The organism is Massilia sp. NP310, assembly GCF_019443485.1.
Lineage (GTDB): Bacteria > Pseudomonadota > Gammaproteobacteria > Burkholderiales > Burkholderiaceae_D > Telluria > Telluria timonae.
In genome coordinates, this window is the sequence record NZ_CP080379.1 from 3934587 (window position 1) to 3992257 (window position 57671).

General features: G+C 56.8%; 46 protein-coding genes and 2 pseudogenes (1 of these 48 only partly in view). 20 read left to right on the plus strand and 28 right to left on the minus strand.

The annotated features are described in order from the left end of the window. The first annotated feature begins 377 nt into the window (after positions 1-377). Positions 378-1094, plus strand: a complete 717-nt coding sequence (locus tag KY496_RS17310; protein ID WP_219861714.1) for a hypothetical protein — start codon at positions 378-380, stop codon at positions 1092-1094. 393 nt (positions 1095-1487) lie between these two features. Here the strand turns inward: KY496_RS17310 and KY496_RS17315 are convergent, their stop codons facing one another. Then, a complete protein-coding gene (locus KY496_RS17315; protein WP_219861580.1) occupies positions 1488-2426 on the minus strand; it encodes an IS5 family transposase in 939 nt (312 codons plus the stop codon). 555 nt (positions 2427-2981) lie between these two features. Between KY496_RS17315 and KY496_RS17320 the strand changes: the two genes are divergently transcribed. The 8 genes from KY496_RS17320 (at position 2982) to KY496_RS17355 (ending at position 13382) form a co-directional block, all read left to right on the plus strand. Next, the gene (locus KY496_RS17320; RefSeq protein WP_219861716.1) at positions 2982-4448 is read left to right on the plus strand and encodes a glycosyltransferase; all 1467 of its coding nucleotides are present in this window, start codon (positions 2982-2984) and stop codon (positions 4446-4448) included. Then, a complete protein-coding gene (locus tag KY496_RS17325) occupies positions 4420-6153 on the plus strand; it encodes a glycosyltransferase family 39 protein (protein WP_051997066.1) in 1734 nt (577 codons plus the stop codon). The genes KY496_RS17320 and KY496_RS17325 overlap by 29 nt, the downstream gene beginning before the upstream one ends. An 804-nt stretch (positions 6154-6957) precedes the next feature. Continuing rightward, positions 6958-7290, plus strand: a complete 333-nt coding sequence (locus tag KY496_RS17330; protein WP_219861718.1) for a hypothetical protein — start codon at positions 6958-6960, stop codon at positions 7288-7290. Next, a complete protein-coding gene (locus tag KY496_RS17335) occupies positions 7287-7877 on the plus strand; it encodes a hypothetical protein (RefSeq protein WP_219861720.1) in 591 nt (196 codons plus the stop codon). The genes KY496_RS17330 and KY496_RS17335 overlap by 4 nt, the downstream gene beginning before the upstream one ends. A 111-nt stretch (positions 7878-7988) precedes the next feature. Next, the gene (locus KY496_RS17340; protein WP_219861722.1) at positions 7989-8333 is read left to right on the plus strand and encodes a hypothetical protein; all 345 of its coding nucleotides are present in this window, start codon (positions 7989-7991) and stop codon (positions 8331-8333) included. A gap of 1551 nt (positions 8334-9884) precedes the next feature. Continuing rightward, positions 9885-10343 carry a phospholipase D-like domain-containing protein gene (locus KY496_RS17345; RefSeq protein WP_219861723.1) on the plus strand — a complete coding sequence of 153 codons (459 nt, stop codon included), beginning with the start codon at positions 9885-9887 and terminating at the stop codon, positions 10341-10343. A gap of 484 nt (positions 10344-10827) precedes the next feature. Then, positions 10828-12522: a hypothetical protein gene (locus tag KY496_RS17350; RefSeq protein WP_219861725.1), complete on the plus strand. Its 1695-nt coding sequence runs from the start codon at positions 10828-10830 to the stop codon at positions 12520-12522. A 269-nt stretch (positions 12523-12791) separates the two neighbouring features. After that, positions 12792-13382, plus strand: a complete 591-nt coding sequence (locus KY496_RS17355) for a hypothetical protein (protein ID WP_219861727.1) — start codon at positions 12792-12794, stop codon at positions 13380-13382. Positions 13383-13765: 383 nt separating this feature from the next. On the opposite strand, the gene KY496_RS17360 is transcribed toward KY496_RS17355, so the two are convergent. The 9 genes from KY496_RS17360 to KY496_RS17400 form a co-directional block, all read right to left on the minus strand. Continuing rightward, positions 13766-16195 (minus strand): AAA family ATPase, encoded by a 2430-nt coding sequence (locus KY496_RS17360; protein ID WP_219861728.1) that lies wholly within the window; start codon positions 16193-16195, stop codon positions 13766-13768. Next, positions 16192-16767 carry a hypothetical protein gene (locus tag KY496_RS17365; protein ID WP_219861730.1) on the minus strand — a complete coding sequence of 192 codons (576 nt, stop codon included), beginning with the start codon at positions 16765-16767 and terminating at the stop codon, positions 16192-16194. The genes KY496_RS17360 and KY496_RS17365 overlap by 4 nt, the downstream gene beginning before the upstream one ends. Further along, the gene (locus KY496_RS17370) at positions 16764-18479 is read right to left on the minus strand and encodes an SIR2 family protein (protein ID WP_219861732.1); all 1716 of its coding nucleotides are present in this window, start codon (positions 18477-18479) and stop codon (positions 16764-16766) included. The genes KY496_RS17365 and KY496_RS17370 overlap by 4 nt, the downstream gene beginning before the upstream one ends. 65 nt (positions 18480-18544) lie before the next feature. Further along, entirely contained in the window at positions 18545-18667 is a 123-nt protein-coding gene (locus KY496_RS27465) for a hypothetical protein (RefSeq protein WP_373889459.1), read from the minus strand. A gap of 892 nt (positions 18668-19559) precedes the next feature. Next, a complete protein-coding gene (locus KY496_RS17380; protein ID WP_219861736.1) occupies positions 19560-21440 on the minus strand; it encodes a hypothetical protein in 1881 nt (626 codons plus the stop codon). Next, on the minus strand, positions 21437-23047 hold the full coding sequence (locus tag KY496_RS17385; protein WP_219861738.1) for a hypothetical protein: 1611 nt from the start codon (positions 23045-23047) through the stop codon (positions 21437-21439). Before KY496_RS17385 ends, KY496_RS17380 begins: the two co-directional genes overlap by 4 nt. A gap of 3 nt (positions 23048-23050) precedes the next feature. Then, positions 23051-24223, minus strand: a complete 1173-nt coding sequence (locus KY496_RS17390) for a site-specific integrase (RefSeq protein ID WP_219861739.1) — start codon at positions 24221-24223, stop codon at positions 23051-23053. Between the two features lie 2145 nt (positions 24224-26368). After that, positions 26369-27349 (minus strand): hypothetical protein, encoded by a 981-nt coding sequence (locus KY496_RS17395; protein WP_219861741.1) that lies wholly within the window; start codon positions 27347-27349, stop codon positions 26369-26371. An 89-nt stretch (positions 27350-27438) separates the two neighbouring features. Beyond that, complete coding sequence (locus KY496_RS17400; protein ID WP_219861743.1) at positions 27439-28509, minus strand: CAP domain-containing protein; 1071 nt, start codon at positions 28507-28509, stop codon at positions 27439-27441. Positions 28510-28717: 208 nt separating this feature from the next. Here KY496_RS17400 and KY496_RS17405 point away from each other — a divergent pair, with 208 nt between their 5' ends. After that, the gene (locus tag KY496_RS17405) at positions 28718-29053 is read left to right on the plus strand and encodes a helix-turn-helix transcriptional regulator (RefSeq protein WP_219861745.1); all 336 of its coding nucleotides are present in this window, start codon (positions 28718-28720) and stop codon (positions 29051-29053) included. A gap of 272 nt (positions 29054-29325) precedes the next feature. Here KY496_RS17405 and KY496_RS17410 read toward each other — a convergent pair whose 3' ends face one another. The 4 genes from KY496_RS17410 to KY496_RS27305 all read right to left on the minus strand — a co-directional run bounded on the left by KY496_RS17410 (position 29326) and on the right by KY496_RS27305 (position 32273). After that, a complete protein-coding gene (locus KY496_RS17410) occupies positions 29326-29712 on the minus strand; it encodes a hypothetical protein (RefSeq protein WP_219861747.1) in 387 nt (128 codons plus the stop codon). Positions 29713-30240: 528 nt separating this feature from the next. Next, positions 30241-31119 (minus strand): hypothetical protein, encoded by an 879-nt coding sequence (locus KY496_RS17415; RefSeq protein WP_219861748.1) that lies wholly within the window; start codon positions 31117-31119, stop codon positions 30241-30243. A 49-nt stretch (positions 31120-31168) separates the two neighbouring features. Beyond that, positions 31169-32128, minus strand: coding sequence for a hypothetical protein (locus KY496_RS17420; RefSeq protein WP_219861750.1), 960 nt, complete (start codon positions 32126-32128; stop codon positions 31169-31171). Between the two features lie 10 nt (positions 32129-32138). Then, entirely contained in the window at positions 32139-32273 is a 135-nt protein-coding gene (locus KY496_RS27305; protein ID WP_267877505.1) for a hypothetical protein, read from the minus strand. An 822-nt stretch (positions 32274-33095) separates the two neighbouring features. Here KY496_RS27305 and KY496_RS17425 point away from each other — a divergent pair. Continuing rightward, positions 33096-34004: a hypothetical protein gene (locus KY496_RS17425; protein ID WP_219861752.1), complete on the plus strand. Its 909-nt coding sequence runs from the start codon at positions 33096-33098 to the stop codon at positions 34002-34004. A 296-nt stretch (positions 34005-34300) separates the two neighbouring features. On the opposite strand, the gene KY496_RS17430 is transcribed toward KY496_RS17425, so the two are convergent. From KY496_RS17430 to KY496_RS17445, 4 genes and pseudogenes are all read right to left on the minus strand, one after another. Continuing rightward, the gene (locus KY496_RS17430; protein WP_229520305.1) at positions 34301-34750 is read right to left on the minus strand and encodes a HEPN domain-containing protein; all 450 of its coding nucleotides are present in this window, start codon (positions 34748-34750) and stop codon (positions 34301-34303) included. Continuing rightward, positions 34731-35525, minus strand: a complete 795-nt coding sequence (locus tag KY496_RS17435; RefSeq protein ID WP_267877506.1) for a HEPN/Toprim-associated domain-containing protein — start codon at positions 35523-35525, stop codon at positions 34731-34733. The genes KY496_RS17430 and KY496_RS17435 overlap by 20 nt, the downstream gene beginning before the upstream one ends. A gap of 362 nt (positions 35526-35887) precedes the next feature. Further along, positions 35888-36358 (minus strand): 3'-5' exoribonuclease domain-containing protein, encoded by a 471-nt coding sequence (locus KY496_RS17440; protein ID WP_219861756.1) that lies wholly within the window; start codon positions 36356-36358, stop codon positions 35888-35890. A 284-nt stretch (positions 36359-36642) separates the two neighbouring features. Beyond that, positions 36643-36891: pseudogene (locus KY496_RS17445) on the minus strand (RtcB family protein); the annotation flags it as partial. A 119-nt stretch (positions 36892-37010) separates the two neighbouring features. On the opposite strand from KY496_RS17445, the gene KY496_RS17450 reads away from it, so the two are divergent. Continuing rightward, positions 37011-37430, plus strand: a complete 420-nt coding sequence (locus KY496_RS17450) for a hypothetical protein (RefSeq protein WP_229409731.1) — start codon at positions 37011-37013, stop codon at positions 37428-37430. Here KY496_RS17450 and KY496_RS17455 read toward each other — a convergent pair whose 3' ends face one another. From KY496_RS17455 to folE, 3 genes and pseudogenes are all read right to left on the minus strand, one after another. Then, on the minus strand, positions 37431-37958 hold the full coding sequence (locus KY496_RS17455; RefSeq protein WP_229520306.1) for a phosphatase PAP2 family protein: 528 nt from the start codon (positions 37956-37958) through the stop codon (positions 37431-37433). Positions 37959-38210: 252 nt separating this feature from the next. Then, positions 38211-38483, minus strand: a pseudogene (locus KY496_RS17460) (transposase); the annotation flags it as partial. An 80-nt stretch (positions 38484-38563) separates the two neighbouring features. Continuing rightward, a complete protein-coding gene (gene folE, locus KY496_RS17465; protein ID WP_005664537.1) occupies positions 38564-39130 on the minus strand; it encodes a GTP cyclohydrolase I FolE in 567 nt (188 codons plus the stop codon). 143 nt (positions 39131-39273) lie between these two features. Here folE and KY496_RS17470 point away from each other — a divergent pair, with 143 nt between their 5' ends. Beyond that, entirely contained in the window at positions 39274-40185 is a 912-nt protein-coding gene (locus KY496_RS17470; protein ID WP_219861757.1) for a hypothetical protein, read from the plus strand. Positions 40186-40189: 4 nt separating this feature from the next. Here the strand turns inward: KY496_RS17470 and nudC are convergent, their stop codons facing one another. Continuing rightward, entirely contained in the window at positions 40190-41011 is an 822-nt protein-coding gene (gene nudC / locus KY496_RS17475; RefSeq protein ID WP_184240225.1) for an NAD(+) diphosphatase, read from the minus strand. Between the two features lie 327 nt (positions 41012-41338). On the opposite strand from nudC, the gene KY496_RS17480 reads away from it, so the two are divergent. The 3 genes from KY496_RS17480 (at position 41339) to KY496_RS17490 (ending at position 45513) form a co-directional block, all read left to right on the plus strand. Then, a complete protein-coding gene (locus tag KY496_RS17480) occupies positions 41339-42922 on the plus strand; it encodes a carbamoyltransferase C-terminal domain-containing protein (RefSeq protein ID WP_229520307.1) in 1584 nt (527 codons plus the stop codon). Further along, positions 42919-44334 (plus strand): N,N-dimethylformamidase beta subunit family domain-containing protein, encoded by a 1416-nt coding sequence (locus KY496_RS17485; protein ID WP_219861761.1) that lies wholly within the window; start codon positions 42919-42921, stop codon positions 44332-44334. The genes KY496_RS17480 and KY496_RS17485 overlap by 4 nt, the downstream gene beginning before the upstream one ends. Before the next feature lie 126 nt (positions 44335-44460). Next, positions 44461-45513, plus strand: a complete 1053-nt coding sequence (locus KY496_RS17490) for a glycosyltransferase family 9 protein (protein WP_219861763.1) — start codon at positions 44461-44463, stop codon at positions 45511-45513. 70 nt (positions 45514-45583) lie between these two features. Here the strand turns inward: KY496_RS17490 and KY496_RS27375 are convergent, their stop codons facing one another. Further along, positions 45584-47272: a methyl-accepting chemotaxis protein gene (locus KY496_RS27375; RefSeq protein ID WP_307729055.1), complete on the minus strand. Its 1689-nt coding sequence runs from the start codon at positions 47270-47272 to the stop codon at positions 45584-45586. 102 nt (positions 47273-47374) lie between these two features. On the opposite strand from KY496_RS27375, the gene KY496_RS17500 reads away from it, so the two are divergent. Further along, entirely contained in the window at positions 47375-48190 is an 816-nt protein-coding gene (locus tag KY496_RS17500) for an AraC family transcriptional regulator (protein WP_219861765.1), read from the plus strand. Between the two features lie 89 nt (positions 48191-48279). On the opposite strand, the gene KY496_RS17505 is transcribed toward KY496_RS17500, so the two are convergent. The 5 genes from KY496_RS17505 to KY496_RS17525 form a co-directional block, all read right to left on the minus strand. Then, positions 48280-49440: an MFS transporter gene (locus tag KY496_RS17505; protein ID WP_005664523.1), complete on the minus strand. Its 1161-nt coding sequence runs from the start codon at positions 49438-49440 to the stop codon at positions 48280-48282. 224 nt (positions 49441-49664) lie between these two features. After that, entirely contained in the window at positions 49665-49841 is a 177-nt protein-coding gene (locus tag KY496_RS17510; RefSeq protein ID WP_219861766.1) for a hypothetical protein, read from the minus strand. Positions 49842-50003: 162 nt separating this feature from the next. Continuing rightward, positions 50004-51029, minus strand: a complete 1026-nt coding sequence (locus tag KY496_RS17515) for an alpha/beta hydrolase (RefSeq protein WP_219861768.1) — start codon at positions 51027-51029, stop codon at positions 50004-50006. A 212-nt stretch (positions 51030-51241) separates the two neighbouring features. Then, positions 51242-51667 (minus strand): organic hydroperoxide resistance protein, encoded by a 426-nt coding sequence (locus KY496_RS17520; protein WP_219861770.1) that lies wholly within the window; start codon positions 51665-51667, stop codon positions 51242-51244. A gap of 221 nt (positions 51668-51888) precedes the next feature. Then, positions 51889-52911: a LacI family DNA-binding transcriptional regulator gene (locus tag KY496_RS17525; protein ID WP_229520308.1), complete on the minus strand. Its 1023-nt coding sequence runs from the start codon at positions 52909-52911 to the stop codon at positions 51889-51891. 286 nt (positions 52912-53197) lie between these two features. Between KY496_RS17525 and KY496_RS17530 the strand changes: the two genes are divergently transcribed. The 3 genes from KY496_RS17530 to KY496_RS17540 form a co-directional block, all read left to right on the plus strand. Further along, positions 53198-55621: a TonB-dependent receptor gene (locus tag KY496_RS17530; RefSeq protein ID WP_219861773.1), complete on the plus strand. Its 2424-nt coding sequence runs from the start codon at positions 53198-53200 to the stop codon at positions 55619-55621. A gap of 87 nt (positions 55622-55708) precedes the next feature. Then, positions 55709-57061: a GH1 family beta-glucosidase gene (locus tag KY496_RS17535; protein ID WP_219861775.1), complete on the plus strand. Its 1353-nt coding sequence runs from the start codon at positions 55709-55711 to the stop codon at positions 57059-57061. Between the two features lie 31 nt (positions 57062-57092). Further along, on the plus strand, positions 57093-57671 hold the 5' portion of the coding sequence (locus tag KY496_RS17540; protein WP_219861777.1) for a glucokinase. The gene runs 444 nt beyond the window's last position; only the first 579 of its 1023 coding nucleotides appear in the window; the start codon lies at positions 57093-57095; its stop codon lies off the right edge, out of view.

The window sequence follows — 57671 nt, forward strand, 5'->3', positions numbered from 1 at the left end:
GCCATTCGTTATATAACAATTTCCTTATTCAGCGAACACTCTTTCAGTATTGATTTACAATTGCAAAATTTATGCTTGCCATCTTTAAAAGACTTTGGCTTTGCTGTTGATATTTCTCCTCCATATATTGATGCGTGCCTCCTATTTGCCAATAAGGTTGCTTTGACCCTTAATACTCCTTTAATTAAATCCCATTGCAATTATGCAACGCTGCCCAAATAAATCTTCATTGCATGAAGAAAAAACTGGAACACTCACCAAATGAAACGACACCGAGTTTTCTCTTTTGATTTTGACACTCGCGCTCTTCTCCTCGACCGCTTGGGGAGAATTGGTCAGAAGAATCAAAACGCCACCATGAGCAGACCCAAGCCAGAGTGATTGATGGCCTTCGCCACCAATATGGCGAGAAAAATCTTGAAATTAAGTTGCAGAATTTTTCAGATCTCAAATCTAAACCGTTCTCCGTTGCTGCCTTTCACAACAAATTTCTGCAACAAATTCGAGATGCTTTTGTTATCGGGAGCTATTATCCTGCGCTGACTGCCGCATGCTCTCTCGGAGAAAGAATTCTTAACCATTTATTGCTGTTGCTTCGCGATTATCACAAGGATTCTACGGAATATAAGAAAATCTATCGCAAAGATTCATTCGACTACTGGCCGACGGCGATCGATACACTCGAATCGTGGGCTGAGATACTACCTGAGACCGCCGAGCTTTTTAGGAGTTTGAGTCAAAAAAGAAATAAGGCAATACATTTTAATCCTGACACCGACCACAACGATCGGCAGTTAGCATTAGAAGCAATCCATTTGCTACAGGAGATTGTGAGTGTACAGTTTTCGGCATATAGCAACCGCCCATGGTATTTTCATGTTCCTGGCGAAATTTACATTCGAAAGGAATGGGAAGACAAGCCTCTGATCAAAAGAGTATTTATTCCCAGTTCAGTTCTTGTTGGGCCAATGCATCAGATGATAAGCATCTCTCCTCATTTAGTGATTAACGATCGATTCCAGTATGAGGATGAGCTAATCTCAGACGAGAAGTTCATTGAACTACGGACGTCCGCAACGAGTGAGCACAAATAAAGCGGCTTGGAATAATAAAATAAAACAATAAGAGCGCCTAATAAAAACCCTTGCCTGTCCTGACGGCAACACCGTACACTGAGCTATTCTGAACGTCTGCCTTCGGCCAAAAGCGGACTACTCTCGCATAGATCTTGTTAAGACGGAGAGGAAACTCACTTGATGCACGTTTAAACTATGTTCCGAAATCGGCTACAGCGCTGATCTATCAAGGCATCTGGATGTGCCGACAGTTTCGTTACCCTTATTCAACTAGCCTGCGTGACTTTGGCCCAGTGCGGAGCATGCTGCGATAGTGAGTTAACAGATTCTTAACGCTGCATTGTTTATAGTTCAGCTCGGCTTTGTTGCATAAATCAGCAGAGTTCGTAATTCCCCAAACCCCAGGCGGAATTACGGCATGCTCACCGCCATAGTCGTAGGCGTGCCCAACCGGGTGAACCGATTGAGAATGGCGGCACGGACCTGTAGTTCCGCGACCTGACGGTCGAAATCACGTGCCATAACGCGTTCACTGAGCAGCTTGAAACAACGCATCTTGGTCTCGACAAGGCTGCGCCGGTGATAGCCGCTCCACTTCTTCCAGATTTTCCTGCCCAGTAGACGCGTGGCCGCCAGGATGGCGTTGCGGGCTGTGGCGCCTGGACGCCGATCCTTCCATGGCTTGGCGTTCTTACGAGTTGGAATAACCGCTTGTGCCCCACGTTGCGCGATCGCTTCATGACAGTCTTTGGTGTCGTAGGCACCATCACCGCTGACGCTTGCGACGGTCTCGCTGGCGGGAATTTGGTCGAGCAGGTATGGCAGCATCTGCGCATCGCCTGTGGCGTTGTCGGTCACTTCAATGGCCCGGATTTCCAGCGTGGCCGCATCAATGCCAAGGTGGACCTTACGCCACTGACGACGATAGTCGGCCCCATGTTTTTTGGTCTTCCACTCGCCTTCGCCCAGCATCTTAATGCCCGTGCTGTCGACTAGGAGGTGCAATCCGGTTACAGTCGGCTGCGCTCCGATCGTTACCGGTAGATATTTCTGGCGCCGGCTAACGGTGCTGAAGTCAGGCACCTGCCAGTCCAGGCCAGCGAGCTTGAGCAGGCTTTGCGCCATGCCCATCGCCTGGCGCAGGGCCAGATTGAACAAGCCCTTGATGGTCAGGCAGAACTGGATTGCCGCCTCGCTGTACTTCGGTCGCCGGCCCCGCTTGCCGCTGGCACTGCCGTGCCAGCGCATGTCCTTGTCCAGCCAGATGAGCAGCGAGCCGCGCGCCTTCAGCGCCGTGTTGTAGTCTTTCCAGTTGGTCGTTCGGTACTTTGGTTTTGCTGGGGCAGTCATGTCGTCAGTTTACCCCGCACCCACGCTAGACCGCTGAACGGGGCCTATTTGTGCAACAAAGCCGTTCAGCTCTGGTGCGCCTGTAAAGAACCATGGACGCCCTGATTGCCAAGCGCTGTGCGTGCTGGTCGTCGCCTATGCACTTAGTCGCATCCATTTAATCCCGGACTTCATCCCCGGTATTGAGCTACCTCGACGATGTAATCTGCTACCGTGCCTGATATGGGTAGCTGTCAGACTTATTCCCTCATATGTCCTTGCTGAGTGCAGGGGGACGGGTCAATGAGTAGACGGCAAAGCAAAGACGCACGCCAAAAAGCAACTATGGCATTGCTTAAGTCGTACTGGCATGGATCCTAGTGTCCTGGGCGATCTGGGTCTACCTGATATCGCCTTTCTACTAAGGGCGGCAGGCCAGAAAATACAAATCTTTGGATCGTTAAGAATTATTGAGTTGGCGTTTACCAACCTACTCGTCAGCAACTGCATGGTGGCCCCTGCAGGAAGTAGCGCACAAGATGTATACCTGTGATTTCTTTAAGACGATTGAACAACATGGATGACGAAAAGAAGGGTAAGCAAGCATTCCTAGTCTCGGTGCTGATTCCGGCGAAAGACGAGGCCGATAATATAGGGCATCTGGTCAACGAGATTCATCGCGCCCTCGCTGGCCATCATTCTCACGAGGTAGTGCTGGTCGACGATGGCAGCGACGACGATACTAGCGCTGTGTTCCTGCAGCAATGCCAGCAGTTGGGCATGCCGGGGCGACTCATCCGCCATGCTCGCAGTGCCGGACAGAGCACCGCTCTCTGGACCGCTGCGCGCCACGCTAGCGGGCGTTTTCTCGTCACGATAGACGGCGACGGTCAGAATGACCCCGCCGACATTCCGGCACTAGTGGCGCAGGGGCTGACGATGGAAGATAAGCACCCACATTTCTGCATTGCGGGCTTCCGCAAGAATCGGCGCGACACGCGTTGGAAAAAAATCCAGTCACGCATCGCTAATGCCGTGCGCCGCAGCATACTCGACGATGGCGTACCCGATACCGGCTGCGGTCTCAAGCTACTGCCGCGCGAAACCTGGCTTTGCTTGCCGTACTTTGACCACATGCATCGCTTCGTGCCGGCACTGGTCAAGCGCCTTGGCGGCGTGATCACAGTCGTTCCGGTGCACCATCGACACCGTACCGCCGGCGTATCGAAATACACCGCCTGGAATCGGCTATGGGTGGGGCATCGTCGACATGTGGGGGGTCAGCTGGCTAATCCGGCGCAGCAAGCTGCCGCTGATCGAGCGCATGGAAGTGCAGCATTGAAAACTGAATTGAGGCTGCTCTTCAAGCCGCTGCTGCTGACCTGCCTGCTCGCGCTAGGCTTTGCCTCCCTCCATTTCCAATGGTGGGGATCATTCACTGAGCTGGACCTGCTGAACCGGTTGTTCGAACGACATTGGGCGATTGCCTGGCCCGTTTTCGTGCTTACCGGCGTGCTATATACCGCGCTCGGCGGCCCGCGCCAACTGCTCGCATTCAGTTGCGGTTACCTGATGGGTGGCTTGACAGGGGCTTTGCTGAGCACTGCGCTGACCGGACTTGGCGCCCTGTTGGTGATCTATTACGTGCGCAATATCGGCAGGGATTGGCTGCTTCGGCGGCATGGCGAACGCGTCGCCTTCATCCGCCTACTGCTCGGCGAGAATACCTGGCTGTGGATCTGCACACTGCGTCTAATGCCGGTCGGCAGCAATTTGGCGACGAATATCGCGGTTGCCCTGGCTGGACTGAGCATACCGGCGGTTTTCTGGGGCAGCCTCCTGGGCTATCTGCCGCAAATGCTGCTGTTCAGCTTTGCCGGCGCGGGCCTAGCCTTGCATGACGAGCAGCAGATCTGGATCAGCCTTTTGATGCTGGTGCTGTCCACGGCGATGGTGCTCTATCTCTACCATCATGGCTTCAAGCAGAGGCTACAGGACATCCGAGGACAAACGCATGCAACTCCCGCACAATCCGAGCGCTAGGCAAGACGCACACTGGTGGCCGTGGATCGCTGCCCTCTTGATCGCTGCCCTGTTCGCCGGCATCGGGTTGCGGGACCCCTGGCCTGCCGACGAGCCGCGCTTTGCCCAAGTCGCACGAGAAATGGTGGAATCGGGCCAGTGGCTATTCCCAACTCGCGGCGGCGAGTTCTATCCGGACAAGCCGCCAGTCTTCATGTGGCTGATCGCCCTTTTCTACCAGCTCACCGGACAACTGAAGATCGCTTTCCTGCTGCCCAGTGCGCTGGCGGGCTTGGGCACGCTGTGGCTGGTATTCGACCTAGGTCGCCGCTTGTGGGGAGAGAACGTCGCCCGTTCGGCAGTGCTTGTCCTCGCGTTCACGCCGCAGTTCCTGCTGCAGGCCAAGGCCGCACAAATCGATGCGGTGGCCTGCTTCTGGATCACACTCGGCTGCTACGGGCTGGTCCGCCACTTCCTGCTCGGTCCAGCCTGGGGCTGGTATGCCGCCAGCTGGGTGGCGATGGCACTGGGCATCGTGACCAAGGGCGTCGGTTTTCTTCCCGCGCTGATGCTGATACCGCTGGCGATCTGGCGCCGCCCCGTCACCGCATCCGGGCAGCAGGTCTGGTGCATGCGCACGTGGTGGGGACCAACCCTGATGCTGGGCACGCTGGCGCTATGGCTGGTGCCGATGTGGGTGGCGGTCGAACGCATCCAAAGTCCGGAGCTATTGGCCTATCGCGACAACATTCTGCTCAGGCAAACCGCTGAACGCTATGCCAATGCATGGCATCACATAAAGCCATGGCACTACTACCTGTCGACTGCACTGCCCAGCATGTGGTTTCCGCTGGTCGTGCTGTTCCTGCTGCAGATCCGCAGCATCAGGAAGCTGTGGCCGTCCAGCGTGGCACTGCGCGTACTGCTGAGTTGGGTTGCGCTAGTGTTGCTCTTCTTTTCCATCAGTCCTGGCAAGCGCGAGGTCTACATCCTGCCGGCGCTACCAATGTCTGCCCTGGCACTCGCCTACGTCTGGGAACAAGCGCCGGAGAAAGGGCGCCGCACCGCGTCTCTTCTGTTACGGGGAGCGCTCGCGGTGGTTGGCCTGCTGCTGATGTTGCTGGCAGCGATGGCGCTGTTTGCTCCGGATCGCCTGCATCACCGAGCGGACGACTACGCCGACGCCATCGCCGCTCTGGCTCCAGGTCTGCTGATACTGGGATTGGCGCTGTCCAGCATCGTCTGGCTGTTGCGCAAACGCGCCTTGTTCGAACAGCTCGCCCTAGCCAGCTTGCTGACCTGGCTGTTCATTTCTTTCTGGCTGTGGCCCTCCCTCAACACACACCGGACGCCGCGCGCAGTCATGCAAGAACTCGAACAGAGCCTTGCACCTGAAGCGGAAGTCGGCATGCTCGAGTTCAAGGAACAGTTCCTGTTGTTTGCAAGCCGACCCCTGGTCCATTTCAGCTACCTGGCACCGCTACCCCAGCAGGAATGGAATGCCTGGCGCTGGATTCGCTCAGCTCCGAATCGCGTGCTGCTGCTCCCCGATAATCTAGCGCTACAGTGCTTCGATCTGACGAAGAAACGCGTTCTTGGCGAAGCCCATCGCCGCAACTGGGTCTTGCTCGATGCCTCGGCCGCACGTGAAAGCTGCGGCAGGGCTGTTGACCGCGTACCCTACCGCTACGTACCCGTGAAGAAAGACATCCTATTATCAAACTAGTCAGAACTGCGAGCACTACGCACTCGTAACCGACGCTGCCAGCTTCATCGGCGTCCATTTGACGTGGTTGTATCGACAGCTATTTGCTTGTATTTGACTTTGTAAGTAGATCGTACGTTACGATCACCTTGTTCACTGTCGCTGTATCAAATGTCTGCTTCGGGTCGGTAGCAGACACACAGCTACACTAACGTGGACTTATCAAAACTGCCGCGATACCAGTCAACTTGCGTAACCTTCAACTGTGAACTAGGCAAGTTCTTCCATCCATACATCCGTGCAGATCTGTGAGAATCTACCTCACTTTATCAATATAGAATCGACAGGCGAACGGCACGCTACGATGCCGCCTGGGAAACTAGATGAAGATGAAAATAAGTGTGCTAGCAGCGATCCTGTGTGTATTTACGGGATCAGCTACTGCGCAAGTTAGCGTAAGCGGTTACACGAAGAAAGACGGAACCTACGTTGCCCCACATTACCGGTCGGGTCCAAACGATACCCGTAATGACAACTACAGTACTCGGGGGAATATCAACCCTTACACAGGCAAGGAAGGGACAAAAGCCCCAGAGCCCGACCCGCACAGCTATTCCCGCCCGTCGACGCTCCCCCGAGCTCAGCCGACACCCAATCCCTACACGCGATCGAGCTCGACGACTAACCCTTGGGAGCATAAGACGCCTGCTGAGCCAACTCGCCGGTATTGATGAGGCTTATCGCCGACGCCTGCACACTAGTGTGTCCGCCGACACATGAGACTTGAGCTCGATTGCGCCTGCGGGCGCGCAAGGAAAAGAACAGATGTGGAAGTTGACTGTAACCTTGGGCTTGGGGCTTGCCCTGATAACGCCGGCAATGGCCGACGAGCTTTCCGACGTGAACCAGCAGGTCATCCTATGCCTGTACAAAGCCTCGCTGCAATTGGACGATAGGGTCTCCGACGTTGCCTCGATTGCACCGGCCGTCGCTGGCTCCTGCAGACAGGAATCCGCGCGCTTCTACCAACTCGTCCGAAACCGAGTTCCTGGCCCGGTGGACGAAAACGAAATTGCTGCATATCGGCGCAACCACGAGCTGGACCAGGCACGCCAAGTGCTGCTGATGAAGCGGGCGGATGACCGGAAACAGAAATGAGGTATGCGTACACACTGGTTCTGTGTGGCTTGTTACTGACGGGCGGAAGCGCACAGGCGCAGGACTGCTTCGAAACCACGATCGTCGGACCGTCGCCCTTCATGGGCAACCACGGCGAGGTGTTCAAGACCGCCGAGGGAGGTCTGTACGAGGTTTCGGGTTCCTACGAGTATCTATACGCCTACGGCCCTAAGGCCGCGATCTGCCCCGGTGCGGGGAAAATGGTGGCCGCTGGTAAAACAATCCACATATTCGCGCTCCAGCCCCGCCCCAAGGTAGGCTCTAAGAGCGCCAAGCGCCGCCAAGCTGAGCCAGCAAGCTATGCGACAAGCAACGCACCGATTCATGTTTTGTTGCGCACACGCGGCTGCAGCTACTTTATTGCCGACGGTCCCCAAGGTTTGTATTTGCTTGAATGGTATGGCGGATACGACCCCGTCGCGCACGATGGGATCCTTGGGGAACTCAGTGGCTATGGTTTCAAGGATGTTCTGTACAGCAACGGCCAGAGCGGACACGTATACATCGACGATTACATGTTGGGCAAAAGCCGGGCGCTCGAGAAGTTCAACGAGAAGTGCGGATAGCTGGGCGCCGCGACGGGTTGCGTAGAAGGCGACTGGCGTCACTTTGACAACAGCGGCAGCACCAGTCCTTATCACAACGCCTTGAACAGATCACATCCCCTAAGGAAATCAATGAAACGTCTCTTGTTCGCTTCTATCTATGCCCTGGTCTTAACCCCTCTTTGTCATGCAGCCGATTCGAAAGCAGCCGAGAACAAAAAGGCTTGGGACAACCTGTGCACCTCTTACGCGTCACTGGGCAAGCAAGTAATGTTGAATCGCCAGCAAGGCGTTTCGATGATTAAACAGATGCAGACAGCCGAGGCTATGGACTCCCCGGAACTTCGTCAGGGCATGAAGGCGCTGGTTCAAGATGCGTACAAAACGTCTCGCATGGAGGCCCCTTCAAATCAGCGCAAGGCTGCACAGGATTTCGAGGACCAGCTCTACGGCGCATGTCTGAACATGAAGAAGTAGCGATTCGGCATCGTTAGAGGATGTAAAGACCTCCCGACAAGATGGCGCTAGCTGCGAGTTCTACCCATCGATTACTGAGGGCGTAAACCTAACTTGGCATCCGTCCGCAACCTGGTCGCTGCTGGAACAAGAAGAACATGAAACGCCCGGCGCGAGAACGACTATCCCATGCTGGATTTCTGGACAAATTCGCTTGGGCGGTTCCAAAGCGCAGAACTATGATTGCGCTCGATCCGCACGGCGGGCCGACCCTGACCGAGGGGTAGAGTGCAGCAAAATAACTTTGGTTAGATTAGAGAAGGCGACACTATGTGGAAGTGCAGAGGCTGTAAAGAGACTATCGACGAGGAGTTCGACGCTTGTTGGCAATGCGGGACCGAACGTGGGAAGACAACTGCGAGTTCACACCATATCTTGCCAACTGAACCGTTGTTGTCGAATGGATTGCCACGGTCCCAAGTCCTCGCCAATGCAAGCGGATCCCGAGAGAGTGAAATTGTTCAGGCATTGACTCGTCGTTACCGAGATGCATACAGGTCGGCGCACTGGTTGATACAACTAGGTGGACTGATCAAAATTGCCGCAATTGTCTTAATTGTCGCCATTAGTGCGCTTTCAATGGTAGCTTCAGACGTCTTGTCGTTTGCCGGCCCTGTCGGCGTAATAGTTGGCATTCTTATGTTCGTGCCCATCTATATCTTAGGGGTTTTGACATCGGGACAAGGGCAAACGAATTTGGCGACTCTCGACACGGCGGTTAATACCTCTCGACATTTGAGCAAAGACGATGTCGCCGCACTTCTCTTTGATTAGCAGCAAAAGCTAAACACTATTGGATTTTTACTTATAGTCATCACTACGGCAATAGGTGGTGATGTCTGCTTTGGGTCGATTCCAACCGTTCACAGATTCACCGTAGTGTTGAAGGAGCGCTTCAAAAGCGGTGGTAGAGAATGGGAATATTTGACTAGACTCATCCTGTTGCATTATGGTAACTACTTACTTGCGCTATAAGGGCCGGTAACGGCAATGAAGAGGTTGGCACTGCCTGTCGATAACATTTGACTCGAAGCTTGAAACAAATACTTGAGGGTTTATGACAATAGAACGTCCTGGAAAAGCAACACGCTGTGTTGGATGCGGCAAGACCGGCGCCGAAAAAACCGGCTCCAACAATTGGAAGATGTGTGACAAATGTCTTACAACGTACTGCACGTCTTGCTATCAAAAAATCAAAAAATCCTCGTCTGCTTGTACTGATCATTCGCCTTGGGGACGCTGGCTAACAGCACATGGGACTTTCTCTACAATGACATTCAAATAGTATAACTAACTAACACAAACTGTCGATAAACCTTTCTTACGATGAGCATAATAGGAGTTTTCGGCTAGCGCGCATATTGCCGTATGCGTTCGTCCGTTTCGGGTTGGCTTCTGCCTTAGACTAGGCGGCAGAAGGCGACTAAGAGCAATCGTTCGTATATCGCACTCTTATGTCGCAAATATGAGCTTCTAAAAAACTTAATTGGTCAATGAAAGTTGTGCACGCTTATGCTCCTCCAAACGAATTCTGGCAAACGAAAACACGTTCACCTGTTGTCTGAGCTAATCAAGAAATCGGAGGTGTCGATCCTGTGTTCCGGGTGGATCAAACTTCCTGGGCTAAAGGACTTGCTGCCGTCGATTGACGCAGCGCTCGCCAATGGTGCCGCCATCACGGTTTATTCCAACCTGACGGAAACCCTAGAAGGTGTAGCGCCAGCGCTGGCCTCCCGCACAGGGCTGACGCACCGCATGGTTGCCCCCCCCAGTCGTGCGTTGCATACCAAAATCTACTATTTCGAAAGCGGCGATAAATACACGGCTGTGATCGGCTCAGCGAATATTACGAAGGGGGGCTTGAGCACTAATGAGGAACTGTCTGTGACGATGCATGGGACACGCGGCGACAGTTTTTTCCTCGAGTTGCAACAGTACCTCGCCATTCTCGCAGCGATGAAGTTTGCCTGAAACATGACAGAGATCACCGCGAGTCTGCACGCGTGCCGTTGCCTGCGACTTCTAAAGAAGGATGATTGTCTGCTTTGGGTCGGATCCGGTTCTTCGTGACAGTCCGCGATTTTTCGCTCTCGGCAACCTGCTATGTTGGGCTCAACGGCCGGGTTCGGCCAAGAGCGGACGTACGATCCGCAGAAGTCGACGGGCGCATCCATGACATTGTGCGTCCTCAGCCGAGACAACTTCGAGCCCCCTAGCACAACCATCAAGGCAAGGCGCGGGATTAATGACAGGACACCTGTACCGCGAGACGTTACAACGCAGAAATGCAGTTTATCCAAGTGCACTTAATCGCACTGAATACCAATTTACCCGGTGGGGCTCGTTGTAGGTACGAAATCCTCACAGGCTGCTGCTTAAGTCCACCGTAGTTATAGGGTGTTTGCGTAACGGCATTTTTGATAAACACAGAGCCTAGAGTTAAATTGAGGATTACATGCGTACCGCCGCCTCCATAATTGACCAGTACATCAAGGTTTGGCTAGAAAAAATTTTGCTCGATTGTAAAGGGGAAGAACATAAGGCCCTTATGGAGCTTATACGATCGACCGATCTTCATGCCATGTTACTTCAAATCGGGAATATTTTAGGGCCGGATCCATATGGCATACCTCGCGGTTACAGCAATATCATCCAAAAAGGCATTTCAATGCTTTTGAACGCTTTCCTTTCAAAAATTGATCCAAAAATAGATAAATCAAGCTTGGGCGATATACAACCTGCTGAAGCTGTAGCTTGGGCCGATGAAGTTCTTCGTCAAGCTGGAGAGTTATCGCACATAAGGCATCTAGCGTATCTCGAACGGCAAAACGTAGTAAGTTGCAAAATTGAATCGGATAAGGCAATCACTATTATCATAGAGCAAAGCAATCTGGAATCGCTCGAAAGAGAAGACGAGTATGCCGTTCTAGATGCGATACGAGAACAGCAAAAACAGCAACGGGATCAGGTTGAGAAAGAAATTTCGGAGTGGCTGAAGCGGCCGATAGATGAATATGCTGTCGCTGATCACCACGGCATCCGAGAAATAAGATTTAATGAACCACTCTTCCGAATTTTCGAGAGACAGGCACAACTGCAGATCAATGAATATGCTGAGTCAGATCTCTTCCCAGACGAAGTTGTAATCGGCGCAAGAACATTCGGGGATTGGAAGAAGATTGCTGCGACATTAACGGCCCTGTCATATCTGCATCAGTTCTATGCTATAAAGATTTGGAGAGACCTTCCAGAGCCAATGCAACATCTGGGAACACTTCGACACCTCTTGCCAGCCATCCATCTTGATGATGAGCTGAGCGAAAAGTGGAATCAGGCGCTTGAACTATCGGGGATTGACAAGCAGAAAAATATTGAGTCAGCGTTTATCTTAACCTTGGAAGATGCAAAAGATTACGCTGCGAAGAACGACCATCCATCCCCGTTAGGAATTCGCATTGCCTCCCTAATAGTGACTCCACAATTTGGCTATTTAGGCAACTCATTTTCTTTCTTAGCAAATAACTTAGAAAAGCTCTACCCTGCAAGCTGGGAGGCTGGAAAAGATAGACGAGAAGCAGGCTTCCAAGCGGAATTAAGTACGCTATTTTCAAGCGCTAACTACACAACGGGATACACGAATATAAAAATAAGAGGAATTGATGGGCGAACCTCAACAGATATTGATTCGGTACTATACGAGCATTCCGAAAACTGCGTGTATTTGGTTCAGCTGAAATGGCCTTCCCCCTATACAACCCCTAATCAAAGAAGCAGTCGAATAAAGAATCTTCAGGATGCAAACGACTGGATCGGAAAGGTGTCCGAATGGCAGGCGCGAACTATCAACCGCGACATCTTACAGCTATTTGGCCTGCATAAGATTCAATGTGACATTGAAAACCTCAAAGTGAGGCTAATCGTCTTAAGCCGTATTTGGACACGATTCGGTGGCGAAGTAAATCAGGATTCACGAGCTGCATGGATATCTTGGTCGAGATTGCGATACCTGTGCCTAGAAAATCACAGAAGGGAAGATCCGTTAAACGTTTCCTGGACTGTAGCAGTTCAAGGCGATAATTGCCCGTTCACTCCGCAAGGGCACACTCGGACGCTCAACTTTGAAAGTCTTAAGGTCAGCATCTGCACTTAAGGTCGAAGTCGTCTCAAGTTAGTCGCTTACCCCGGGGCTCTGATAAGGCGGTGCTAATCTAACGACGATTTGACTTTGAGAAACTTCATCGCGAAGGTCCGCTTTGGGTCGAAAGCAGACGCCACAACAGGTCTGCTTTCGGCCAATAGCGGGACGTTCAAGAGCCCATCGTTGCGCGTGTATCTTTGCATTGCTTATCCCATTCTTTGGAGTCATCCTTCGGCGGCCTGACATCGAATCATGATTAATCCCAAAACGGAAAGATAATTTTGAACGCATCTGAACACATCGTCGACGCCTATTTTCGCCTGGTTCTTGGCTGCTTTACGTTGGGCGATAAGAAGGTCGTCAAGGGCAACAACCGGCAGCTGGACCTTCTCGCCTACCACCTGAAAACGCGCGAGGCGTTCCACATTGAAGTGGCGGTTACTCATCAGATGAACTGGTGCGTGAGGTTGGAAGAGCTTGGTCCCCACTTTGACAAGAAATTCTTCGGCCTGCCTGATGAGCGCAAGGGCGCTGCGAACGGCACAACGGACTTCGAAAAAGGGAAGGTGTATTGGGAGCAAATCAATGCCACCTACGAGGATGTTGGATTCGAGCCAGACCAGGTGAAGCGGGTTTGGGTCTGCTGGATCATAAAAGGCGCTGATGGGGCTGCCCCTATCGAGACGCAATTCTACTCCAAGCACCTGAACCGCACGTTCCCAATTCAGATCCTGAGCCTTCGGGACTTCGTCCTGCCACGCCTGCAGGACAAGATCGGCACAGCGAACTACGACGATGAGTTGCTTCGGGTGCTCGGGTTCGTGAAGCAGCGCGAGTTGCAGACAGCTATGGTGCCGAGACGCAGAGCTTAGGGTCTCTCGGCGGAACGCTGTCCCGGCGGGGCGCTGGCTCAGCTGGGTACTGTCGCCAGCGCCTGCATGAGACGCATTCCTTCTGACGTAAGGAAGATCAAATCAGTCTCTAGTATCTTACGGCATTGAGACGCTGTATTTCGAACAGGTCCGATGCCCTGACTTAACCGCAAGATCACCCGAGTCACCGTCATCCGACACGCGACACGGCCGCCTGGCCGTGGACGAACGGTGTCGCGACATTCGAAGTCTTGATCAGGGCGGTCCGTTGAAGATGCGTAGGAGAGCTGCTGGCAAAATATTCGATCTGCACGTCGGAGCCGAGTTTTGAGCGGTTGCTCAATGCGCATGCTGAACTCTCAGCACATGTGGCGTTGAAAATTCTACGCTGCAATCGCAAGATCCTGCTTCCACTCTCTGACTGTAGTATTTGCCACCGACTCGCCATTGGGCGCGCGCCCTAGCTCTACTGTAATCAGTCGGTCGCCATCGAACGCTGGGCTGAGTTCTAGGCACAGGTAGTCGAAGAGCGGCTTCTCGTGTACAGCGATGATGACCTGGCGGCCATGCTGCTTCGAGAGTGTTCGCAGCAAAGCAGCGAACTGCGAAATGTGAACCTCGTCCATGCTTTGCACTGGGTCGTCGATGATCAGCCATGGCAGCTGCGGCTTCATGGACAGATGAAGTGCGAAGAACAGCGTCAGCGCGGCCGTGTTGAGATTCCCGGCACTGAGCATGGCCCTTGGATTTCCACCTTTGCTGCCATCTCGGTAGAGGGTCTCCAACTTTGCTTCGACTCCACCTTTTGTCGCCTGAGGCAAAGCAAAGGCGGGGATAAAAGGCTCGTCCGGTGCCAGGCGGACGAAGAGGTCTCGCCATGCCGCATTCAATGAATCATTAAACACCTGGCCCATAACGCGGGAACGCTCGACCTGAGCGAGCTTGAGAAGCTCGCGCGCCTGTTCGATAGTGCGTTCCCCCGCTTCCTTCGCAGCTTGTAGGCGTCGATAAGTAGTTTTCCGCTCCAACTGCCGCGCCTTGATAGTTTCAATGTTTTGCTGCTTCAGCAGAAGTTCCCTCAGCGCCGCTTGGCCATCACGGCGTGCCAGCTCTTTGGCCGTCAGCCGCTCCAACCGAGCAGTCACCTCAGTCAAGAACCGCTGCAGCGCTGCTTGCAAAGACTCGCTGTCACCGATGGGGTCGACCGAGAGCACTGTGGCGTACCGACCAGCAGTGTCTCGAATAGCTGTTGATTGCTGATCGACAGCGCGAATTGATGCCAGAGCTTGCGCGGCGTTAGCAGCTTGCCCGAACAGGGTTTCGCCAGCCATAGCCTCCCCTTCCAGGGACGCCAACTCCTGCAACGCCTGCTCAAGGATTGCAAGCCTTTGCCCGTACTCCGTTATCGCTTCGGCCGTCTGGACTTGCGCCTGAGCGACACCAATCTCTCTATCTCGAGCCGCGATCTCGCTCCCAGTGTTCGCCCGCTCTTTCGACAACGCTGAGAGCAGCCCAGCCGACTGAGTTAGGGACGCGATTCGAGCCGTGAGATGTCCCAGCAGCGGCGAAGACGAAACCTCACGGAAGTCCCGACTACAGACGGGACATTCTTCGGTATGCATATGCGGCACCAGGGCGGAAAGCGTCTGCGCAAGATGGCCAGCCTCGCGCGAATGCTGCACGATCTGTTTGTCGATCTCTTCCAGCCGCGTGGCGAGGCCTTGCCGGTCAGTCTGAAGCGTCGAAACCTGCTGTTGCGCTGTTTGATCCTTAGCTTGAACCTGCCGGCATCGCGCCACCTCATTGGAAACTGCCCGATGGGCATAGACACGAGCGTACTCAGGACGGTTCTGAATAGGGGACGGCAGATCAGAGAAGTAGCCACCGAGATTTTCGAACAGCTCCGTCATGCGCTGGCCGCTTGTGTCCAGCCAACTGCGTAGTGCCGCGTCTGCGGCGACGGCGGCCGTTTCGATGGTAGAGCGCCGGTCGGCTGCCATGGCGGATATTTCCTTCTGGCTCTGCGAGATCGTGTCGTTGAGCTCTCGCCGGAGCTGAGTCAAACGTTGTTGCTCTGGCTCCTGTGACTGCTCCTTCAACAGGTCAAGCATCGCCTGCGCCGAGAGAGTGGCAACTTCTGGCCAATGTGGTGTTAGTCGCTCCTGTGCCGACTGTGTGAGCTGCATTGCCTGCCCCTCGGCGGAGGTGAGCTCTTTGGCCAGACGGCTCAATTCGTCATCCAAACTCGGGAGTTGCTCACGCATGTCCCAGAAGCTCACGGCATGACCACGAAGCCGGCGAACATCGCCGGCGTCGTGCAGGCCGTCAATGAGGGCATCCAGTGCATCCAGCCCGAGCAGCTCCTTGACGAATCGCGTCAGTTCCGTGCCATTCGTTGATTTATGCTCGTAGAACTCCAGCAGCCTCGTCATTGTGGATTGCGCGAGGTAGCAGCGCTCAGAGAAGTGCTTTGTCAGGACGGAATTGAGCGCCGCCTTTCCGGTGAACTCGCTGCCATGGATATCGAATTTTCCTGCTGAAAACTCGACGCCAAGCCCGTGAACGCCGATCGACACCGATGCCGTCTTGGACACCGCCTCCTTATGGACCAGATGATTCCGAAGCTGCGGGTCCAGCCGAGATAACGATGCCAAGTGGCCGGTGAGGCCAAGTTCCATCGCCGTCAATAAACTGGTTTTGCCAGCGCCATTGCGGCCATGGATCAGCACGACAGGGCTGTCCATAGGGATCGTGACGGTCCCACGAAGACTGCGAAAGTCGGTGGCTATGAGGGACGTGATGCGCGGTGTCATATGGTCTTCTCCTGGGCCTGGATGGCAGCGGCGTCGATGATTGAGTAAAGTTCCTTGCTGACGGCGCCCTCACCAAGAGATGCAACATCGATCAGTCTCTTGATGGTCTCGTCGAGGCTTTGTGCGGCGACGTGGATGCGGGCCAAGGAGTTACCCGCCACGGACTCAGGCTTAGGCAACGATAGGGGCAACAGCACAGCGAGCCAGTTCTTGAGGACTTGGTCGCCGTCGGCCCCCATGATGGTTCCGGTAGGGAGGACTCGGCAGACCCGTCCCAAAGTTTCCAGGGCGGAAGCGCTGGGACGGGGGCCGGTCACCACTAGGGTAAGTGACCGTGTAGAGGATGCGATGTCCAACGCGCGCGCCACGCCGTCGACCTTACGTGTCAGCTGCGTCTCGCTCTCGCTTGCGATGTCGGCAACTACGATCAGTTCGGCCGAACTATTCGCCTTTACGAACGCGGCTGGAAACTGGAACTTCAGCTCGCCGACCCGGAGTCCGTTGGCGATTCGCTGGTACCCAGCATCCTCGAGCGCTGCCGCAACCCGGCCCACCGGTGTTGAATCAGTCATAGCGCGAGCTCCTGTCTAAATGCTTCATACAGATCATCAGCGGTAGCGTAGGTTTGCAGCAGCGTTGATATGCTTACCTCGCGTGCTTTCGGGAGTCCAGTCCGTCCGGTGGCCCCCCTTGGAGATCGGGACATTGGCACTGCAAGCTTCTGCGACTGAATCAAGATGGGGTTTTCTGTCTCCACTAGGTGGCCCTCGCTGTGAAGAAGCGCCGCGCCGGACGCGCTGGCTGTTAGGTACACCTTGGTGCGGGCAGCTGCTGGACCTTTTCCTGTGACCGCCAGCAAGCCTGATGTCCTGTCAAGAGACTCGGCTTCCACCACCCAGTGGTTGCGGCTCAAACCCATCCCCACCAGGCCGAGTGCTACAGCGGCCTCGCGCAATCCGAGGGCCCCCAATGCGGGGTTGCCAGTGAGGGCTGCCACGACGTCATTTGAGATCGGCTCAAATTTGACATTCGGGTATTCGATTTGGCCGTCTCGCAGCAGCTTGCAGGCGCGGCCGAATCGATTAAGGAGCGCCTCAATAAAGTCGAGCTCCGGCTTCGCCATATCTGCCAAGTGATTGCGAAGCGAAACGATGCCGATGCACAGGTGTTGACGCTCCGCAAGCGAAAGCGTACCTGGAGCGAGACAAATCAAAGCCTGCAGCTTTCTCGACCACACATCCAGCAGCAGCGCGGTGAGCAACCGCTTTGCGTATGCCTGGATTCGCCCCGCCTCAAAGACCGACGTCAGGTTCACGGGGGTAATCTGGCCACGGTATACGTTCTTTAGGAGTGATCGTTGGTCCATGCCCAGCTCTTGCTCCGAGAACACGTAGCTCGGTGGAGGATCGCCAAGCTGCCACGTCAATTCGTTGGCCGCCTTGTTGAAGATACCCTGAATATTGGCGTCCTGGGCTGAGAGGCCCAGCATAAGTGTGCGCTTGCTCCCGACGATGTGCGTCAATGCTGTCACAAGCCCTTGATTGTCCGCTTGGGTGCAAAAGGAGGCGACCCGATCGTTTGAAGCCACCAACCATTGGCGGTACTGGCCCGGGTCATCTTGAGCCTTGACAGCACAGCCATGGAACTTAATGAGGCGGGTCTTATTGCGGGGCAGTTGAAGATCGGCGGGACGTGCGACAACCGTCGGGCTGAGCGCGGCATTACCGTCTGTAAGTGTTTCCACTGCCCTTTCGATCAGTGGATCCCAGTTGGCAGAGAGCATTTCAGGGATTGCACCCTCCAGACTCAATGCCGCCAGGCACAGATGCTCCACGTCGGGCGTCATGGCGGTATCGGCGAACGTTGCGCAGACGTCGATGACGGTCCACAACAGATAGTCCATGTCCTCGCCATCAACCGTGAGGCCAAGCAGCTTAGAATAGTTGTTGACCAAGCGCCGAGCTATAGCATCCTGATCCGGCCAGCTGGCAAAGGGCACATCGAACTTCGAGCGTGATAGTTCGTCCGCTGACGCGCTCGCCAAGCTGAGAATCTCTTGCAGCGTGCGGATGAACTTGCAGTTCGGATCCGTGTGATTAACTTGCGAGCGTACGAACTCGACAACTTTGCCGACGAGGATGCGTAGACTTGGCGCGCGGCCGAATGAAATCCCGGACCCCAACCAGAATGCGTAGAGCCCGTTCGACACACCATCTGCAAAGGGCTCGAACGGGCCATCAAGCAGCTTCAGCGTGTCACGCACGCTGATGTCAAATGCGGCCATGGGTGGCCTCTCCTGTCCTTATTATCATCTCATTATATAGCGCTCGTATGGTGATCAACTCGGGCTTAGAATGGAAGAAGTCGAATCGACTCCTCCTTGCACCTCGCAGCACTGCTTTCTGCTTTATAGACTGCCTGCCAGGACGGGAACATCGTCGGCAATAACCGCCAGGCGCAGCCTGTACGCAAAACATAGGATTACGCATTGATTAGCGCGCGCTGGCTGTAATGTGCCGGTGCCCCTGGCCTGGAGCACGCTCGAACAAGTCAGCGACCAAGTTCCATTCAGCATGGGTCAGGTTCGTACTATGGAGGGGTACGTCCTCGCGCCGATGCACTACCGTGTAGCCCTAGCGGTTAGGGCCTTTATCGGCTGTCGGAGACACCCAGCGTGTTCCCTTAAGCCGGACGATTCCCTACGCTCGCGAAGCGCGTTGAATCGTCGCTGTGTAGACACGCGGGCCGCAACGGCGATCCAGCTCATCGGCAATTTCTTTAGCCTCACCTGTGCGTGCTCTGCCACGATTTCGTGCAAAGCTGCGATATTCTCAGGCTTCAATACTGACGGCCTATCGCCAAGACTTACTGGCGGCTGAGGCGCGGATCTCTGTATCGTAGCCACAGCGTGCCCTCCGTATCGGGAACAGCATGCCATAGGTACTTCTTCAATTTTGTCTCCCCCCTCTAAGCCAGCCGCCGTGGCTTGAGCACCGAACCGCCAGACTCTAGAGCGGAAATTTTCCTCTCAAGCATTCTCACTGATAACAGGAGCCGCGCGTTTTCGCTTGCAAGACCTGTGTTCTGAGCCTTCAGAGCAGCGATTTCGGCCCGTAGTTCAGCTGATCTATGCTCAGCTTGCTGAACTAGCGTTCGCTGTTTCTCCAACTGCTGTTTCGGACCTCGACCTCTCCCATTATTAATCTGGACGGCGAGGTCTGGATACTTGGTATGGATGAGCGTATGGCTGACGCCTGCCTCCCGAGCAACGGCGCTTATAGACGGGGCCGGCTTTCCATCCCGTGCGTTATCGCGCTTGAGCTTCGCAAACGCCAACGTCAATCTCTTACTTGTTGGAATCTCTTTACTCATCATTAATCTCGTTCAGGGGTATTAGCTGGAACAGAATTGCTTCGGCAGCAGCAAGGCCATTTTGTGCCTTTGCTTTGCCACCAGGTCCAATGTCGTCGAGCTTGACCAAGTTCTCATGGTCCTGGCGTAGGTGGTTCCACACTTCTAAAAAGCTGTCGTCAATGACGCCATTAGCGCAGGTACCGCACCGTGGCGCCTCGAAAAGCCCTTGACCGCCACAGTCCCTCGCTTCAGCCAAGCACCAACTGTGGCCCGTGCTCCGGATGTTGATGCCCTCCCGTAGGCTGTCGATGAACTCGCGTCGGGTCTTGAAATAGATCGGCTGGTGATGCTTACCAGCGTAGGCCTTGATTCGTGCCCCCAAACCACCGGCGAGCGGCGTAGCTCCCTCCAGCCAGTGGCCCATCAACGCTGTGTCGAAGTAATCCGTCTCCGCGTCGATGATCTCATAGAGCTCCTTGTCGGTTTCCAAGAGCTTGGCATACCACTCAGTCATAACCACGCTCGCGTGCTTAAAATGGCGCTGCAGCGTGACCAAGTCAATGCGGGGACCTTTGTTCAAGTGCACGACGATGACGGCATAGGTGCGCCGGAACCTGTGCGTGGCAAGCAAAGCCCCGAGAATAATTCCCTTGCGTTTGGCAAAGGCGTTGAGCTGCTTGTTGTGCGAGCTGGTATCTGTTGAAACTACGCCGCGTGACGACTCACTCAGGAATAACCGATGGGCATTGCGCTCTAGCTCAAGGATGTGTATAGCTAGACTGGCCTTCTCCGCGTCGGCGGTTGCGACCGCGAACTTTTCACGTGCGATAGACAGCTCTGCGGCGATGCGTCGCCGCAGCGGAGCCGAATACCATTCAAGGGCGTCAGAAGCGTCTTTAATCACTTGAGGCGCTAACCAGCGCATCGGGCCATCGCCGATCTTGCGGGTTGCGGCTTTCAACCACCAATACGTTTCCCCGTCCACCGTTTCTGAATAAACGCAGTTGACCTCGGCCTCACCTAACTCGTGGACGCGACACCCCGTGGTCATGGCCATAATGATGTATGCTGCTGTTCGGATATCGCTGACGGCCGACTCGAACTCCAAGGCGTCTCGGAACCCTGCGGCTTGGACAGCGGGCTTTTTCACTCTATCCCCCCACGCCTTGCGATCGCATTTGTCCTTTGCAATCTCCCACTGCTCCAAGAAGTGATCACGCAGGCGCAATAATTCTGAGGCTTTAGCTAGGTGCGCCCTAGCAGCTGAAAACAGACTTGATGCCTCAGCGAGGGGAATGAGTTCGGTACGGCGATTATTGGCTGCCTCTGGCTCCCATAGTGCCCCTACCTGATCGAACCTCAGCGCGGTTGCAGCTTCGTCGGTGAAGCTGTCGATCATTGCATGTCGGAGTTCGTACACTTTCCTTAGGATGCCAATATGGCTGGACAGACTGCGGTCATATAGACCGTCATCGCGCAGCTTTTGGATGTACCTAGCTAGATCGAATGCGCGGACGTCACCGAATCGTTTGATACCGTTCAAGCTTGCCCACTTCACGAAGGCGTTCAGAACGACGTGCCTCTTCGGAATCGTCGATGGATCCAGTCGCATTCCACCCGGAGCCTTACGAAACGTGAGCGCTGCTGCAGCACTTCGCATTGACGTTACCCACTCGTCAGGTGTTCTGGCCCAAACAATTTCCTTGTCCCGCTTTCCTCGCGCCGCCCCGGGAAAGAAGCTCGTATAGTTCCAAATCGGATCGCCATAGCGGGAGATCGGCAAACGTTCACCAGACTTAAGCTGTATGTACGTAACGACGAGATCATTTCTCTCCGCAGGTAATAGCCCCATCGGCGCAGTATGCGACTCATAGGTCAAGTCTACGCTCATTGGAGAGACCTCAATGCAGCTAAAACCGAGGGGGACCGCCACATGGGATGTGGTTCGGTGCGAGCCCGGGCCTTCTCACGTTCAACGACAGTGGCATCAAATTTGGGCGCAATATCGCGATCAATCACTCTGGTGACCCATCCGAAGAGTTTGCGCCAATTATCCTGTCCAACATGGCTCCGCTGTGAAAACAGCGCCCAATAAAAACTGAACAGCTTGTACAGATCCTCCTGCAAAACGACCTGAGATTTGCATCGGAAGCAGGACAGGAAGTCGACACAGACTGAGCCGTCCTTTGGCGCTAACTCGCCATTGAAAGCATCCCTGCAGCCGCTGTGCGGAGTGTTGTCCCGCCGTACAGGATCTGACAGTGTGTCCACAAGCACCTCACCCGCCATCCGGTGCTCGTCGAGCATACTTGGGGTGACTGCCAGGTAGCGTTGAGCGACAGCGGGTGTATTTGAAACACTCCGAGCTGTCGCAATGAGGTCGCCTTTGGAAGCTCGCCAGACGCGGTTGACCTTTGTATTGCGGAACAACTGGCTGCTCATCTTCAGGCGTGTGCCGTCGTCTCGCAAGAGGTCGTGACGCAACGTAAATGAGTTGGCGACATTGCTGAGCGTCTCCGTGGTCATGCCACGGGGTGTCCCATCCAGCTCGTAGATCCATAGCAAGCCTTCAAGTTTCGATCCCATGGCCAGATTGGCAGCGTTCTCCGTTAGGCTCACGACCCGCTCGCAGAGCTTATAGACGTCGAGCGAAACCACGCGGGACTCTACAGGCCCCAACGGCGTGGTAGTGTAGTTGCCGGCCCTGCGTTTGAAGGTTATTAAGATCCTCATATTGATTCGGGGATGGCTCATGAAGCACTTCTGTAGGTCTCGCGGTATTTCGAGAAATGGAGTTGGGTTGACGCCAGTTTTCAGGAGGATTGCGAAAACACACAATCCGAGCTGAGTCACAGGCGTCCCCGGGTGTGTACCGTCGAACACCTGAGCGACCTCTATGGCAAGCGGCCGTAGGATGCGCTCGCGCTCGTCATCGGACAGCGGCAATATGTGGTAGCGGCGTCGGTTGACGTCAGTAGCCCCTGGGAAGGGGTTTTTTGAGAATAACCCTTGCCTTGGTAGCAGCTTGCGCTCAGCAATAGCTACCAGCACCGTCTTGACTTTCGCATAGACCGTGCGTGCGGTGTTCAAAGCCCATACTTCTCCGTTGGGCTTTAAGCGGGTTGATAGCCAGCCGGCAAACATATCAATCGTGTCAGCGTTGATGCTGCTCAAAGTCGGTGCCGCTCCCGAAGTGGCGCGTTCGGCGCAGAACCGGAACCAATAAATCACAGCACCGTTGGCAATGCTTTTCAAAGACAAGGGAGTAGGCCTGCCTTCCACAACCATCGCGCGCATGACTAGAACGAAGGCCGATACCGTGTCATCGAAACCTCGCCCGAGATATTCCGACCAATCGAACTTTTCGTCGACGCCGTGAGGTAGGGGTATCGTGAGAGTACAAACAGCCGCACGTTCGAGCATCGTGTTCGATGGAAAAATGGGGATCACTGGCTTCGGTGCCGGACCTCCGACTTTAAAATCCTTCTTTTTTGCCATTCATCAACCTTCTGCATCTGTTTGGTAACCCGATGCTAATGCATCAATCTCAGCTTGATACCGAGTGCCATAGACATCTTCGATTGAATCCAGCAGATGCAAGTAGCGAGATGTGGTGGAAATCTGATCATGGCCAAGTAGCCGTTGGACAATTACAAGTGGTGAGCCCATTAGCTTGCCAGCGTGCTTCAATTCTTCCAACGAGGCTAACGTGTGGGTGGCAAATGTATGTCTGAGCATGTGGGGATGGATATGAAATCCGACGCGAATACCAAGGCGTGATAAGGGCGTGAGCAAGCCATCGTTTTCAAACGGAACGCCATAACGCGTCAGGAACAGCGGTGCGCTTTCTGAACTCCCTGATGCCCGAGCACGTAGACGCGGTCTAACTACCTCTCGGTACTGCCACAAGAGATTCATGCAGGCCACTGATACCCGCACGCTGCGCCTTTTATCGTTCTTTGTAGACATATCCGCTGGGTCCAGCGTCACTGGTACGGTTTTTATATTGGCTGGCAGTTTGCTACAGTCAACCACATACTTCGTTGGAAAAGTAGATAATTCTTCAGACCTCAACCCCGCTGTTAAGCCTAGATAGATCTGTGCCCGATGAGTGGGATTTCGAACTGCCTCCAATGCAATATCGATTTGACTCCGCGAAAGCACTTCAACTGGTCCGTTGGGCTCGCGAAGATAGAGGCTTGACGCTGAGCGGCGACCTCGAGTAGCTGATGTATGAGATAAGCCACCGGTTGCTCCGGAAGAAATAACTTCGTTTCGAGTGAATGGCAGTTCATGAATGCGGCCAACCCGTAGCGCCCACTCGTAGAAGCGTTCTACAGTTGCTCGTTTGTCATTGATATATCCGGGTTGATTACCTACCGTAGAAGCGCACCACCGTACATAATGGGCTAGTGGAGCGACATCGCCACTACCTTCCGCTGGAATGTGATCCCAAGCGAACCGGTTCTCAAGATACCCAAAGTAATCATACATATGCCTGGCATAAGCTTCCCAAGTCTTAATATCCTGTGCACCGGATCGACCGAGAAACTCATCGACGAAAAATAGTAATACAACTTCAACTATTGCCCCAGTAGAATCGACAAGAATAGGAAATCCTTCATAATTCTGCCCTCCTACAGTAAACGATGAATCGCTGGAGTAGATTCTCATTGGCCTATTTGAAGAGGAAAGTGAATTGAGACTGCGCATACTCCCGATGCGCATGTAGGAATCAAGTACACAACATGTGTAAAAATTTCGTCACTGGCATTAAAACTGTAATTTCCGCAATACCCGTGATTTCGATAAGAATCATAACACGTTTATCTTGAAAATCTATCTTAATTCAAAATTTTTTCAGCAGTTTGGGGCCAAGACTTTTCGTTAGAATAGGCGAGCGCTCTTCATAATAGGGCGACTAGTTGCAACGTTCCATTGATGGGCACGACCGTTTTCATTGATAGAAACGCGCAAAGCCGTCATTTAATACTCGACGAATAACGGACGACGGATGCAGCAAGAACTTATTCTATTTTTAATTTAGAAATGGACAGGCATTGCATATCGTATCCATCAACACAGGATAAATTAAGATCAATAAAATCAATGGGTTACCCCTAGCATAAGCCACTTTGGTCTTAAAACGAAATTTGGCTTGGCTACGAATAAGCAAGTCCTGAGTAGCGAGTCTGCAGGTAGCGCACTAAGCAATAGTGAGCATATCCGAGTCAGTTCTTATGTAGATAGGTTCACCTAAATTTAAAATCAAAAACAGTCATGTAAGCGTTGGCCGAGAGTTTTCTATGGTAGTGGAGCAGATTGGGGAAACCCTTTCGATCTAGCTAGCTGTCTTCGCAACAACTAAGGTGCATGAAACCGACCCGAAAATTCAACTATCAAGAAGGCGATCGATGCTCTCAGAATTCAAATTCTGTTTTTGAATTCAAAAATTTAGCCATTGCATACGCATCCACAAGAAGAGGAAAAAATCATTAACTTCAACTAAATCAATGAGTTAGCGCTCCCAGGCACAGTTTATTGATCTAAGATTGAGATCAAGCTGGGTTGCTTATTAGGCGAAGGGAGTTCCAAATTTAAAAACAAAATCCGGACAATGCTAGCCTGTCCGAAAATTCTGCATGCCGTCGCGTCACCTTCGGTTCCAAGGTAGGGAATCAGAAAAGTTCGGTCAGTCTATGTCAAGCGTTGTCTCACGTTGCTACTAGACAAGAATTGAGGCATGCCGATTCTCAGGATATGTTCTGCCTGTTCATAAAAAGGATAGACCTGATCCGGCCCAAGCGGACTGATACCAAGTCGTATGTACAGATCAATTCAAAAATAAAAACGCGATGGCAAGGGCTAGCAATCCAGGTCATCAAAAGAAAATTTTTCCTCTGTCGACAGTCTCGAATCTGCTCGTTATCTAAATTTGGTTGCGAAAGCTAGATTTGCGAAATTGCTGCCAAGTCTGCCAAAGTGACGCAATTCAAAATTAGGCATATTCATTTTTTTAGACATTAGGATTTTAGCAACCCTACAGGGAGACTATTTTTACCTCCACCGAAAATGCCCTTCGACAAGCTGTTTCGTGGATATGCTTAGTCGAGGTAATAGTAGACTGCGCTAGCAACGCTTAGAATAATGCAGGAAGTGGGCTGCTTCACCGTTCCTAATAATGTTCAGCTAAGAATCCGACGAATCATCTTAGATCTATACGTATCCCTCATGCTGGTGTACATTACTACGATAAACGTAGAATTTGAGGTTGACGTTTGCTATTCCAATTTTAAAATTTTAATTTTCTCAATACAAAATATGTTTCAAGTAGATAATTCTTGGCGTTGCCATCGATCTGAATTACTTCAGGCCATATTTCCAAAACCAGAAGTTCAACGATATCGGATAACTGAAATTCCCGTGAATTCTCAAATATTCCATGCCGATATCCAAACTAAGAATGAAGGTGAATTGTGCTGGTCTCGATATTTATTCTTCTCATTTCGAGACATTCTTGATTTCGTGGCAGTAGAAGGAATTGTTAGTTGCAAAGTTAGCATACAGTCTTCCAGATGCGACTCTAGAGAATATTCTATTTTTGCAATTCACCAAGCCTTTGAAGTCATTGATCATCCAGGAGCCTATTTTTTTAAATGTTCCGATGGAAAATTTCGGCGGGATTCAATGCATGAGTTTAGCATAGAGGATGAAAAGTTGATATTGACATGGGATTTAGAATCAAAATGATTTTTCGTTAACAATAAAAAATAGGGCTTGAAAGCCCTATTTTTATCGTTATTAATTGAGATCAGTAATTTAGTGCGCGCTTTTCCTAAATAAAAGTTCGCCATTTTCTGAGTAAACCTCAATCGTAGCAATGGTAGCGTTAATTGTAGGTCCGCCAGCGTTTGTAGCATCCTTCAATTGCACATAGGCCTTTAACTTTGTACGCTGTGACTTACTTCTAGCGCGCTCTATCTTTTTCGCCTCGTCAATCGATTTCGGATTATAAATTAACAAAGCAGCTGGAACGGTTAATTCATAGTGAGGCGGATTTTTCTTACCCTGTGTCACCGCTTTATAAGTGTACCGCTCAGCATCGCGCTTTAGCATCGGAAGATCAAAGCTGTTCTTATCAAAGTCGTATCGACCTAGTTCTAGATCACCTTCCAAAATTATGAACCGATGCTGTGCTTTTTTCGATTCGGCTTTCGCAGATGCAGCCAAATTTTTAATCTGATCTCTACGTTCAAAAGCATCGCTTGAAAAAGGCTGATCTGAGAATATACTCGCGATCTGCTCGTCGCTTAATGGACTCTTGTTGAGAGCAAGGAAGATTAGAAGGTGATCCTTTTCTGTAACAGGCTTTTTGTACGATGTTATTAGGGCGGGTTGTAACACAACTTTTGTTGCCCGACTGGCGTCAACTACACACTTGCTGACGACAAATTTTTGCGTGAGACGCGTGCCTCGATCGTACATTGGAGATCGAATGAATGCAGCTGCAGCGTACTTTTTATAAAAATCGTACACGTCGATGGCTGCGGCACTTTCGCTCGACGACATCACTCGTATTTTTAATGGACTAAGGGCTTCGAACTTACCTCCACGTGCCGCGCTTGTCCATAAATTACTCGATCGATTAATTGCATCTTCGTTTATGCTAGCCACATCACAAAGAAAAGTTTCAGAATCCTTAGGGCCAGGATCGATCGGTCCAGGTAGTGGGGGAATGTTCTGAGCAAATACCTGTGCGGTAATCAGCAAACTAGAAGCTATAAGAAAGTTTTTTAACATTTTTTTGATTATGATTTGACGAGCTCATCGCGCCAGTTCGAAAAACGATTGTTCTGCGGTGCGGATTTTGAGCAATCGACACAAAATTTTTAACATCCGCGCTTGAACGCGCCAGTGGTAAAGGTCCACGACTTGTCGATCGCCAGACCTGCTGCGCTACCAGTTGCTGCGCCAGTCGCCTTGCCAATGAAACGGACGTTGTACTTGGTGTTTGGCTTGAACGATGCCTTGCCGACCAGGAAAGCGACGTTCGGGGTCAGGTAGGTGTTGTCCTGGGTGCTGGTCGCTTTGGTGATCAGGCGAGCATCCAGCGGTGCAGTCTGACCCTCTTCCGTCACGGTGAAGCTGGTCACGTTCAGGATGGTCGATGCTTCCGAGGTCAGGCTAACCGGCGTGCTGGTCTTGGTGCACATGTTTTCCTGGGTCATTTCCATTTCCTGATAGAACGGATTTGGCGATTCCACGCTGTGGCTCAGCCACACGCCAGTCTGGTTGTTAGCCGGGTACACGCCGACGTAGTCACCAGCATTGATCTGCGGAGTGGTCCGGCCGATGTTGACGTACAGCGGGCTTTCTGGGTTCTCCGGTGCGATACCCACGGCGGTCAGGCCCTGGTTCATCATCGCTGCGCGGTGATATACGGTGTTGGCCAGATTGTCGATCGCGTTACCTTCATCGTTCGGGAACATGATGCTGAAGGCGATCACTTCCGTTGCGCCAGTGGCCGGGTAGCCAGCAGCGATCAGGCGGCTCAGCACATCGACACCAGTAAAGCCAGGCTTGCCGACGACCTCTTCGTGTGGCGAAGCGCCACTCTGGTTGGCCGTCACGTAGGCCGCGTGGTTCTTCGCCGCGATGTCAGCGTTGGCGTTCTGATTCACCGGACCCAGACCTTGCACAGTGCGGAAGGCGTTCAGCTTCTGGAGTGCCTTCGCTTCGCTCGAGCCTGCGGCGTAGGTCGGTGCTGCTGCCGTTTGCAGGCTGGCCGCTTGTGGGGTCAGGGTTGGCGTAGGAGTCGGGGCGACTGGCTCGATTGGGTTCGTCACCACCGGAGCGATCGGATTGCTAGCAACTGGGCTCTTGTCGCCACTACCACCGCCGCAACCCGACAGCACGATTGCTGCAAGCGTTGCTACTAATGAAACTTTTGATACACGCATATTTTCCTTGATCGTTGTAAGAGATAGTCAGGACGAGATCGTCAGCACGGTTGTCTAAGTAGCGCGTGTACGTACTAATCTAGGATGCACATGCCCTGGTGACTAAATGAGAATGCCTCGTTGACCTGAGTAGGCAGTATAGCAACTTTTGACCAGAATCTACGTTTTTCGTAGAGATATGCACTTGGGGTTCTACGAATATCGAAGGATGCGTCAGACATCCAAAACGATTAGTCCCACATTCGGCCGTCGACTACGCCAAGCAAGGCTGAGGGCGGATTTGCCACAAGACCGCTTAGGGGTGTTGGCGGGACTGGAGGAATCCTCGAGCAGCGCGAGGATTAGTAGATATGAAGGCGCGGTTCATGAGCCTCCCGCAAAATTTGCTAAGCAGTTGGCAAGGGTACTGGGCGTACCAGTCGCCTTTTTATACTGCGACGATGATCGACTTGCAGACATCATGCTTTCTTATTCGTCCATGTCTGAAGTGCAGAGGCAAGAACTCCTAAATATCAGTAAAAGGCTTAGCGACTTAAATCTTTAATTTAGCCTTGATCAGGTTTGTTTTTGCATACCAGCGCCGAATCCTGTTAAGTTAAGGATAATGAAGTGATTCTGACTCAACGTAGATCCCTATCCCTCAATAACAGAAATTTTAGAGATTGAGCTGGTTTTGATATTGATTTAGCGGTTACTCATATCAAAAATAATTTCTCGGCGAATTTCGTCTGTTAAATTTATGATTTTCTTGCACGCCATTTAACAGACTTTGCCGAATAGAACTAAGGGAATGGGGCTCTCTCTTGTCGATGCAAATTATTTAGGGATCGAATTCCATTCAAGCTGTTCGGCAACTTGGTTAATGACCCACATTGCCTCAGCTGCACCTGTCCATTTGGTTGCTAACAGTCGAACGTGATAATGCTCGAGTATTTCTAACTCGGTCATATGGGAACGTTTCCCAATTTTTGATTCTTTCGCCTTAACCGCTAGTTGATTAGCGAGATCACTGCAAATACTCCACCGTTCGTAAACTTCGGGTGGCGATGAACCTGCTTCATAATATCGCCCATTGTATAAATTGGCCAAAATTTTAGGCTGAGCTCCCGGGAGGGCACCTGCGAATGAACCCCTTGGGAAATCAGGTGGAACATTGAAATCTTCGTCTGCTGACATATCATTGCATTTTGATTTATCATTCATAGGGACTCACTAATGATTGTTCAAATTCAAACATCTTGAGGCTTCCCGCAATAGTTAGGTGCATTATGCACCTGTTATCTCCAGAAGGCATGCTGTCATAGAATACTGACGTATGAATTATACTTCCATGACATTGGTGTGGACGATCATGCATAGGACTCAAGCGGAAAAAATTTTTTGATCCGAGCGTATGTTAGTGCGTAGGTGGTGATTGGAGGGTACGCGTAATAAATGCGTATCCTAAAAACGATGGTGATCAGCGGAGGATTGCATATCGTCAATGTTGGCATCGCCATTGCGATACGTGGAGTAAATCAGGTGAGAAGTCACTATGCGTCCGCTGCGCACGTATTGCAGGATAGAGATGCACCCTTTGCAACATTGGGCTGAAAACGATTAACTCGCAGCATCGCTCAGAGCGTTTTAAGAGATCCGCAACATTCATGAGCGTGTATTGTCCTGCTGAGATGACCTGATTTTTACATGGTCTGGACACAAAACGAACGAGCGGGTTGCACAGATCCACCACTAGACGACGCAAACGCAAGCGGGATCAGCGTTGGTAAATCTGGGAGCCACCTCGTTGTGATACTCAGCCAACCATTCATATTTGGCTTGAATGGAAGCCGGATGCCCTCGGCTATGGGCATGCTCAATTGTACGGGCGTGACCAGCGAACCAGTAACGGAGGTTCTCCAACCGCCAGGCCTCCATCTGCTGATCCTTTTGTTCAGCAGAGAGGGAGAGCAGTGCTTTTCGATTGGTGGGAGTTGGAGTCCAGTCAACTTCTCGGGCAAAAATTGACAGGTAATCTAGATGTCTAATGGTGATAGGCTTTCCGGCCACCACGCCACTGTACTCGCGGATCATGGAGGGCAACGGGTCGTAATCGTCAGAATAGGCAGCTCGTCCGCTGTGGTTAGCGAGAAAGCTGTAGACCCGATCTGTGACCGCAATCACTGGCACAGACGCTGCACCCTCTAGGGCATAGGCATTTGCTAGACTCTTGCTCACAAGCGTCGTGCCGTCGCGATACCACCAATTAAGATCGACGCCGCCTCGCATGAACAGCGCATGTTCGATGCAAGTTGCTTGAGCAAAGGCCATTGAATGCAACTCGCTCATGAGTGCGTCAAACGTGCCTCCGATTTCGGTCATTTCAGATGCCAAGGGCACGTTGACAATCACAGAGTCCGAAAAGGCAAGAACTGATTTTCCATAAGCAGCGTGCATTTCTTTGTCAGATGGATTCTTTGGGTTGTGCTCGAACGCTCTCCGAATCTGACTGATGCACTTAAGCAGTTCTTCAAGATCGTAACTTGAGTTGGCGTTAATCACTTGCGACCCAAATCCAAGAATGTCTACAAATGCAGTTAACCCGTATGAAAGCTTCGATTTCTTTAACACTCTGACTCCCTGAAGGTGAATTATCGTGGTAGCCTCATAGGCATGTCGCTTAGCTTTCTTCCAACGACGAACGATCTATCCTGGCGGCCAAACCGTCTGCGTAATCGCAAGACTCACAAAAGTGGCTTTTCTGGAAGACCTGTCCGCATCCATCGCAACGCTTGAAGTGCTCATACCCACACGCGACGCAGTAGCCCCGGGAAGCGAGCACGAGGTCTGACATGCATTTTTCGCAGTCATCGTTTACGGCTTCGCCTCCGTACTTGATCGAACGGCAGTTCTCGATGGCCGCCCAGCTCAGGAACGCTGCCTCCATCGCGCTTGCATACCCTTCTGCGGCTCCGCAGGCAGCGCAAGCGAATCTGACCTCCCTCAATGGTGCTCCGGGGTCCACTGGCGAGACTAAGTCGCCGTCACACGTTCCGCAGAGGTAGTGGTCAACGGCGATGTTCAGCAGTTCGGGATATGGCCAGTTCATCTGCCCCATGCGGTCGTTGCAGGCATTCTTCTCAACATCGTGGATGGCCTTCTCCTGCAACACCATTTGCCAAATGTCTGGGTCAAAGAGCGAAGCTGCCTCAACATCCATCTGCTCTCGGCAGAACCGGTTGATCAGATTGACGGCGTTAGCGATGCTCTCCCGGAGTGCTTCGACAGGCACGTCAGCCACGTAATGCTCGATCCGATTGCGCTGGCTGATGATGCGATCCATCTCCTTGAAGTTGAACCGGATACCGACCAGCTTGAAGCGTTCCTGAATGCCGTGGTAGTCGATCGTCTTGTCGCCCTTGGCGGTCCACGAAGCCCGGCCGTCTTGCCAGGCCAGTTGGAAGTCCTTCTTGATCAGCGTCTCATCCGGAGCCAGCCGAGCTAGCTTTGCCTTGAATAGCAGGAGAATGCCTGCACTGATGTTTCTCAATGCGGACAATGGTCGATGCCTGCCTTCGCTCTTGTAGTCCTCGATGCCTAAAGTGATCGATGCGATGGCGTTGGCGAGAATGTTGTTCATGGTGGCCGCCTTATGCAGTGCGGGCGGGAGCCACCAGCGGCGCCCTGATCGCACCGCATGCGAAATCGATGTCTTCAAAGATCATCTCTAACCAGTAAAATTGGCCCGGCATCCCGAGCACCTGCCCTTGAGTTTTTGAATCCATGTCTATCATCCTTGACGTATGCGCTACGTCGGCTTTAACCAAACCCGGCCACCCGATCCAGCATAGCAGCTTGCTATATTGAAAATCCAGAGGGCGCTGCCACAGGAATTGAAATTCCCAAAGCGGACGACGTACGTCTGCAAGTTACGGCCGTTTCTGGGCTGAAGCAGATGGTCAGAACGATTCAAACTACGCACGTCTTACTTTTCGCGTAGCCAACTATCGGCACACGCTCCTACTCCCTTAACTCTATACACTCACGAGCTAGCGAAAGGAACGCACTGTCATTTTCTCCGTAGCAGGCGTACGATGCCGTCATTTTCAGGAACGCTTCTAGGTGTTCCTGGTCAAGATTAGTCAGCCCACTTAAGTCCGCTTTGTACAACCTTCCATTGTACATAGCTAATACAACGGATTGCAGAAAGTGACCCGCTCCATAGTTACCTAGTATCTTTTTGCGATGTGTGATGAATGGTGAGATCATTGGCCCTCCTTAACGACAAGACCGGTACAATACACTTTTTTAGCAAAGAGGAAAACCAGATTGTCGAAATCTTTGTATTATTCGAAAGCAGCCGGTTAATTTAGAAATCATGCGGGCCTCAGACGATAGAAATTCAACTAGGAGTGCTAACAAAACCGCCAAGTTGCCGCAAATGCAACAATTGATTATACTAGGATGTGCGCACTGCTTGTTTTCGGCAGAAAGTTCGTCTTTTGCGTACTTTCTATCCTCTTGACACATGCAAGGGTTGCCGGATGGAATTAACAATGTGCGTATTTGACCGGGTTACGTTTGTACTTATGGGGGATTAACGTGGAATGATTAACGTTCATATAGCGCCGTTTTCAGCAAGAGTTCGTGGTACACATCGTCAAGTTGATTCTGAATTTCCTGCCAGTGCGCGAGTAGGCCTGCTGCACTTGCTCGCTGAACTTATAGAGAAAGGCTTCATTGATAATTGGATTCCGTTCGCAAGGGAACTTCAACGACTGGGTCGTTTACCGCCAGTTCAGTATGACGGTCAAACAGTCGCTCACCTTAAACAAGCACGCAACGATGCTACAGTCGCGCTTGACGGTTTGAGTTGGGAAAGATGCTACGATTTTTGCGAGCGATTACACAGCTTTTTAGCGCGGGATGTTGGTCATTACAATAATTTCGGCTTCGAAGTGGAAACTGAGAAGTCTGAAGTTCAATCGCTTATTGGGGATGAACTACAACGCTTATTTGCGGAAGAGCAGCTAGCATACGAGTTTTCAGAGGGAATGGTTCGCCGTCGAGGGAGAAAACATACTGTTGATGTATCAACTCGTGCCCAGGTCGTACTCGGCGACCCTCGACTTGTCAGCGCCCGTAAGCATTACGATAAAGCCCTGCAATTTTTTCGTGATCCTCGACAGCCAGATTTTGAAAATACAGTGAAGGAAGCTGTTTGCGCAGTGGAGGCTGTAGGAAAAACTTTGTACCCTGCAGCCAAGGCGTCGACGTTAGGGGAGCTCGCAAGGTGGCTTGGTGCAAATAAAGAGAGACCTATCCCAAAAGCGCTGGCACAAACTATCACTGGTATTTACGCATATCGGAGTGGCGGCGATGGCGTAGGCCATGGGGGCGCTGACGGGGGAGCAGCCACCCTTGAGGTTGCAGAATACGTGCTCGCCGTTTCTGCCTCACAAATCATTTATTTGGTTGACGTCGCTAGCACATACGATGAGAACATTCCATTTTGATCCCCGGTTGCCCGCTCTTACCTCAGCTGATCATTAATTTATCGAACCTCTGCTTTTGGCCAAATCTGGCCGTTAGAATTAGCATATCAGGGTACGAACCTGAGAAATCTTGGATTACAAAAAGGGGCATGAACCGACCCAAAACCGTCCTTCGTGGTCTCGCAGCATCAGACTGCTATGCCGAGAAATGATTAAAGAAATCTAGCTTGGCCTAGAATTTGTTTTAGAAAACTTTTTAAACCTAGTGGATCGCTAATAGACATGGGCTAGGCCGGGCGTCGACAATAAATATAACCTTAGCCGGTAGCTTCAACAGAGGTTGTATCATTTAACAAGCCGTCCTTTACTTGTTTATCGATGTATTTGATCACGTCACTAACTAGGCTAATGAGCGTCCCTACATCAGTCATACTTACTTCGACATGCCCACCTGAAGTGCTCTTTCCATTGCGATGCACTATGTCATGACGATTTCGTATCGCCTGATGCAAACTCGCCATTTGATGCCTGGGGAAATCAGTATCGAGGACAGCTTTATACAGATTCGGAATTTTCTCCAAGTTATGGAAACTCATCCTGTCGATTTCCAAACCAATTTCATCCTTGAGTGTATTCACCCTGTCAAGAATGCTTGATATAGGAATTTTCTTTTCTTTAAAAGTCTCGTGGCTTCTGACAAATCGCAGTTGTATCGAAGGCCGATTTAGAACTTGCTTCTTAAATGTATCAGCTAAATATGTTTCCATGGCCGTTACAACACTTGCATAAAGAATTCGTGCTAGTACAGCGTTTTTTTCGATCTAATTCCATTAATGCTGTGGTGTCGCTAATCGCAGTTTGGAAGACTTCGTAGAACTTTGTAAATTCTTGCTGATACTCTTCTAAGTCTTCAAATTCCTCGCTCCACCCGGCATGTATCAATTCGGTAACGTCCTGCACACATTCTACAGAGTCAGGAAAGATTTCGAGGAGTGCAGTAGCATATCCCTCTTTAGTTAAGCACGGAAAACTGAAGTAACCGGCAGTCGGATTGCTTGAGTAAAAAACCTCGACACGTAGCATGAAAGTTAAAAGCTCATCGTCATATTCCACCTTTTCTGAATCGAAATAACTTGCATCGAGCTTTCTCTCATGAATAATTCTCAGTCGCTCGATCCACTCTGCCAGCGTAGATTTTTTCAAAACAGGAAGAAAGCGAGCGGCATCGCCATCAGGAACAAGCTCGATCATGTCTTCTGCATCTTTGATCTGCTGATTTAATTGTTGCTTAAACTCTCGTTCTAGATTTTCAAGATTATAGCCTGCGAGATTAAGCCGGCGACGCAGCACACCGGCTGGAATTCGATATTGGTATATTTTTATCTGTTCCTCTTTCGGCTCCCACATTGGATCGCCGTAGTAATCAGTACAAAAAACCGTTTTGATTACTCTATTTTTCTTATTGAAATACCATTCATCGAAATGATTTTGGGTTTCGTCAATTTTCATCCCATCAATTTCTATTGAAGCCCAGCTAGACATAACATCCCCCGGAGGAAAAGTTTTAAAATTACCTGAAAGTTTGATTACACGCTTGCATGCCAAGGGGCTAGGCGATCGATTCGAAATTCATAGAGGGCAATGCAAATCTATCTACTTTGCTACCAAGGAATACCATCTTCATCCAAGATAGGCGGTGGTCCAAACAAACTAATCAAGTCAGATTCATATAATTTCACGATCAGTTTTTCGCTGAGTAAGCGACAAAGATAGTGGGTGTTCGTAGACCACGCATATTTCAACCTCTTCTTGCACAATCTGTTTGATGACGCGGAGAGTAAAAGGTTCATCCTGACGATTACAGTCATATGAGATATCAGCAACCAGACGACGGCCGTTTTTATTCATCGTACTTTACGAAGCCATCCTCGAAATGCATAGTGTAATGCCCTCGCGTCGTGCAGCGCATGATGCTCAGGTTGCTTATTCTTAATATGAAATTCGTAGCGCTTTAACCCATTCGCATAGCTTGATCCAAGATTACGAAACAAGACAGATGACGGCTTTTGATTCCTAAAAATCTGTTCGAGCATTTTATAATCGTACTCAGAGTCATAACAAATCAACATCACTCCATCCGTCCTCACTGAATCAATCCAAGACAATAGACATCCCCTGATATCATCCAAAGTGTATTTCTTTTTTTCTGTTAGTAGTGGAACGACTTGATCTAGAACAAAATTACTGCACTCATATTGATCGTATTCAGCTTCTGCATAAAATTCCTCTCCAGACACCGCAACCAGTCCGATGCTAATCAATTTCGGCGACTCAAAGTTTGTGAATTCAGTATCGACAAAAATTTGCTGCGGCATCACAAATCCTATGTGCAAACAATTCACTAACGTGTAAGCTCCCCAAGCTATCAAATTGACTTGCTTGATCGCCACACTCCCCAACAAATTTCTCCGCCAAATTCGGCCTCGGTGAGTCGTAACGAACCTGTTTACGCGTTATGGACTCAAGATAGACCTTGGGAGTTGAACCATGACACCTCCCTTGAACGCAGGGAAGTTGTTATCGATAGACTATGGCTCACTTGCTTTTCTAGAGCAAGTCCATCTGCGTGCCTACCTGGTTACAGGTGAATGTCGGAAGAACAGCCGATGTCGACGCCGACCGCGGCCGGGATCACCGCCCCCAGGGTCGGGATCACGCTGCCGATCGTCGATCCCTTGCCAACATGGACGTCGGGCATGACGGCGACGTGGTGGAAGACGAACGGCAGTTGCGCCAGTTTCGACAACTGTTCCTTCGCCTCCGGCTCGACCGGCACGCCCCTGGTCCACATCTTCACGGGACGACTGGCTGTCGGGCCGCCGAGCACTTCGTAGTCGTTCTTTTCCATGCGGCGCATGATGGCGCAAAACGACAATCCATGCTGTCCGCCTGAATTGGCGCCGTCCTTATCGCTATTGCTATACTCGGCACACCACACTGTTGCATGAATGAACAATGACACTGCCGATGCGCCTTCCCCTCATCCTCCTGGCTCCGCTGCTGTTGACCGGCTGCTTCATCGAGACGGCCACCTATTCCATCGATCCGAACACCGATCACGCGATCACGGTCAGGGTCGAGAAAGAAACCTTTTGGGCCAAGGAAGGAACGCTGCGCGTGATCATGTCGCGCCTGCCGGAATGCCAGCGCCAGCTCGAGCTGGGGTCGGTATGGCTGTCGGGTTTGCAGGTCGAGTTGTTCGGCAACGGCAACAACGTGTATACCCTGCGCGCCGATGACCAGGCCTGGCAGATCGACACCACGGGCTGCACCGAGCTGGCAGCGCCGGATGCCGACGCCGTCACCGGCCTGCCGCTGGGAATCTTCGAACTCGGCGATGACGACAAGCTGACCTTCGAAAAGCCGGAAGCGTCGACTGAAGAATAATCAGGGCCGCAGCCACCCGCGTCCGATCGGCAGCGCCAGCAGCCGGTGATAGACCAGTTCGAGCGCCGGCAGCGCCCGTGCGCAGGCGGCCTGCGCCAGCGGCGTATAGGCCAGCAGCGCAAAGCCGCCCGACACCAGCAAGGCCCCGATCATGTCTTTCGGCCAATGCACGCCGAGATAGACGCGCGACCAGGCCACGAGCAGCGAGATCGGCAGCATCACCAGTCCCAGGCTGCGCGCCAGCGGCACGCGGCTGAAGGCCAGCACCAGCGCCACCGAGAAGATGCTGGTCGCGTGGTCGCTGGGGAAAGAGCTGTCGGGGGCATGCAGCAGGAAGGTATGGCCGATCTCGGCCACGAAGGGACGCGGGCTGTACCACAGGTGGCCGATCATGGCGTTCAGGGTCAGCGCACAGGCCGCCGCCAGGAAGGCGCGCAGCGCCACCTCGCGCCGCGGACCCGTCCCACTGGCCCACAACAAGACCAGGGAAAAAGGCACCAGGAAAATCAGCCATTCGGCTGCAAACATAGCCCCCAACAATTGCCAGCCAGTCAGGCCAGCATGGGCATTCAGGGCGGAAAACAGGATCAGATTGACGTGCTCGAACATGGCGCGGGGCTATTGATGAAAAATTGATAACTTTTTCCATAGCTTAGCCCATCCATTCCTGCGCACCTTTGGCAAAGTGCAACAGAATGTGACAAAAAAGTGACAGCTCGTGCCGGGCGCCTAGCGTTTGTGCATCAAGGAGCGCAGCTGGGCGAGTTCGGCCTGCCTCTCCGCTTTCTCCAGCACGCTTTCGAGCAGCGACTGACCGTTCTCGCGCTGCATGGTCCACTGGGTGAAATACTCGTGCACGGTGCGCCAGGGCGGATAGCCGGCCGGCATCGCACGCCAGGTGGTGCCGGTGTGCAGGAAGTACAGCACGGCGCAGAACACATCGTACAAATCATGCTTGCGCGGACGCGTCTTGCGCCGGGCCGCCTCGAGCATGGCCCGTATCGCCTCGAACTGCTCGCGAGGAATATCGCTGGGATAGGCTGGACGATCCATATTGACCTCCAAAACAACTTGGAGGTCCTGATCTGGAACAGGTTCCCGTTGTATTTACAACGTAACCTATTCGCGGGATCTCAGTCGCGCGCCAGCGCGAGGAACTCGGTGCGCAGCGCCAGGTTCGGTTGCAGCTCGCCCAGCAGCGTCGAGGTGATGGTTTCTTCGCCGATGGCGCGGATGCCGCGGCTTTCCATGCACATATGGCGGCACTTGACGACGACGCCGACGGCCTTCGGTTCCAGCACTTCCATCAGCGCATTGGCGATCTGCATCGTCATGCGTTCCTGCACCTGCAGCCGCTTGGAGAAGATGTCGACCAGTCGGGTCAGCTTCGACAGGCCCACGATCTTTCCGTTCGGCAGGTAGCCGACGGTGGCCTTGCCGAAGAACGGCGCCAGGTGGTGTTCGCAGTGGCTGTAGACCGGAATGCCGCGCACCACGATCAGTTCATTGTATTCCTCGGCGCCATCCTCGAACGCCTTGAGCACTTCCACCGGATCCTGGTTGTAGCCCGAGGTCCAGTGTTTCCAGGCTTTCGCGACGCGTGCCGGCGTTTCGACCAGGCCCGGACGCTCCGGATTTTCGCCCAGGCTGGTCAGGAGACGACGCCAGTCGTGTTCTGTGAAAGCTTCTTTGTCAGACATGGTGCACCTTAAAAAAACGATTGCCGCAAGTATATAGGGAAGCACCGTAGCCGGCTGGCGGCCGCCCTATTCTTGAGGAAAATTAAATCCGATATGACACAGATCGCTTAGCGTTGAGTGTGGTTCCAGCCTGGGAGAGCGCTATGTTCGGCAGCACGGTTCTGGAAGTCGCCATCGGCCTGGCATTTTGCTACGGCACCCTGGCGCTGGTCGTCACCACCTTGCAGGAAGCGCTGGCAGCAAGCTTCCGCCTGCGCGCCGGCATGCTGCAAGATGCCATCAAGCGCATGCTGAACGATCCCCGCTTCGACGCCACGGCGCGGGCGCTGTACGCGCATCCGCTGGTCAACCCGCACGCCGGTGCGCTCGATCCCGGCGCACGCCTGCCCGCCAGGCTGCGCCCATCCTACATCGAACCGGCAAACTTCGCGATCGCGCTGATCGACGCCATCCGCGGGGGCCAGGGCTCGCTCGAGGCCGACATCGCCGCCGTTCCCGATCCCCAGTTGCGGCGCACCCTGCAGACCCTGTACCAGCAGGCGGGCGGCGACCTGCAGCGCTTCCAGGCGGCCCTTGCCGGCTGGTTCGAAACCGCCATGGAACGCCTGTCCGGCGTCTACAAGCGGCGCCAGCTCCTGATCTCGTTCCTGGTCTCGCTGCTGCTGACGATCCTGTTCAACATCGACAGCATCCACCTGTTCCAGACCCTGTGGCAGCATCCCGCCATGGCGGCCCACATCACCTCCGTGCCCGACGGGCTGGACGCCGACGTGATGGCCCAGCTGTGGGTGCTGCCGATCGGCTGGCAAGCCTTTCCGCCGCTGCTCGATGCCGATTTCGCGCTGCAGGCCTCGGGCTGGCTGGTGACCGCCAGCACCACCCTGTTCGGCGCGCCGTTCTGGTTCGACATCCTGCAGCGCGCGATCAACCTGCGCAGCACCGGCGCCAAGCCGGCCCCGCTCAATGTCGAACAGTCCCTGGCGCCCACGCCGGCGCCGGCCGCGGCCCGCGCGCCGGATGGCGTAACGGTGGTGGTGGCGCCGGCCCGGCCCTGAATCCCTAGCGGCCGGGCGGGCGATGGGCGTCCACCAGGACGCTCGAGATCGACATCTGCGGCACCCGCTCCGGCCATTCGTCGTTGGGCCCGAACCAGCGCGCCTCGGCGATCTCGCTGGCGTCGACCCGGATCTCGCCCTCGAGGTAGTCGGCCGTGAAGGCCAGCATCAGCGAGTGCGGGAACGGCCACGACTGGCTGGAGAAGTAGCGCAGATTGTGCACGCGCAGGCCCACCTCTTCGAACACCTCGCGGTGGATCGCTTCCTCGATCGACTCGCCCGCTTCCAGGAAGCCGGCCAGCGGCACGAAGCGCTGCGTCGCATGCTGCAGGTGCTTGGCCAGCAGCACCGAGTCGCCCTTGCGGATCAGCACCATCATGGCCGGCGAGATGCGCGGATAGGCCATGTGGCCGCAATTGACGCACTTGAAGCAACGCTCGCCGACGGCCAGCACGGTGCCGCTGCCGCACACGCCGCAGAAGCGGTGGGTGCGCGCCCACTCGGCCACTTGCGCCGCCCTTCCCGCGACGCCCACCAGCGCCTCGTCGATCACCCCGAACAGCGCACGCAGGCCGCGCCAGGCATGGCCCGGCGGCAGCGCCGGTTCCAGGTCGAACCAGCCGGCCTGGCAATACCGTCCGTCCAGCAAGCCCAGCGGCTGTAGCGTGTCGCGCGCCACGCCCATGCGCTCCAGCGCCGCCGCGTCCGGCAAGGCCGGCCCGTCTTCGCGCACCAGGAGCTGTCCCTTGTGGAACAGGAAGTTCAAGGGTTCCGGGTCGGGATGCGGCGCGAACAGCGGCGTGAAGGAGGCGGGCGTCTGGAGCATGGTCGGGAGGATGGTGGCCAGGATCCACGGATGATACCGCCTTTCCGGTGAGCGTACCGGCGCCGGCCCGGCGCCGCCGGCCGAATTCGCCGCATGGCCGCGAACTAATCCTGAACGGTCGCGCTCAAAGAATGGCTGACTACCAATGGCTGACTACCGCACGCTGCCCGCTGCTTTCAATCCGGCATACACCGGCTGTCGCTCCCGGTGTTCAACCCACTGATCTGCCGCTGCGCTAACCAGGAGAAGACGATGGACGATACCCCCGTTGTGCTCGGCATAAACCGCGACCGGCATGCGAGCGTCTGCCTCATGCACGGTTCACACGTGCAATGGGCAATCCAGAAAGCGCGCCTCACCCGCCACCAGCACCACCCGGGAGAGCCGGGCGACATCGAGACCTTCTACCTGCCCCACCTGTCCGGGCTCGAACGACCGCTCGACGTACTGGTCGAATGCCATGCATCCGGCGCGGGAGCCGGCGGGGTGGCAAACGCAGTGGCCGGCGAGGCGGCCGGCGGCGATGGCGACCATGCCCTCGTCTTCGCCCGCGGCGCGCGCCGCGCCCGCATCCCGCAGCACCTGGCGCACGTGGTTGGCGCCTTCCACCCGTCTCCCTTCCGCGAGGCCGCGGTGATGGTCGTGGGCGGCCGGGGCAGCGTGGGGGGCGACGGGCGGCGCGAAGTCGCCTCCTGCCATCGCGTCGACCGCGAACGCATCGCCCGCATCGGCCAGCAACTGAGGGGGGATGGCGACCAGCACCCCGCCGGGCTCGGCATGTTCTACGCCAGGCTCACCCAGGCGCTGTTCCCGGGCCAGGGCAACGAGGGCAAGGTGACCGACCTGGCGCCCTACGGCGATCCGCACGCGCTCGGCCTGCCGCCGCTCGAGGTCGACGGCATGCAGGTCGCCATCCCGCATGCCTGGCCGGTGCTGCTCGAAGACGCCGAGCGTTTCCGCTTCGGCTCGCCCAAGGCCGGCTTCACCGACTGCGCCAACCTGGCGGCGGCCGGCCAGCGCGCTTTCGAAGAAGCGCTGCTGGCGCTGGCCCGCTGGCTGCACGGGCGCACCGGCCTGGACGACCTGTGCCTCACCGGCGGCGCCGCCTTCAATGGCGCGGCCAATGCGCGCCTGCTGCGCGAAAGCCCGTTCCGGCGCGTGTTCGTGCCGCCGGCGCCGGGCGCGGCCGGCGCCGCCCTCGGCTGCGCCATCTACGGCCTGCTCGAGCTGGCCGGCCGCAGCGCCGACTTCCGCTGGACCCACGACTATCTCGGTCCGGCGCCCCAACTGGCCGACATCGAGGCGGCGCTCGACGGCGCGAGCGACCTGATCGTCGAGCATCCGCGCGGGCGCGACGCCCTGTGCGCGCGCATGCTCGACCTGCTGTGCTCGGGCCGGGTCGTCGGCCTGTACCAGGGCCGCAGCGAATTCGGCCCGCGCGGGCTGGGCCACCGCAGCATCCTGGCCGATCCGCGCCGCGAGCGCATGCGCGACTGGATCAACGCCCGCGTCAAGGAGCGCGAATGGTTCCGCCCCTTCTCCCCGATGGTGGCCGAAGAGCGCGCGTCCCAGTATTTCGACCTGCAGGCGCCATCGCCCTTCATGCAGTTCGCGGTCCCGGTGCGCAGCAGCGTGATGCCGCTGCTGGCGGCGGTCACCCACGTCGACGGCAGCGCGCGCCTGCAGACGGTCGGTCCCAGCGACGATCCGGTGCTGCGCGCCCTGCTGGCCGGCTTCGAAGTGCGCACCGGGGTGCCGGTGCTGCTGGGCACCTCCTTGTGCGGCAGGCACGAGCCGCTGGTCGAAACGCCGCAAGAGGCCGTCGCCACTTTCCGGCGCCTGCCGCTGCACGGCCTGGCCATGCCGCCCTACCTCGTCATGAAGCGCCACGAACCAGGGTTGCCGGCATGATCCGCGGCTACCCACGCCATGCCAGCATCTGGCCCGGCGAACGCCTGCAGCTGCACGTGTCGACCGACCGGCCGCGCTTTCGCGCCGCACTGTACCGCTGGGGCGATGGTTTCGAGCCCGTCATGCGCAGCGACTGGTTGCCCGGCAAGCATGCCCTCGATGCCGATCCGGCCGACGACTGGCACTGGCCCGACTACTCGCTGGCGCTGGATCCGTCGCTGCGCTCCGGCGTCTACCTGGCCCAGCTCGAAGACGCCGGTCCGCGCCCGCCGCGGCTCGACCAGGATGCCGGCGCGGCCCTGTTCGTGGTGCGGGCCGAACCCGACGCCGCGGCCCCGCCCTCCGTGCATGTCCCGAGCGGCGCCGACGCCGGCCGCCGCCCTGCGCGCCGCCTGTTGTACAAGCTGCCGCTGGCCACCTACCACGCCTACAACCGCAGCGGCGGTGGCGGCGGTGACTACCAGGCAGCGCAGCGCGCCGGAACGCCGCCTGGGGCGCGGGTCTCGCTGCGCAGGCCGGGCGGCGGCATCGGCGGGCCGGTCTGGGGCGCCCCCGACCATTACGACTGCCGCTCGCCGCGCCAGACGTTCGCCCACTGGGACGCCCGCTTCGTGCGCTGGCTCGAGCGCAGCGGCTACGCGGTCGACTATTGCACCGATCTCGACATCCATGCCGATCCCGCCCTGCTCGGCCGCTACCGGCTGCTGGTCGGCGCGGGCCACGACGAATACTGGACCGAGGCGCGCCGCGACGCCGTCGAAGCCTTCGTCGAAGGCGGCGGCAACGTCGCCTTCTTCGGCGCCAAGCTGTGCTGGTGGCGCGTCCACCTGGTCGACGGCGGCACGGCCCTGGTGTGCCGGCAGGACGGGCCGCAGGATGCGCCCGACCACTGGTGGCGGCCGGGCGGCGCGGCCCGTCCAGAAGACAGCCTGAGCGGCGCCAGCTACCGCCACGGCGGCGGCTGGCGCGACGGCCCGCGCCACAGCGGCGGGTTCCGGGTCCAGGATGCCAGCCACTGGATATTCGCCGGCACCGGCCTGGCGCAGGGCGAGCGCTTCGGCCACGACACCTGGCCGCCCCTGGCCGGCCATGCCTGCGACGGCGCCCCGCTCGCCGCCTTCGACCACGACAGCGGCAAGGCGACCCTGTCCGCCTGGTGCGACCGCGCCGGCACGCCGCACGGCTACCAGGTGCTGGCGGCCTGCCACCTCGACCGCCACTGGCAAGATCTTCCTTCGCGCGAGCGGCACGCCGCCCGCGAAGGCATCCACGCCGCCACGCTGGGCATCTACCAGCGCGGCGGCACCGTGTTCTCGGCCGGAACCACCGACTGGGCGCAAGTCATCGACGGGCCGCGCGACCGCCGCGTCGAACGCATCACGCGCAATGTGCTCGACCGTTTGCTGGCGTGATGCGGGCGCGGCTGTTTCACGAAGGGCAAGGCAGGGCTAGCGATATGTTTCGTGCAAGGAGAAGGGCAATCGGCGAACGACAAGAATTCGCCGCGATGAAAAACGATGTTGAGAGGAGAAAAAGCCATGCTCCGGCGACCATTGCTGCATCGCATTCCTATCCAATCGGTCGTGGTGTTTCGCGCACTGCATCTTGGCGACATGCTGTGTGCGGTCCCGGCCCTGCGCGCCCTGCGCACCGCCTTGCCCAAGGCCAGAATTGCCCTGGTCGGCCTGCCGTGGGCAGCGCAGTTCGTCCACCGGTTTGCCGCCTACCTCGATGAATTCCTGCCGTTTCCGGGCCATCCCCTGCTGCCGGAGCAAACCGTGCACCATGACGACCTGCCCCCGTTCTATGCGACCGTGTGCGCGCGTGAATTCAGCCTGGCCGTGCAACTGCACGGCAGCGGCGACATCGCGAACCACATCGTTTCCGGCTTCGGGGCGACCGCAATGGCGGGCCACTGCCGCGGCAAGCCATTGAGCACCGAAAAGACCGTTCTCGTCCCCTATCCCGAGAGCGGCGCCGAGCCGGAACGCCTGCTGCACCTGGTCGGCCATCTTGGGGCGCCGGAGGCCGGCACGCACCTCGAGTTCCCGATCCTGCGCGAAGACGAGGACGAGCTCGCCACCAGCGGCCTGGCGGCAGGGCTCGAGCCGGGCAGCTATATCTGCGTGCACCCGGGAGCGCGCCAGCGCGACACCTGCTGGCCGCCGGAACGCTTCGCCAGGGTGGCCGATCGGCTTGCCGACGAGTTCGGCATGCGCATCGTCCTGACCGGATCGGCGGACGAGGCGCCGCTGGCGCAGGCGGTCGCCGATCGCATGCATGCGCCCGCCATCATCGCCGCCGCCCCGATCTCGATCGGCGCCATGGCGGCCCTGATGAGCCGCGCGCGCCTGCTGATCTGCAACGACACCGGGGTGTCGCACATCGCCGCCGGACTGGGCCTGAACAGCGTGGTCATCTTCAGCAAGGCCGACATCGCGCGCTGGGCGCCGCTCGACCGCCTGCGTCACCGCTGCATCTGGGACCCCGGCGCCGAGCGCGCCACCGTCGTGCTGCAACATGCGCGCACCCTGCTGACTGGCGCCGAACCCAGCAGGCAACGGGCGGCGGGGATGTGGCCTTACTGGTGAGCGCAGTCGTCCGAAGCAAGCTGCGCGCAGCGACCATCCCGGCCGGTCTCCGCGCTACCGCCGGCAGGCGTCAGGCAGGCGCCGGCGACCAGTGCGCCAGCGTTCTTGACGCGCTCGCCATTCCGGCCGGCGCAACCGGCGCCGAGGATTGCTGGCCTGCGGCCAGCCTGAAGACGCTGACGCGCTGTGCCAGTCCTGCGGCGCTGTCCTGCAGCGACTGGGCGGCGCCGGCGGCCTCCTCGACCAGCGCGGCATTCTGCTGGGTTCCCTGGTCCATCTGGCTGATGGCCTGGTGGATCTGTTCGATTCCGGCGCTCTGCTCGGCGCTGGCGGTGGTGATCTCGCCCATGATGTCGGCCACCCGGCGCACGCTTTGAACGATCTCTTCCATCGTCGCGCCAGCCTGGTCGACCAGGCGGCTGCCGCTGTCGACCTTGCCGACCGAATCGGTGATCAATTCCTTGATTTCCCTGGCGGCGCTGGCCGAGCGCTGGGCCAGGTTGCGCACTTCGGTCGCCACGACCGCGAAGCCACGGCCCTGGTCGCCGGCCCGCGCCGCCTCGACCGCGGCATTCAGGGCCAGGATATTGGTCTGGAAAGCGATGCCGTCGATCACCGCGATGATGTCGACGATCCTGCGCGCCGATGCATTGATTTCACCCATCGTGCCGATCACTTCAGTGACCACGGCGCCGCCGCGGCGGGCGACGTCTGACGCCGATGCTGCCAATCCATTGGCCTGGCGTGCGTTCTCTGCATTCTGGCGCACGGTGCTCGTCAGCTCCTCGACCGAGGCGGCGGTTTCTTCGATCGCGCTGGCCTGCTGCTCGGTACGCGCCGACAGGTCCAGGTTGCCCGCTGCGATCTGGGTGGAGGCGGTGGCGATGGTATCGCTGCCGTTGCGCACGTCGCCGACGATGCTGGCCAGGCTTGCCGTCATGTCGCGCAGCGCCGCCAGCAGTTGACCGAACTCGTTGCGCGAATCGACATCGATCCGCACGCCCAGGTCACCGGCAGCCACCCGGCGCGCCACGTCGACGGCCCTGGACAGCGGCGCGCCGATGGCGCGCACCAGATAGACGGTGGCGCCGCAAGCCAGCAGCACGGCAAGCAGGATGGCGCCGACCACAATCATGTTCAGGGTGTCCAGTTCCGCGTGGAGTTGCTCGCTCTGCTGCTTGTTGCGCTCGTTCATGAATGCATCGAGATTCCTGTAGGCCTTCATGGATTCGGCATACACCGGATTGATTTTTTTCCCCAGCATGTCATTTGCCTGGTCCCACTGACTGCCTTCGATGGCGCGCATGGCTTCATCTATCAACGCCATACCGAAGTTGTTGCTGACGCCAGCCCACTGTTCGATCGCTTGCCGCGTCTCGGGACGGACGACGCTTGCACGCAGCGTGGCGATTTCCCTACGCAATTCTTCACTATTGTTGGCGATGAACTGACTATGAACCGATAGCGGATGGTTATGGAGCGGCGCAAACCGATTTTCCGGGTTATGTTGCAATGCTTGCAGGATATGGCTTCGATTCATCTCCATGCGCAGTTCGATACTCGCGACAGCGGTTTGCTGGTTGGCTGCGCGCAGAGCGAGGTTCTCGAGCAGGTCGACCGCGCGCTGGGTGGTATGAAATCCGATGGCGCCGACGGCGATCGTAAGCAGGATGAGCACGCCGACCACGGCGGTGATCACGTACTTGATACGTAGATTGTTCATGCTGGGGAAATAAGATAGGAAGGCGATTGCCGACAAGCGTTGTATTCTCGCTTGAATTCTCACCAATTTCCACGCGGAAACCTGCCTTATCGTCCAGAATAGCTGTCACTCAGTCGAAATTGAATGGTTATGGATAAGTTGTCATCGCTGGTCGGTCGTCAATCCTTCAACGCCCGTATTTTCTACAACGGCACGTTTTGCGACGGCAATCGTTTCCTGGCAGACGGCATGTCGGGCCAGCTACACCTGGTTCACTCCGGAACGGTGGACTTCGTGCATGACGACGGCGGCACCCTCTGCATCACGGAGCCAAGCCTGCTGTTTTATCCCCGCGGCGATAACCACACACTGCAGGTGCGCCCCGGCCATTCCGCCAACCTGCTGTGCGCACACATCACGTTCCAGGATGGGTTGAACAATCCGCTGACGCGCGTGCTGCCATCCTGTCTCGTCATTCCCCTTTCGGAAATCGATGGGCTGCGCAGCACCCTGGACCTTCTGTTCGACGAAGCGGGCAAGAATGGTCCTGGTTCGGACATGATCGTGGACCGCCTGTGCGACGTGCTCATGATCCAGGTCATCCGTCGCGAATTCGACAGCGGCAGGCTGTCGGTGGGCTTGCTGGCCGGGCTGTCCGACCGCCAGTTGTCGCTGGCGCTGGCCGTCATCCACGAGCGCCCGCATGAACCATGGAGCCTGCAGTCGCTGGCCCAGGTGGCCTGCATGTCGCGCGCCGCGTTCACCGAGCGCTTCCGCGATGTGATGGGCGTCCCGCCTGGCGAGTACCTGACACGCTGGCGCATCGGCGTCGGCACACGTCTGCTGCGCGAAGGCATGCCGGTCAAGCAGGTCAGCAGCCGCACGGGTTATACCAGTCCATCCACGTTCACGCGCGCCTTCACGACGATGATGGGCGCCTCGCCGCGCGAGTGGCTCAAGCAGGTAACCGGCTGATCCGGACACCACAAACGACAACGCAGACGGCCCTTGCGGACGCGTCTGCGTTGTGACTTTCCAGGCGGCCACCGAGGCCGCCATCGATCTTATTTCAGCAGGCGGGTGCGGCACGCCACCATGGCGATCACCAGGGACAGGCCGCCGACGTAGGCGATGGCTGCCTGCATGCCGACGAAGTGGGCGACGGCGCCGATTGCCGGCGGGCCCATCAGGCTACCGCTGTAGGCCATGCTCGCCACCGCTGCCAGGGCAGCCGGGCCTTGCGCGCCGGCGGCGCTGAACACGAACGGGAACACCAGGGCCAGGCCGACGCCGGCGATCGCGAAGCCGCCCAGGGCGACATAGGCGTTCGGCGCCAGCACCGCGAAGAACAGGCCCGCTGCGGCGACCAGCGCGCCCAGGGTCACGAGGCGCTTGGCGCCGTAGCGTTCCTTCATCTTGTCGCCGACCATGCGCGACATCAGCATCATCACCGAGAACGACGACAGTGCCAGCGGCGCCAGGCCGTCCGATGCACCGAAGTGCTCTTTCAGGAACAGGCCGCTCCAGTCGGCGATGCTGCCTTCGGCCATCGAACCGAAGAAGCCCAGCAGACCCAGCAGGACCAGCGGACCGCGCGGCAGCGCGAACTTCTTCTTCTCGACCTTGACGCCGGCTTCATCCGCCTCCAGCAGGTTGACGGCGAGCCACAGCACCACGGCCAGCGGACCGGCGAGCATCAGGAAGTGGGTGGCCGGCGCGATCTTCATGCTGGCCATCAGGCTGCCCAGGGTGGCGCCGACCAGGCCGCCGGCGCAGGCCAGGCCGTGCAGGCGCGACATTTCCGACTTGCCGCTCTCTTTTTCGCGGCGGGCGGCGGCCGAGTTCATGGCGACGTCGAAGGTGCTGGCCGTGATGCCCAGCATCAGGACTGCCATCATCAGGCGCGACACGTCCGGCGCCATGCCGATCGAGACCAGCACGCACAGCAGGGCCAGGCCCGAGATCATGAGGGTCTTGCGCGCGCCGAAACGGCCCATCAGGAAGGACGAGATCGGGTACGAGATCACGGCGCCGAGGCCGCCGCACAGCAGCACCATCGACAGCGCCGCGTGCGAGACGTTGACGCCGGCGGCCAGGGCCGGGATACGGCCGGCCCACGAGCCCATGATCACGCCGAACAGGGCGAACACGACCGGCAGCGAGAACAGCTGGGCTTGTACGAGTACGGAAGAAGAACGACGTGGAACAGAAACAGTAGTTTGCATGGAAGCCGCGAATTGTTAAATTTCTTGAGATGTAAAGTAATTGCCTGTGTGCTTTTTACAGCCCGGACGCGTCTGAAATATTTACGTCAGGAAGCTGATGGACGGCAATTCTAAACACCTTTTTTCGCTTTGGTTTTCCGCGCGGAAAAATATTTCGCGCCGTTGTATTGCGCCGACGCAAAGATGACAACTTACTTGCCGGACATATACGAAAAGCTGGTAATTCAGCATGGTTGACGCATGAAGAAGTAAGGATTTAGCGTCAGATGTAACCATTTATTGCTGAGCCCGACGACGCCCCACGGATGCCCCAAATTTCTGCAATGCAGCAGTTTTATTTCCAAAACGGCTTGTTTTCGTGCGTCGGGACGCGTTGATGCAGCCAGGGCAAGCGCCGTCATGACCAGTCCCCGTTCGTGGTTTCCCATCACTTTTATTCGCCCAGATCGGCCGCCCGGATATTCCTCCAATTGTTAAATTTATTTGCGCCGACGACACCGATTGCATGACGGCGCATAAAAAAAGGGCCGCCCTCGGGCGGCCCAGACAGCAAGCAGCAAGTGTTACTTGGCCAGGTGTTTTTTCAGTTCGGCGCCGGCTTGCAGCACTTGCGAACGCACGCCCGGCAAGGTGGCAAGCGGATTGAGCAGGCCGAAGTCGTGGATCATGCCGTTGTAGCGGGTGACGGTCACGTCGACGCCGGCCTGGTCCAGCTTGCGGCCATAGGCTTCGCCTTCGTCACGCAGCACATCGTTCTCGGCGGTCTGGATCAGCGCTGGCGGCAAGCCCTTCAGTTGCGGCAGGGTGGCCTGCAGCGGCGAGGCATAGACTTCCTTGCGCTTGGCCGCGTCCTTCGTATAGCTGTCCCAGAACCACTTCATCATATTGCGAGTCAAGAAGTGCCCTTCTGCAAACTGCTTGTACGAACCGGTCTCGAAGTTGGCGTCGGTCACCGGCCACATCAGCACCTGATAGCGCAGTTTGGGTCCGCCCTTGTCCTTGGCCATCAGGGTCAGCGCGGCCGACATATTGCCGCCAACGCTATTGCCCGCCACCGCCAGGCGGCTGCCGTCGATATTCAGTTCCTTGCCATGTTCGGCCACCCACTTGGTCGCGGCATAGATTTCGTTGAGCGCCACACCGTAGCCGGCTTCCGGCGAGCGGGTATAGTCGACGAATACCGCCACCGCGCCGGAACTTTCGACCACGTCGCGCACCAGGCGTTCGTGGGTCGGATAGTCGCCCAGCACCCAGCCGCCGCCGTGGATGAACATGAAGGCGGGAAGCACCCCCTTGACGCCGGCCGGACGCACGATCTTCAGCTTGATCTGCTTGCCGTCGACGGTGATCACCTTGTCCGAAACCTCGGCCGCCGGCAGGTTCACCTTGACGCTCTTCTGCGCGCCTTCCAGCACCTTGCGGGCGTCCGCCGGCGACAGCTGCTCGATCGGCTTGCCGCCGCCGGAGTTGAGCGCGGTCAGGAATTCGGCGGTACGGCGCTCCACGGTGGGGGCGATGTCGGCAGCCGCTGCGGCGCCGTAAGCGAGGGTCAGGGATGCCGCGACAAGGGCTTTGCTCAGGGTGTTCATGGTGCTTCCTTTCTTGTTTGGGTTCTGGATTGGCGGGGTGCCATCTGCCACATTAGCAGCGCGCCGCGCGCCTTCATTGCATAAACGGATCATTCGGTGGTGGTAGCGGCCAGTGAAAATATTCACGATTAAATCGCACACTACTTATTCATTTCGGCTACTTGCATACGACAGGTTTCCGTATCCCCCGGTTGCCCGGGGGAAGCACCGCATCACACCAGTTGCAGGGTCACGTCGATATTGCCGCGGGTAGCGTTCGAGTACGGGCAGACGATGTGGGCGCGGTCGACCAGGGTTTGCGCCTCATCGGCCGGCACGCCGGGCAGGCTGATCTTGAGGACGACTTCGATGCCGAAACCGGTCGGGATCGGACCGATGCCGACGCTGCCCTCCACCGACACGTCCGGCGAGATTTTCAGCTTGTCGCGGGCGGCGACGAATTTCATGGCGCCCAGGAAGCAGGCCGAATAGCCGGCCGCGAACAGCTGTTCCGGGTTGGTGCCTTCCAGGCCGGCGCCGCCCAGTTCTTTCGGGGTGGTCAGTTTCACGTCCAGCACGCCGTCCGAGGAAACGGCGCGGCCTTCGCGGCCACCCGAGGCTTTGGCGCTTGCACGGTAGAGGACTTTGTCGATTGCCATGATGAGACTCCTTGTCGTAGTCGGCGGCCCTTGCCGCCCGATTTCATTAAACCGCTATTGAGTAGCGCGCTATATAAATGGTTTGCTGCCTTGGCCCGCCGACCCGTTTGCTTGTCCGTTCGGCGCTGCAATGGAAAGCATATTACATAGCTCACGATTTAATTGCAAACGATTTATTTCGGCAATGTGTTACCAGATGTAACAACAAGCCTGCGCGGGGCTCACAGCAATCTGACAGATTCCCTCACGATCAGGCTCAGCTGCGGCACCTCGCCCTCCGGCTGCTCGTGCGCCAGCATCGCCAGCATGCGGCGCCCGATGCCGATCCCGGCGTCGTACAGCGGCTGGCGCACCGTGGTCAGGGGAGGCGTCGTATACATCGAGCTTTCCAGGTCGTCGAAGCCGACCAGCGAGATGTCTTCCGGCACCCGGATATTGCGCCGGTAGAGCGCCAGCCGCGCCCCATACGCCGTCAGGTCGTTGGCCGCGAAGATCGCGGTGAAGCGCAGGTTGGCGGCCAGCAGCCCGTTCAACGCCAGCAAGCCGCCGGATTCGCTGAAGTCGCCCGCCACCACCAGCCGCGGATCGGCCTCGATCCGGTGCCTGGCCAGGGTGTCGTGGTAGCCGGCCAGGCGCGCGCGTGCGTCACGATGGTCGTCCGGGCCGGCGATGTGGGCGATGCGGCGGTGGCCTTGCGCGATCAGGTATTCCACCGCCTCGCAGGCGCCGCGGTAGTTATCCAGGCAAAAGCCGTGGGTGCGCGCGCCCTGGACGTCGCGCCCGAAGGCGACGATCGGCACCCGCTTCGAGAAGTCGAGGATCTGCTGGTCGCTCATGTTCCCGGTCAGGATGGCCACGCCGTCGACGCGGCGTCCGATCAGGAGCTCGACCCGCTCGGCTTCTTCGTCGGCATGCCAGTGCCCGCTCATGATCAGGAGCGCATAGCCGGCCGCCTTGACCGCATCCTCGATGCCCACCATGGCGCGGTTGAAGTAGCCGCTCTCGAGCGACTGGGTCAGCACGCCGATGGTGCGGGTGCTGCCGATCTTGAGGCTTTGCGCCAGGCGGTTCGGCTTGTAGTTCAGTTCATCGATGACGCGCTCGATGGTGCGCCGCTTGTCTTCGGACACCTTGGCGGTGCCGTTCAGGAAGCGCGAGACCGTGGCGGGAGAGACGCCGGCAGCGCTGGCGACCTGGTACAGGGTGCTGGTGCTGGTGCTGGTGCTGCTCTCGACGTTTTTCATGAAGCGTTCCGGACTCATCCAAGACAGATTGTTGCTTGAAGTATATCACCGATACTCACCCGCAAAGCATGGAAAGCGCGTCGCCATGAAAATCTTTCATAGGATGGCCGTCGTTGAGATACAACAAACGCAGTAAGCATGTTCAAAAATTCTAATTGACATTTTTTTACGGACGAAATTACTATGAAACCGTTTTCAAGATTGATGAAATCGATTTCCCATCGATCCATGTGTTAGCGCTCTCAGCGCCCAGATGTACCCATAAAACAATACTCGGAGACAAGCAATGACCATGACTACGCCCGCGGGGGCCGCAGTGCGCACCTCGTCGTCCACCCCCATCCGCCTCGCCATCCTGACCCTGCTCGCCGGCATCGGCAGCGCCCAGGCCCAGAGCGCGTCCGACCCGGCATCCGCTGCCGCCGCCACGCCGCCCGCCGTCGTCGACAACGGCCAGATCGCCGAGGTGAAGGTCACCGCCACCAAGCGCTCGACCTCGCTGCAGCGTACCCCGATCGCGGTCACCGCGCTCAACGCCGCCACCCTGCAGGACAACCACGTGCAGACCATGCTCGACGTGGTGGCGCTGGTGCCGGGCTTCCAGGCCACGGCCCAGGGCGACCACGGCGTCACCACCATGACCCTGCGCGGCATCGGCAACGACAGCGCCAAGACCGAATACGCCGACCCCGAAGTGGCATCCTTCGTCGACAACGTCTATTCGCCGCGCGCCGAAGGCGCCACTGCCCTGATGTTCGACGTCGAGGGCATCGAGGTGCTGCGCGGTCCGCAAGGCACGCTGTGGGGCCGCAACTCCACCGTCGGCGCGGTCAACATTCAGACCGTCAAGCCGGAACTGAACAGCCGCTCGGGCTACCTCGAGGGCGGCATCGGCGACTACAACCGCCTGGGCGTGCGCGGCGCGGTCAATATCCCGGTCGCCGAGAATGCCGCGCTGCGCTTCGCCGTGGTGCACGAACGCCACGACGGCTACGTCGACTACCAGCGTTTCAAGAACCCGTCGGTCGAGTCGCAGCGCGCCGCCTACCTGGCTTCCGGCGCCGATCCGGCCGGTTTCCGTCCGATCAATCCCAACCAGTTCGTCTCGGGCGGCGACAAGTACAGCGCCCAGGACCAGAGCGCGGCGCGCCTGTCGCTCTTGTGGCAACTGGCGCCCAACGTGCGCTGGGACATCGCCTACGAAAAATTCATCGACCGCGGCACCCCGAGCGCCAACCTGATGCAGGTCCCGCGCGCCGGCGAGAAGCACTGGTCGACCCTGTCCGACAGCGCGCCGTGGATCAACCGCGACAGCCACAACGTGCGCAGCCGCCTGAGCTGGGACATCAGCCCCGACATGGCCCTGCAGTACGTGGCCGGCTGGTCCAAGTACAGCGGCGACATGCGCTTCGACCAGGATGGCGGCACCGTGGTCCCGACCTCGATCACCACCGGCGGCATCTTCCAGGAACACACCACGGTCGACTCCAACTACAAGAGCCACAGCCACGAGCTGCTGCTGCAGTCCACCGGCACCCGCACCGTCGACTGGCAGGTCGGCGCCTATTATGGCAACGAGAAGAACGACGTCCGCTTCGACATCGCCGGCATGAAAGGCACGCAGGATGGCGCCGTGAACTGGCAGGGTTCCTTCATCCAGCCGAAGCAGACCGTGGACACCTCGGCCGTGTTCGGCCAGGCCACCTGGAACATCACCGATGCCTGGCACCTGACCGGCGGCGTGCGCTACACCCACGACAAGCGCGTCCACACGGGCGGTCGCGGCTACACCTGGGGTAATGACCTCAGCGCGCCACAAGTGCCGCTCAACCCGCACATCGACCCGCGCGACCCGGTCAACGGCTACGTCGAAGGCGTGCCGAACGACGGCCGCTACAGCGACAACAAGGCCACCGGCCTGGTGCGCCTGAACTACGACATCGACCGCAACAATATGGTCTATGCCAGCGTATCGACCGGCTACAAGTCGGGCGGCGTGCAGGATCGCGGCCTGCCCTACCAGCCCGAGACGCTGACCAACTACGAGATCGGTTCGAAGAGCACCTTCCTGGACGGCGCCCTGCGCATCAACAACGCGCTGTTCTACATGGACTTCAAGGACTTCCAGTTCAATTCGCCGGTCAGCTTCCCGGACGGCAGCCGCGGCCTGGCCATCGAGAACGCCGACGGCGCCGAGGTGTACGGCCTGGAAACCGAGATCGCCGCCCGCATCGCAAAGGATGGCCGCCTGTCGATCGCGCTGGCCGTGCTCGACACCAAGCTCGGTCACCTGATCGCCGGCTCGAACGATTATTCGCTGCCGACCTGCACGGTCGACCCGAGCATCTCGAACTGCCTCGACGTCACCGGCCACAAGCTGCCGCACGCGCCGAAGTTCTCGACCACGGTCCAGTACCAGCACACCTTCCGCCTGGCCAATGGCGGCAGCCTGATACCGCGCATCACGGCGCGCTACGAGGACGAGGTGCGCCTGAGCGTGTTCGACCTCGGCCCGGAAGACCGCCAGAAGGCCTATGCCAGCGCCGACGTCGGCCTGCGCTACCAGCAGGACAAATGGTGGGTCGACGCTTTCGTGCGCAACGTGAGCGACAAGAAGATCAAGACCAGCGCCTTCAACGGCTTCGGCCCATGGCTGGCGCAGTACAAGCCGCCGCGCACCGTCGGCATCAACACCGGCTTCGATTTCTAAGCCGCAGCACGGCAGGCCCGCTCCCGCGGGCCTGCTTTTTGTTTTCAAGCGCTTCGCCCTCGCGCTTTGCCTCGATCAGAGAATTCCATGACCAAGAGCCCCAATTTCGACTTCAACAACGACTTCCCATCCGACTTCACCTGGGGCGTGGCCACCAGTTCCTTCCAGATCGAAGGCGCGCACGACGTCGACGGCAAGGGCCCGTCGATCTGGGACACCTTCTGCAAGAACAAGGCGAACATCAAGGATGGCAGCGACGGCACCGTCGCCTGCGACCACTATCACCGCTACCGCGAGGACGTCGACATCATGGCCTCGCTGGGCGTGGACGCCTACCGCTTCTCGCTGGCCTGGGCCCGCGTCCAGCCGGATGGCAAGGGCGCCTGGAACGAGGCCGGCTTCGGCTTCTACGACCGCCTTCTCGACGCGCTGGCCGAAAAGAACATCCGCCCCCACGCCACCCTGTATCACTGGGACCTGCCGCAAGGCTTGCAGGACGATGGCGGCTGGCTGAACCGCGACACCGCCCACCGCTTCGCCGACTACGCGCATGAAGTGGCGCGCCGCTTCGGCAACCGCATCGAGGCGATCGCCACCCACAACGAACCCTGGTGCACGGCCAACCTCGGCTACGGCAACGCCCAGTTCGCGCCGGGCGTGGTCGACCTGAAGCAGTCGATCCAGGTCTCGCACCACCTGCTGCTGTCGCACGGCCTGGCCATGCGCGCCATGCGCGAGGTGGGCGGCGCGGCGCAGCTGGGCATCGTGCTGAACCAGTGGACCGCCGATGCCGCCTCGGCTTCCGAGGCCGACCGCGCGATGGCCGAATTCGAGTACGCGCGCTCGGTGCAGTGGTTCATGGACCCCATCTTCAAGGGCCGCTATCCCGAACTCGCCCTGCGCGGCCACGGCACCAACGCGCCGCAGGTTCGCGACGGCGATTTCGACATCATCAGGCAGAAGATCGACTTCCTCGGCTCGAATTATTATTTCCGCAGCTGGTGCAGCGCCGCCAACCCGCCGGTGCCGCCGCCGGCTCGCCACGGGGTCACCGACATGGGCTGGGAGATCTTCCCGGAAGGCCTGCCCGAACTGCTGATCAAGCTGAAAGCCGAGTACCCCGACCTGCCTCCGGTGTACATTACCGAGAACGGCATGGCCAATCCCGACGTGGTCGAGAACGGCCGTGTCCACGATCCGGCACGCATCGCCTACGTGCGCAGCCACCTGGCCGCGCTCAAGGAGGCGATAGATGCCGGCGTCGACGTGCGCGGCTACTTCCTCTGGAGCCTGCTCGACAACTTCGAGTGGAATTCGGGCTACGCCAAGCGCTTCGGCATCGTGCACGTGGATTATGCGACCCAGCAGCGCACCCTGAAGGACAGCGCCTTGTGGTATCGCGAATTCATCGCAGCCCGCGACAACCGCATCAAGACTTGATCGCCATAAAAAAGAGCGACAAGGAGGAGACATGCTGACGACTACCCACCCCGACGGCCCGCGCCTGCTGGCCGACATCGGCGGCACCAACGCGCGCTTCGCCCTGGAGCCGGCGCCGGGCGCGATCCAGGCCGTGCAGACGCTGGCCTGCGCCGACCACGCCCGCTTCGAAGACGCGGTGCGCTTCTACCTGGCCGGCGCCGGCGCGAAGGTGCGCCACGCGGTGATCGCGATCGCCAATCCGGTGGACGGCGACGCCATCCGCATGACCAACCACCACTGGGCGTTCTCGATCGAGGCGGCGCGCCGTGCGCTGGGCCTGGAGACGCTGCTGGTGGTGAACGATTTCACGGCGCTGGCGATGTCGCTGCCGGCGCTGCAGCCGGACGACCTGGCCCGGGTCGGCGCCGGCACGGCGCTGGCGGGCAGCGTCATCGGCCTGGTCGGCGCCGGCACGGGCCTTGGGGTCTCGGGGCTGGTCCCGAGCGGCGAACGCTGGATTCCCCTCAATAGCGAAGGCGGCCACGTCGCCTTTTCCCCACTCGACGAGCGCGAGGTGACCGTGCTGCGCCACGCCTGGCAGCGCTACGACCACGTCTCGGCCGAGCGC

Excerpts from the sequence above, each read along its gene's own strand:
- KY496_RS17515 (WP_219861768.1), bottom strand. The coding sequence starts at position 51,029 with ATGAACACCCTGAGCAAAGCCCTTGTCGCGGCATCCCTGACCCTCGCT.
- KY496_RS17320 (WP_219861716.1), top strand. The coding sequence starts at position 2,982 with ATGGATGACGAAAAGAAGGGTAAGCAAGCATTCCTAGTCTCGGTGCTG.
- KY496_RS17400 (WP_219861743.1), bottom strand. The coding sequence starts at position 28,509 with ATGCGTGTATCAAAAGTTTCATTAGTAGCAACGCTTGCAGCAATCGTG.
- KY496_RS17410 (WP_219861747.1), bottom strand. The coding sequence starts at position 29,712 with ATGAATGATAAATCAAAATGCAATGATATGTCAGCAGACGAAGATTTC.
- KY496_RS17505 (WP_005664523.1), bottom strand. The coding sequence starts at position 49,440 with ATGCAAACTACTGTTTCTGTTCCACGTCGTTCTTCTTCCGTACTCGTA.
- KY496_RS17395 (WP_219861741.1), bottom strand. The coding sequence starts at position 27,349 with ATGTTAAAAAACTTTCTTATAGCTTCTAGTTTGCTGATTACCGCACAG.
- KY496_RS17485 (WP_219861761.1), top strand. The coding sequence starts at position 42,919 with ATGATCCGCGGCTACCCACGCCATGCCAGCATCTGGCCCGGCGAACGC.
- KY496_RS17435 (WP_267877506.1), bottom strand. The coding sequence starts at position 35,525 with ATGTCTAGCTGGGCTTCAATAGAAATTGATGGGATGAAAATTGACGAA.
- KY496_RS17420 (WP_219861750.1), bottom strand. The coding sequence starts at position 32,128 with ATGAACAACATTCTCGCCAACGCCATCGCATCGATCACTTTAGGCATC.
- KY496_RS17360 (WP_219861728.1), bottom strand. The coding sequence starts at position 16,195 with ATGACACCGCGCATCACGTCCCTCATAGCCACCGACTTTCGCAGTCTT.
- KY496_RS17450 (WP_229409731.1), top strand. The coding sequence starts at position 37,011 with ATGCGCCTTCCCCTCATCCTCCTGGCTCCGCTGCTGTTGACCGGCTGC.
- KY496_RS17455 (WP_229520306.1), bottom strand. The coding sequence starts at position 37,958 with ATGTTTGCAGCCGAATGGCTGATTTTCCTGGTGCCTTTTTCCCTGGTC.
- KY496_RS17385 (WP_219861738.1), bottom strand. The coding sequence starts at position 23,047 with ATGGCAAAAAAGAAGGATTTTAAAGTCGGAGGTCCGGCACCGAAGCCA.
- KY496_RS17365 (WP_219861730.1), bottom strand. The coding sequence starts at position 16,767 with ATGACTGATTCAACACCGGTGGGCCGGGTTGCGGCAGCGCTCGAGGAT.
- KY496_RS17325 (WP_051997066.1), top strand. The coding sequence starts at position 4,420 with ATGCAACTCCCGCACAATCCGAGCGCTAGGCAAGACGCACACTGGTGG.
- KY496_RS17390 (WP_219861739.1), bottom strand. The coding sequence starts at position 24,223 with ATGAGAATCTACTCCAGCGATTCATCGTTTACTGTAGGAGGGCAGAAT.
- KY496_RS17510 (WP_219861766.1), bottom strand. The coding sequence starts at position 49,841 with ATGACGGCGCTTGCCCTGGCTGCATCAACGCGTCCCGACGCACGAAAA.
- KY496_RS17350 (WP_219861725.1), top strand. The coding sequence starts at position 10,828 with ATGCGTACCGCCGCCTCCATAATTGACCAGTACATCAAGGTTTGGCTA.
- KY496_RS17525 (WP_229520308.1), bottom strand. The coding sequence starts at position 52,911 with ATGAAAAACGTCGAGAGCAGCACCAGCACCAGCACCAGCACCCTGTAC.
- KY496_RS17335 (WP_219861720.1), top strand. The coding sequence starts at position 7,287 with ATGAGGTATGCGTACACACTGGTTCTGTGTGGCTTGTTACTGACGGGC.
- folE (WP_005664537.1), bottom strand. The coding sequence starts at position 39,130 with ATGTCTGACAAAGAAGCTTTCACAGAACACGACTGGCGTCGTCTCCTG.
- KY496_RS17470 (WP_219861757.1), top strand. The coding sequence starts at position 39,274 with ATGTTCGGCAGCACGGTTCTGGAAGTCGCCATCGGCCTGGCATTTTGC.
- KY496_RS17370 (WP_219861732.1), bottom strand. The coding sequence starts at position 18,479 with ATGGCCGCATTTGACATCAGCGTGCGTGACACGCTGAAGCTGCTTGAT.
- nudC (WP_184240225.1), bottom strand. The coding sequence starts at position 41,011 with ATGCTCCAGACGCCCGCCTCCTTCACGCCGCTGTTCGCGCCGCATCCC.
- KY496_RS17345 (WP_219861723.1), top strand. The coding sequence starts at position 9,885 with ATGCTCCTCCAAACGAATTCTGGCAAACGAAAACACGTTCACCTGTTG.
- KY496_RS17340 (WP_219861722.1), top strand. The coding sequence starts at position 7,989 with ATGAAACGTCTCTTGTTCGCTTCTATCTATGCCCTGGTCTTAACCCCT.
- KY496_RS17520 (WP_219861770.1), bottom strand. The coding sequence starts at position 51,667 with ATGGCAATCGACAAAGTCCTCTACCGTGCAAGCGCCAAAGCCTCGGGT.
- KY496_RS17490 (WP_219861763.1), top strand. The coding sequence starts at position 44,461 with ATGCTCCGGCGACCATTGCTGCATCGCATTCCTATCCAATCGGTCGTG.
- KY496_RS17430 (WP_229520305.1), bottom strand. The coding sequence starts at position 34,750 with ATGGAAACATATTTAGCTGATACATTTAAGAAGCAAGTTCTAAATCGG.
- KY496_RS17330 (WP_219861718.1), top strand. The coding sequence starts at position 6,958 with ATGTGGAAGTTGACTGTAACCTTGGGCTTGGGGCTTGCCCTGATAACG.
- KY496_RS17315 (WP_219861580.1), bottom strand. The coding sequence starts at position 2,426 with ATGACTGCCCCAGCAAAACCAAAGTACCGAACGACCAACTGGAAAGAC.
- KY496_RS17380 (WP_219861736.1), bottom strand. The coding sequence starts at position 21,440 with ATGAGCGTAGACTTGACCTATGAGTCGCATACTGCGCCGATGGGGCTA.
- KY496_RS27305 (WP_267877505.1), bottom strand. The coding sequence starts at position 32,273 with ATGGATTCAAAAACTCAAGGGCAGGTGCTCGGGATGCCGGGCCAATTT.
- KY496_RS17530 (WP_219861773.1), top strand. The coding sequence starts at position 53,198 with ATGACCATGACTACGCCCGCGGGGGCCGCAGTGCGCACCTCGTCGTCC.
- KY496_RS17425 (WP_219861752.1), top strand. The coding sequence starts at position 33,096 with ATGATTAACGTTCATATAGCGCCGTTTTCAGCAAGAGTTCGTGGTACA.
- KY496_RS17440 (WP_219861756.1), bottom strand. The coding sequence starts at position 36,358 with ATGCCGCAGCAAATTTTTGTCGATACTGAATTCACAAACTTTGAGTCG.
- KY496_RS17405 (WP_219861745.1), top strand. The coding sequence starts at position 28,718 with ATGCGTCAGACATCCAAAACGATTAGTCCCACATTCGGCCGTCGACTA.
- KY496_RS17535 (WP_219861775.1), top strand. The coding sequence starts at position 55,709 with ATGACCAAGAGCCCCAATTTCGACTTCAACAACGACTTCCCATCCGAC.